At 73.7% G+C, this 55,176-nt stretch carries 56 protein-coding genes and 2 pseudogenes (1 of these 58 only partly in view); 34 read left to right on the forward strand and 24 right to left on the reverse strand.

What is annotated here, in order from left to right:
* Positions 1-15: 15 nt before the first annotated feature.
* Positions 16-405 (reverse strand): helix-turn-helix domain-containing protein, encoded by a 390-nt coding sequence (locus PV364_RS28000; RefSeq protein ID WP_319663138.1) that lies wholly within the window; start codon positions 403-405, stop codon positions 16-18.
* A 120-nt stretch (positions 406-525) separates the two neighbouring features.
* Between PV364_RS28000 and PV364_RS28005 the strand changes: the two genes are divergently transcribed.
* Both PV364_RS28005 and PV364_RS28010 read left to right on the forward strand, forming a co-directional pair.
* A complete protein-coding gene (locus tag PV364_RS28005; RefSeq protein ID WP_319663139.1) occupies positions 526-1,374 on the forward strand; it encodes an NAD(P)H-binding protein in 849 nt (282 codons plus the stop codon).
* 49 nt (positions 1,375-1,423) lie between these two features.
* Positions 1,424-1,792 (forward strand): signal peptidase I, encoded by a 369-nt coding sequence (locus tag PV364_RS28010; protein WP_319663140.1) that lies wholly within the window; start codon positions 1,424-1,426, stop codon positions 1,790-1,792.
* 15 nt (positions 1,793-1,807) lie between these two features.
* On the opposite strand, the gene PV364_RS28015 is transcribed toward PV364_RS28010, so the two are convergent.
* Positions 1,808-3,115, reverse strand: coding sequence for an RICIN domain-containing protein (locus PV364_RS28015; RefSeq protein ID WP_319663141.1), 1,308 nt, complete (start codon positions 3,113-3,115; stop codon positions 1,808-1,810).
* Positions 3,116-3,691: 576 nt separating this feature from the next.
* On the opposite strand from PV364_RS28015, the gene PV364_RS28020 reads away from it, so the two are divergent.
* The 6 genes from PV364_RS28020 to PV364_RS28045 all read left to right on the forward strand — a co-directional run bounded on the left by PV364_RS28020 (position 3,692) and on the right by PV364_RS28045 (position 11,455).
* Positions 3,692-5,917 carry an RICIN domain-containing protein gene (locus PV364_RS28020; protein ID WP_319663142.1) on the forward strand — a complete coding sequence of 742 codons (2,226 nt, stop codon included), beginning with the start codon at positions 3,692-3,694 and terminating at the stop codon, positions 5,915-5,917.
* 491 nt (positions 5,918-6,408) lie between these two features.
* Positions 6,409-7,833, forward strand: coding sequence for a ricin-type beta-trefoil lectin domain protein (locus tag PV364_RS28025; protein WP_319663144.1), 1,425 nt, complete (start codon positions 6,409-6,411; stop codon positions 7,831-7,833).
* A 70-nt stretch (positions 7,834-7,903) separates the two neighbouring features.
* Entirely contained in the window at positions 7,904-8,635 is a 732-nt protein-coding gene (locus PV364_RS28030) for a pyridoxal 5'-phosphate synthase (protein ID WP_319663145.1), read from the forward strand.
* A gap of 140 nt (positions 8,636-8,775) precedes the next feature.
* Positions 8,776-9,306 carry a Clp protease N-terminal domain-containing protein gene (locus PV364_RS28035; RefSeq protein ID WP_319663146.1) on the forward strand — a complete coding sequence of 177 codons (531 nt, stop codon included), beginning with the start codon at positions 8,776-8,778 and terminating at the stop codon, positions 9,304-9,306.
* A gap of 12 nt (positions 9,307-9,318) precedes the next feature.
* Positions 9,319-10,314, forward strand: coding sequence for an EamA family transporter (locus PV364_RS28040; RefSeq protein ID WP_319663147.1), 996 nt, complete (start codon positions 9,319-9,321; stop codon positions 10,312-10,314).
* Between the two features lie 166 nt (positions 10,315-10,480).
* Positions 10,481-11,455, forward strand: coding sequence for a DMT family transporter (locus PV364_RS28045; RefSeq protein ID WP_319663148.1), 975 nt, complete (start codon positions 10,481-10,483; stop codon positions 11,453-11,455).
* On the opposite strand, the gene PV364_RS28050 is transcribed toward PV364_RS28045, so the two are convergent.
* Positions 11,389-12,081 (reverse strand): alpha/beta fold hydrolase, encoded by a 693-nt coding sequence (locus PV364_RS28050; RefSeq protein WP_319663149.1) that lies wholly within the window; start codon positions 12,079-12,081, stop codon positions 11,389-11,391. The two genes, PV364_RS28045 and PV364_RS28050, sit on opposite strands and share 67 nt — an antisense overlap.
* A gap of 282 nt (positions 12,082-12,363) precedes the next feature.
* On the opposite strand from PV364_RS28050, the gene PV364_RS28055 reads away from it, so the two are divergent.
* Complete coding sequence (locus tag PV364_RS28055) at positions 12,364-13,965, forward strand: NAD(P)/FAD-dependent oxidoreductase (protein ID WP_319663150.1); 1,602 nt, start codon at positions 12,364-12,366, stop codon at positions 13,963-13,965.
* 48 nt (positions 13,966-14,013) lie between these two features.
* Here PV364_RS28055 and PV364_RS28060 read toward each other — a convergent pair whose 3' ends face one another.
* The 4 genes from PV364_RS28060 to PV364_RS28075 all read right to left on the reverse strand — a co-directional run bounded on the left by PV364_RS28060 (position 14,014) and on the right by PV364_RS28075 (position 19,044).
* Positions 14,014-14,889: a geranyl diphosphate 2-C-methyltransferase gene (locus PV364_RS28060; RefSeq protein ID WP_415924616.1), complete on the reverse strand. Its 876-nt coding sequence runs from the start codon at positions 14,887-14,889 to the stop codon at positions 14,014-14,016.
* Between the two features lie 82 nt (positions 14,890-14,971).
* Positions 14,972-16,030 (reverse strand): family 2 encapsulin nanocompartment cargo protein terpene cyclase, encoded by a 1,059-nt coding sequence (locus PV364_RS28065; RefSeq protein ID WP_319663152.1) that lies wholly within the window; start codon positions 16,028-16,030, stop codon positions 14,972-14,974.
* Between the two features lie 34 nt (positions 16,031-16,064).
* Positions 16,065-17,507, reverse strand: a complete 1,443-nt coding sequence (locus PV364_RS28070) for a family 2B encapsulin nanocompartment shell protein (RefSeq protein WP_415924617.1) — start codon at positions 17,505-17,507, stop codon at positions 16,065-16,067.
* 277 nt (positions 17,508-17,784) lie between these two features.
* Positions 17,785-19,044, reverse strand: a complete 1,260-nt coding sequence (locus tag PV364_RS28075) for an MFS transporter (RefSeq protein WP_319663153.1) — start codon at positions 19,042-19,044, stop codon at positions 17,785-17,787.
* A 237-nt stretch (positions 19,045-19,281) separates the two neighbouring features.
* Between PV364_RS28075 and PV364_RS28080 the strand changes: the two genes are divergently transcribed.
* The gene (locus PV364_RS28080; protein WP_319663154.1) at positions 19,282-19,629 is read left to right on the forward strand and encodes a DUF1330 domain-containing protein; all 348 of its coding nucleotides are present in this window, start codon (positions 19,282-19,284) and stop codon (positions 19,627-19,629) included.
* Here the strand turns inward: PV364_RS28080 and PV364_RS28085 are convergent.
* Entirely contained in the window at positions 19,626-20,267 is a 642-nt protein-coding gene (locus tag PV364_RS28085; RefSeq protein ID WP_319663155.1) for an FMN-binding negative transcriptional regulator, read from the reverse strand. The two genes, PV364_RS28080 and PV364_RS28085, sit on opposite strands and share 4 nt — an antisense overlap.
* A gap of 13 nt (positions 20,268-20,280) precedes the next feature.
* Positions 20,281-20,985 (reverse strand): pyridoxamine 5'-phosphate oxidase family protein, encoded by a 705-nt coding sequence (locus PV364_RS28090; protein ID WP_319663156.1) that lies wholly within the window; start codon positions 20,983-20,985, stop codon positions 20,281-20,283.
* Between the two features lie 26 nt (positions 20,986-21,011).
* On the opposite strand from PV364_RS28090, the gene PV364_RS28095 reads away from it, so the two are divergent.
* On the forward strand, positions 21,012-22,352 hold the full coding sequence (locus tag PV364_RS28095; protein WP_319663157.1) for an aminotransferase class I/II-fold pyridoxal phosphate-dependent enzyme: 1,341 nt from the start codon (positions 21,012-21,014) through the stop codon (positions 22,350-22,352).
* Positions 22,353-22,371: 19 nt separating this feature from the next.
* On the opposite strand, the gene PV364_RS28100 is transcribed toward PV364_RS28095, so the two are convergent.
* Entirely contained in the window at positions 22,372-23,331 is a 960-nt protein-coding gene (locus PV364_RS28100; protein ID WP_319663158.1) for a DMT family transporter, read from the reverse strand.
* A gap of 73 nt (positions 23,332-23,404) precedes the next feature.
* Here PV364_RS28100 and PV364_RS28105 point away from each other — a divergent pair, with 73 nt between their 5' ends.
* Both PV364_RS28105 and PV364_RS28110 read left to right on the forward strand, forming a co-directional pair.
* Positions 23,405-24,319 carry a LysR family transcriptional regulator gene (locus tag PV364_RS28105; RefSeq protein ID WP_319663160.1) on the forward strand — a complete coding sequence of 305 codons (915 nt, stop codon included), beginning with the start codon at positions 23,405-23,407 and terminating at the stop codon, positions 24,317-24,319.
* Between the two features lie 102 nt (positions 24,320-24,421).
* Positions 24,422-25,087 carry an SMI1/KNR4 family protein gene (locus PV364_RS28110; protein WP_319663269.1) on the forward strand — a complete coding sequence of 222 codons (666 nt, stop codon included), beginning with the start codon at positions 24,422-24,424 and terminating at the stop codon, positions 25,085-25,087.
* Here PV364_RS28110 and PV364_RS28115 read toward each other — a convergent pair.
* A complete protein-coding gene (locus PV364_RS28115) occupies positions 25,074-25,550 on the reverse strand; it encodes a Rieske (2Fe-2S) protein (protein ID WP_319663161.1) in 477 nt (158 codons plus the stop codon). The two genes, PV364_RS28110 and PV364_RS28115, sit on opposite strands and share 14 nt — an antisense overlap.
* 108 nt (positions 25,551-25,658) lie before the next feature.
* Between PV364_RS28115 and PV364_RS28120 the strand changes: the two genes are divergently transcribed.
* The 6 genes from PV364_RS28120 to PV364_RS28145 all read left to right on the forward strand — a co-directional run bounded on the left by PV364_RS28120 (position 25,659) and on the right by PV364_RS28145 (position 30,026).
* A complete protein-coding gene (locus PV364_RS28120; RefSeq protein ID WP_319663162.1) occupies positions 25,659-25,961 on the forward strand; it encodes a LysR family transcriptional regulator substrate-binding protein in 303 nt (100 codons plus the stop codon).
* A gap of 38 nt (positions 25,962-25,999) precedes the next feature.
* A complete protein-coding gene (locus tag PV364_RS28125; protein WP_319663163.1) occupies positions 26,000-26,818 on the forward strand; it encodes a HipA family kinase in 819 nt (272 codons plus the stop codon).
* Between the two features lie 47 nt (positions 26,819-26,865).
* A complete protein-coding gene (locus PV364_RS28130; protein ID WP_319663271.1) occupies positions 26,866-27,207 on the forward strand; it encodes a DUF3037 domain-containing protein in 342 nt (113 codons plus the stop codon).
* Positions 27,208-27,324: 117 nt separating this feature from the next.
* Positions 27,325-28,086 (forward strand): 3-oxoacyl-ACP reductase FabG, encoded by a 762-nt coding sequence (gene fabG, locus PV364_RS28135; protein WP_319663164.1) that lies wholly within the window; start codon positions 27,325-27,327, stop codon positions 28,084-28,086.
* A gap of 23 nt (positions 28,087-28,109) precedes the next feature.
* A complete protein-coding gene (locus tag PV364_RS28140; RefSeq protein ID WP_319663165.1) occupies positions 28,110-28,871 on the forward strand; it encodes an SDR family oxidoreductase in 762 nt (253 codons plus the stop codon).
* Between the two features lie 471 nt (positions 28,872-29,342).
* A complete protein-coding gene (locus PV364_RS28145; protein ID WP_319663166.1) occupies positions 29,343-30,026 on the forward strand; it encodes a uracil-DNA glycosylase in 684 nt (227 codons plus the stop codon).
* A gap of 22 nt (positions 30,027-30,048) precedes the next feature.
* On the opposite strand, the gene PV364_RS28150 is transcribed toward PV364_RS28145, so the two are convergent.
* Both PV364_RS28150 and PV364_RS28155 read right to left on the reverse strand, forming a co-directional pair.
* Positions 30,049-30,207, reverse strand: a complete 159-nt coding sequence (locus PV364_RS28150) for a hypothetical protein (protein ID WP_319663168.1) — start codon at positions 30,205-30,207, stop codon at positions 30,049-30,051.
* A gap of 322 nt (positions 30,208-30,529) precedes the next feature.
* Positions 30,530-31,048, reverse strand: a complete 519-nt coding sequence (locus PV364_RS28155; RefSeq protein ID WP_319663169.1) for a DinB family protein — start codon at positions 31,046-31,048, stop codon at positions 30,530-30,532.
* A 365-nt stretch (positions 31,049-31,413) separates the two neighbouring features.
* Here PV364_RS28155 and PV364_RS28160 point away from each other — a divergent pair, with 365 nt between their 5' ends.
* From PV364_RS28160 to PV364_RS28165, 3 genes and pseudogenes are all read left to right on the forward strand, one after another.
* Positions 31,414-31,683, forward strand: coding sequence for a hypothetical protein (locus PV364_RS28160; protein WP_319663171.1), 270 nt, complete (start codon positions 31,414-31,416; stop codon positions 31,681-31,683).
* A gap of 48 nt (positions 31,684-31,731) precedes the next feature.
* A pseudogene (locus PV364_RS41335) lies at positions 31,732-32,077 on the forward strand (hypothetical protein); the annotation flags it as partial.
* On the forward strand, positions 32,049-32,948 hold the full coding sequence (locus PV364_RS28165) for a Gfo/Idh/MocA family oxidoreductase (RefSeq protein WP_319663272.1): 900 nt from the start codon (positions 32,049-32,051) through the stop codon (positions 32,946-32,948). The pseudogene PV364_RS41335 and the gene PV364_RS28165, both read left to right, overlap by 29 nt.
* Here PV364_RS28165 and lnt read toward each other — a convergent pair.
* Positions 32,920-34,440: an apolipoprotein N-acyltransferase gene (gene lnt, locus PV364_RS28170; protein ID WP_319663172.1), complete on the reverse strand. Its 1,521-nt coding sequence runs from the start codon at positions 34,438-34,440 to the stop codon at positions 32,920-32,922. The two genes, PV364_RS28165 and lnt, sit on opposite strands and share 29 nt — an antisense overlap.
* A 191-nt stretch (positions 34,441-34,631) precedes the next feature.
* Here lnt and PV364_RS28175 point away from each other — a divergent pair, with 191 nt between their 5' ends.
* A complete protein-coding gene (locus tag PV364_RS28175) occupies positions 34,632-37,040 on the forward strand; it encodes a SpoIIE family protein phosphatase (protein ID WP_319663173.1) in 2,409 nt (802 codons plus the stop codon).
* A 73-nt stretch (positions 37,041-37,113) separates the two neighbouring features.
* On the opposite strand, the gene PV364_RS28180 is transcribed toward PV364_RS28175, so the two are convergent.
* A complete protein-coding gene (locus tag PV364_RS28180; protein ID WP_319663175.1) occupies positions 37,114-37,863 on the reverse strand; it encodes a hypothetical protein in 750 nt (249 codons plus the stop codon).
* 148 nt (positions 37,864-38,011) lie between these two features.
* Between PV364_RS28180 and PV364_RS28185 the strand changes: the two genes are divergently transcribed.
* From PV364_RS28185 to PV364_RS28205, 5 genes are all read left to right on the forward strand, one after another.
* Positions 38,012-38,887 carry an Fpg/Nei family DNA glycosylase gene (locus tag PV364_RS28185; RefSeq protein WP_319663176.1) on the forward strand — a complete coding sequence of 292 codons (876 nt, stop codon included), beginning with the start codon at positions 38,012-38,014 and terminating at the stop codon, positions 38,885-38,887.
* A 151-nt stretch (positions 38,888-39,038) separates the two neighbouring features.
* Positions 39,039-39,650, forward strand: coding sequence for an NAD(P)-dependent oxidoreductase (locus PV364_RS28190; RefSeq protein WP_319663177.1), 612 nt, complete (start codon positions 39,039-39,041; stop codon positions 39,648-39,650).
* A gap of 120 nt (positions 39,651-39,770) precedes the next feature.
* Positions 39,771-40,316, forward strand: coding sequence for a DoxX family membrane protein (locus PV364_RS28195; protein ID WP_319663178.1), 546 nt, complete (start codon positions 39,771-39,773; stop codon positions 40,314-40,316).
* A gap of 62 nt (positions 40,317-40,378) precedes the next feature.
* Positions 40,379-41,578 (forward strand): lactate 2-monooxygenase, encoded by a 1,200-nt coding sequence (locus PV364_RS28200; RefSeq protein WP_319663179.1) that lies wholly within the window; start codon positions 40,379-40,381, stop codon positions 41,576-41,578.
* Between the two features lie 52 nt (positions 41,579-41,630).
* A complete protein-coding gene (locus tag PV364_RS28205; protein WP_319663180.1) occupies positions 41,631-42,158 on the forward strand; it encodes a hypothetical protein in 528 nt (175 codons plus the stop codon).
* Between the two features lie 98 nt (positions 42,159-42,256).
* On the opposite strand, the gene PV364_RS28210 is transcribed toward PV364_RS28205, so the two are convergent.
* A complete protein-coding gene (locus tag PV364_RS28210; RefSeq protein WP_319663181.1) occupies positions 42,257-44,191 on the reverse strand; it encodes a PAS domain S-box protein in 1,935 nt (644 codons plus the stop codon).
* Between the two features lie 304 nt (positions 44,192-44,495).
* Between PV364_RS28210 and PV364_RS28215 the strand changes: the two genes are divergently transcribed.
* The 3 genes and pseudogenes from PV364_RS28215 to PV364_RS41340 form a co-directional block, all read left to right on the forward strand.
* A complete protein-coding gene (locus PV364_RS28215; RefSeq protein WP_319663182.1) occupies positions 44,496-44,645 on the forward strand; it encodes a hypothetical protein in 150 nt (49 codons plus the stop codon).
* A 121-nt stretch (positions 44,646-44,766) separates the two neighbouring features.
* On the forward strand, positions 44,767-45,279 hold the full coding sequence (locus PV364_RS28220; RefSeq protein ID WP_319663183.1) for a hypothetical protein: 513 nt from the start codon (positions 44,767-44,769) through the stop codon (positions 45,277-45,279).
* Between the two features lie 67 nt (positions 45,280-45,346).
* Positions 45,347-45,465, forward strand: a pseudogene (locus PV364_RS41340) (transcriptional regulator); the annotation flags it as partial.
* A 121-nt stretch (positions 45,466-45,586) separates the two neighbouring features.
* On the opposite strand, the gene PV364_RS28225 reads toward PV364_RS41340, so the two are convergent.
* The 7 genes from PV364_RS28225 to PV364_RS28255 are packed head-to-tail and all read right to left on the reverse strand — an operon-like array spanning position 45,587 to position 49,922.
* Positions 45,587-47,479, reverse strand: a complete 1,893-nt coding sequence (locus PV364_RS28225; protein ID WP_319663184.1) for a complex I subunit 5 family protein — start codon at positions 47,477-47,479, stop codon at positions 45,587-45,589.
* A gap of 9 nt (positions 47,480-47,488) precedes the next feature.
* Positions 47,489-47,833 carry a sodium:proton antiporter gene (locus PV364_RS28230; RefSeq protein WP_319663185.1) on the reverse strand — a complete coding sequence of 115 codons (345 nt, stop codon included), beginning with the start codon at positions 47,831-47,833 and terminating at the stop codon, positions 47,489-47,491.
* A complete protein-coding gene (locus PV364_RS28235) occupies positions 47,830-48,558 on the reverse strand; it encodes an MnhB domain-containing protein (RefSeq protein ID WP_401978658.1) in 729 nt (242 codons plus the stop codon). Before PV364_RS28235 ends, PV364_RS28230 begins: the two co-directional genes overlap by 4 nt.
* Entirely contained in the window at positions 48,555-48,848 is a 294-nt protein-coding gene (locus tag PV364_RS28240; RefSeq protein ID WP_319663186.1) for a DUF4040 domain-containing protein, read from the reverse strand. The genes PV364_RS28235 and PV364_RS28240 overlap by 4 nt, the downstream gene beginning before the upstream one ends.
* The gene (locus PV364_RS28245) at positions 48,845-49,186 is read right to left on the reverse strand and encodes a monovalent cation/H(+) antiporter subunit G (RefSeq protein WP_319663187.1); all 342 of its coding nucleotides are present in this window, start codon (positions 49,184-49,186) and stop codon (positions 48,845-48,847) included. The genes PV364_RS28240 and PV364_RS28245 overlap by 4 nt, the downstream gene beginning before the upstream one ends.
* Entirely contained in the window at positions 49,183-49,461 is a 279-nt protein-coding gene (locus PV364_RS28250) for a monovalent cation/H+ antiporter complex subunit F (protein ID WP_319663188.1), read from the reverse strand. The genes PV364_RS28245 and PV364_RS28250 overlap by 4 nt, the downstream gene beginning before the upstream one ends.
* Complete coding sequence (locus tag PV364_RS28255) at positions 49,458-49,922, reverse strand: Na+/H+ antiporter subunit E (RefSeq protein ID WP_319663189.1); 465 nt, start codon at positions 49,920-49,922, stop codon at positions 49,458-49,460. The genes PV364_RS28250 and PV364_RS28255 overlap by 4 nt, the downstream gene beginning before the upstream one ends.
* Positions 49,923-50,478: 556 nt before the next feature.
* Here PV364_RS28255 and PV364_RS28260 point away from each other — a divergent pair.
* Positions 50,479-51,831, forward strand: coding sequence for a 6-phospho-beta-glucosidase (locus PV364_RS28260; RefSeq protein ID WP_319663191.1), 1,353 nt, complete (start codon positions 50,479-50,481; stop codon positions 51,829-51,831).
* Between the two features lie 186 nt (positions 51,832-52,017).
* Complete coding sequence (locus tag PV364_RS28265) at positions 52,018-53,331, forward strand: glycoside hydrolase family 18 protein (protein WP_319663192.1); 1,314 nt, start codon at positions 52,018-52,020, stop codon at positions 53,329-53,331.
* Positions 53,332-53,402: 71 nt separating this feature from the next.
* Here the strand turns inward: PV364_RS28265 and PV364_RS28270 are convergent, their stop codons facing one another.
* Positions 53,403-54,062 (reverse strand): CAP domain-containing protein, encoded by a 660-nt coding sequence (locus tag PV364_RS28270; RefSeq protein WP_319663193.1) that lies wholly within the window; start codon positions 54,060-54,062, stop codon positions 53,403-53,405.
* A 448-nt stretch (positions 54,063-54,510) separates the two neighbouring features.
* Between PV364_RS28270 and cobF the strand changes: the two genes are divergently transcribed.
* Positions 54,511-55,176, forward strand: partial view of a precorrin-6A synthase (deacetylating) gene (gene cobF / locus PV364_RS28275; protein WP_319663194.1) — the 5' portion only. It continues 90 nt past the right edge of the window; only the first 666 of its 756 coding nucleotides appear in the window; the start codon lies at positions 54,511-54,513; its stop codon lies beyond the right edge, outside the window.

Raw genomic sequence — 55,176 nt, forward strand, 5'->3', positions numbered from 1 at the left:
CCGTGGTCCCCGGCGTCAGTCGGCCGTGTCGTACCGCGATCGCGCCCGGTCCACCTCGGGCATGTGGCCCTGCGACCAGTCGGCGAGCGAGGCGAACAGCGGCGCCAGGCTGCCGCCGAGTTCGCTGATCTCGTACTCGACGCGCGGCGGCACCTCGGGGAAGTAGGTACGGACCACCAGGCCGTCACGCTCCAGCTGGCGCAGGCGCTGCGTCAGGACCTTCGGGGTGACCGAGCCGATCCGGCGCTGGAGTTCCACGAAACGCTGCCGGCCGTGGGCGTGCAGCGTCCACAGGATCGGGGTGGTCCAGCGGCTGAAGACCAGGTCGACGACCGGGCTGATCGGGCAGGCCAGCACGGGATCGGCGGCCGGGGAGGGGGCGGTGCGGGCGGAGGGACTGCTCATCGGGGCACACCTCGGTCGGAGTTCGGGTGGTCCGGCATAGTCACTATCTTCTAGGTACCTACTATACCTGCGCTGTTAGCTTCGTCCTGTCGCAGTCAACAGGCCGAAACGGAGCCGAAGATGATCGCAGTGACAGGTGCCACCGGGAACGTCGGACAGACTCTCGTCCGGGTCCTCGCCGCGGCGGGGGAGCCGGTGACGGCGCTCTCCCGCCGGACCCCGGCGCAGGGCGAACTTCCCGCCGGCGTGGACCATCACCAGGTCGACCTCACCGCCCCGGAGGAGCTGCGCGCGGCGCTGGACGGCGCCGAGGCGCTGTTCCTGCTGCCTGCCCCGGACCTCCTCGGACCCGGCGGCCGGCCGTACGACCTCGTCGGCGCCGCCAAGGCGGCCGGGGTGCGGCGCGTCGTGCTGCTCTCCTCGCAGGCCGCGGGCACCCGCCCGGACGCTGCCTCCCACGAGCCGCTGCGGGTCTTCGAGGCCGCGGTGCGCGAGTCCGGCGTCGACTGGACGGTCCTGCGGGGCGCGGGGTTCGCCTCCAACGCCTTCGCCTGGGCGGAGTCGGTGCGCACGGCGCGTACGGTGGCCGCGCCCTTCGCCGACGTCGCGCTTCCGGTGGTCGACCCCGCCGACATCGCGGCCGCCGCGGCGGTCGTCCTGCGCGACGCCGGACACACCGGACGCACCTACGCGTTGACGGGTCCGGTGCCCGTCTCGCCGCGGGAGCAGGCCGCCGTGATCGGCGAGGTGCTCGGCGAGCCGCTGCGCTTCGTCGAACTGGGCCGGGAGGAGGCCCGGTCCGGCATGCTGCGCTTCATGCCCGAGGCCGTCGCGGACGGCACCCTGGACATCCTGGGGCAGCCGCTCCCCGCGGAGCGGCGTGTCAGCCCCGATGCCGAGGCACTGCTGGGCCGCCCCGCTCGGCCGTTCGCCGCCTGGGTGGCGCGCAATGCCGCCGCCTTCCGCTGAGGGACGGCGTGCGGCGGGCCGCCGACCAGCGGGTGTTAGCGTCGCGACCATGGACGACAGCGTGTACGTGGGCAACGCCGGCCGGGACGCGGCACTGGACCGGGGATGGCTCCTGGGCCACTTCAAGGACGCCGGCGACCCCCGGCACAGCACGGACGTGGAGATCAAGTGGGGGGTGCACCCCCAGGGGGACGAGCGGGCGGCGTGGGTGCGCGGAGAGGCGCGCACGGCACTGCTGGTGCTGATCAGCGGCCGCTTCCGGGTCGAGTTGCCAGGGCGCAGCGTGGTGCTCGCGGAACAGGGCGACTACGTCGTGTGGGGGCGCGGGGTGGACCACTCCTGGTACGCGGAGGAGGAGTCCGTCGTGCTGACGGTGCGCTGGCCGTCCGTACCCGGGTACGGGGTACGGACGGCCTGACGCACGCGCCCGGTGTCAGGACCGGGCGGTGAGCTGGAACGACTGGGCGGCGGTGCCGTTGCAGGTGTACTGCTGGATGCGCGCGGCGTCCGCGGTGGACGCCGAGGGCACGTCGAGGCACTTGCCGCTGTTGCGGTTGACGAAGTGGAAGGTGCCGCCGGTCTCGGCGACCGGCAGCCACTGCTGGTTGGCGCCGCCCGAGTACGACCAGAGCTGGATCTTGGCGGCGTCGGCGGTGGAGACGTCGGTGACGTCCCACGACTTGGTCGCGTCGTTGCGGTTGTCGACCCGGTAGTAGCCGCCGGAGGTGGGCTGGAACCGCCAGTCCTGCGCGGTGGTGCCGTTGCAGGCGTACTGCTGCACGGCCGTGCCGTTGGCGGTGGCCGCGGCGGCCGCGTCGACGCACTTCCCGCTGTGCTTGGCGGCGACCGTCGCCCAGCCGCTGGGCACCGAGTCGGTCGGCGGGTTGGGGTCGCCGGTCGAACCGGTGCCGAGCCACTTGAGGCCGTCGAGCAGGAAGGTGTTCTGGGTGGCGCTCGCGAAGGTCGACGACAGTCCGGTGTTGGTGTCGTAGTTCATCGCGTTGTGGCCGAAGTTGGCGTACAGCATCCGGTACTTGGTGTTGGTCCACAGGATCGGGTAGTAGCCGCTGTACCAGGACTGGTTGGGGTCGGTGCCCAGGGGGAAGCTCACCGGGTCGACGGACGCCAGGATGTCGATGTCCGGGTTGGTGCGCAGGTCGTTGCTCCAGCTGTACCACTCGCTCACCGCCGAGGTGAACGTCGCGGGCAGGTGGCTGGTGGAGGGGTGCGTGCGGTCCTCGACGCGCAGCACGGCGGTGGTGGGGCCCCAGGTGTTGGAGTTGAAGTTGCCGCTGCCCAGGAACTGGTTGTAGTACCACGGCCAGCTCTGCGCGCTGGTGGTGAACGCCGAGACGTGGAAGCCCAGCCAGGCGCCGCCGCCGCGCATGTAGGCCTCGAAGCCCGAGCGCTGGGCGGCGGTCTGCGGGGCGTCGTCGAGGAAGAGGACGACCTGGTACTGCTTCAGCGCGTTGCTGTCGGCCAGCAGGTTCCAGTTGTTCGTCGAGGTGTACGTGAAGCCGTTGGCGGCGGCCTGCTGCGGGAACCAGCGGTTGGCCTCGCCGACGAAGTTGATGTGGGCCGCGTCGTAGGTGCCGTTGTAGAAGGCGATCACCTTGAAGGGCGTGGCCGCCGCGGCGCCGGGGCCGGCGACGGCCGGGGCGGCGGTGATGCCCAGGAGGACGGCGAACAGGAGGAGGAGGCGGCCGGCGGCGCGCCGGGCGGCGGTGGTGAGAGCGGTCATGGGGGGAGTGGTCCTTCCCGTGTCGGCGGGGGTGGATGGGGCGCCGGTGAGGGTGAAGGGCGTTGAACGGGCGGTGAACCGTGGTGCGTTGGGGGGAGTCCGTGGGGGAGACCTTTGTCAACGATGTGATTTAAGGAGTGAAGGAAGGGTGCCGTCAAGGCTTTGGTACAGACCAGTCGAGGCGGTTCTGGTCGCGGGTCCGGAGCGGCGCGGGAGGCCGGTGCGAGGGGCCCGTGTTCACCTGTTGATCGGCGTGTCTCCGCGGCAGTCGTCGGGAGCCCACCCGGATGCCCGGTGTTCGGGCTGCTCAAACACCGTGCGGGCACGGTGAGTTGAGGGTTTACCACGGACCGGGGGGAGTTCGGAATCCGTAGCGGCACCTCTTGACGTGTCCCCTCCATGAGCCTAACTTCACGCCGTGAAGAAAGGTTGTCCAGACCTTTGAGCCGCCGTCGGCACCGGACGCCCACCGTCCGGTGAACCTCGTACCACCTCTTCACACTCCTGCATGCCGACGCTCGCTTCGGCATGCCCGCCCCCCCACGGCGCCGCGCCCCGCGCGGCACAGGAGCATCCATGAGATCCCTTGGAGCACCGTCTCCGGACGCCCCCGGCCGCGGCCGGATCCGGCGTCGCGTCATACCGCTCGCGCTGGGCGCGCTGTTCACCTCGGGCCTGTCCGCCGTCGCGCTCGCCCCCCAGGCGCAGGCCGCAGTGCCCACCGGCTGGGTCACGGTCGCGGCCAAGCACAGCGGGAAGTGCGTCGACGCGGCCGCCGCGGCCACCGCGAACGGGACGGCCGTGCAGCAGTACGCCTGCAACGGCACCACCGCGCAGCAGTGGCAGTTCCAGGCGACGAGCGACGGATACGTGCGGGTCAACAACCGCAACGACGCGACCAAGTCGTGGGACGTCACCGACGTCTCCACCGCCGACGGCGCACCGGTGCAGCTGTGGTCGTACTCGAGCGGCGCCAACCAGCAGTGGCTGCCGGTGGAGGAGGCCGGCGGCACCTACCACTTCGTCAACCGCAACAGCGGCAAGTGCCTCGACGTGCCCTCCGCCTCGACCGCAGACGGCGCCCGCGTCCAGCAGTACACCTGCAACGGCACCGCCGCCCAGTCCTTCAGCCTCGGCTCGACGGACGCGCCGCAGAACCCGCCCGGTACCCCCGACCTGGGCCCCAACGTCTCCGTCTTCGACCCGTCGATGTCGTCGGCATCCATCCAGGGCCGGCTCAACCAGGTCTTCGGGCAGCAGGAGTCCAACCAGTTCGGCGCCCAGCGCTACGCCCTGCTGTTCAAGCCGGGCAGCTACAACGTGGACGCCAACGTCGGCTTCTACACCCAGGTCGCGGGCCTCGGCCTGTCCCCGGACGACGTGACGATCAACGGCGCGGTCCACGCGGAGGCCGACTGGTTCCAGGGCAACGCCACCCAGAACTTCTGGCGCTCCGCCGAGAACCTGTCCGTCAACCCGACCGGCGGCACCGACCGCTGGGCGGTCTCCCAGGCGGCCCCCTACCGGCGCATGCACGTCCGCGGCAACCTTCAGCTGGACGACGGCGGCTGGTCAAGCGGCGGTCTCATCGCCGACTCCAAGATCGACGGCCAGGTGCGCTCCGGTTCCCAGCAGCAGTGGCTGTCGCGCAACAGCCAGTGGGGCAGCTGGAGCGGCTCCAACTGGAACATGGTCTTCGTCGGTGACGTCAACGCCCCCGCGAACACCTTCCCGAGCCCGCCGTACACCACGGTCGCGCAGTCCCCGGTGACCCGTGAGAAGCCGTTCCTGTACGTGGACTCGGCCGGCGCCTACAAGGTCTTCGTCCCGGCACTGCGCACCAACAGCCAGGGCACGACCTGGGCGGGGGGCACCCCGGCCGGCAGTTCGCTGTCGATCGACGAGTTCTTCGTCGTGAAGCCCGGTGCCACCGCGACCGACATCAACGGCGCGCTGGCCCAGGGCAAGAACCTGCTGTTCACGCCCGGTGTCTACCACCTCAACCAGACGCTCAACATCAACCGCGCCGACACCGTGGTGCTGGGCCTGGGCCTGGCGACCATCGTCCCGGACAACGGCATCACGGCGGTCAACGTGGCCGACGCGGACGGCGTGAAGATCGCGGGGCTGCTGATCGACGCCGGCACCACCAGCTCGCAGACGCTGATGCAGGTCGGCCCGGCCGGCTCGGCCGCGCGGCACACCGCCGACCCGACCTCGCTGCACGACGTGTTCTTCCGCATCGGCGGCGCGGGCGTCGGCAAGGCCGCGCAGAGCCTGGTGGTCAACAGCTCGGACGTCATCGGCGACCACATGTGGCTGTGGCGCGCCGACCACGGCAGCGGGGTGGGCTGGACCAGCAACACCGCCGCCAACGGCCTGATCGTCAACGGCACGAACGTGACGATGTACGGACTGTTCGTCGAGCACTACCAGCAGCACCAGGTGATCTGGAACGGCAACGGCGGCCGCACGTACTTCTTCCAGAACGAGATGCCCTACGACCCGCCCAACCAGGCCTCCTGGATGAACGGTTCGGTTCGCGGCTACGACGCGTACAAGGTCGGCCCGTCGGTCACCAGTCATGAGGCCTGGGGCCTGGGCAGCTACTGCTACTTCAACGTCAACCCGTCCGTGGTCGCCGACCGCGCCTTCGAGGCGCCGGCCGTGAGCGGGGTCCGCTTCCACGACATGGTGACCGTCTCGCTCGGCGGCACCGGCACCATCAGCCACGTGATCAACAACACCGGAGGTCCGTCCAACTCCTCCACCAACGTGGCCAACCTGGTCTCGGGTCCCTAGGCCCTGTCGTCTCATTCGCGCTTGCCCCGCGTCACCTGGCACGGCACTCCCCCAGCCTTCGGCCGGGGGTGCCCCCACGCTGCGTTGTCGAATCGTCCGAGCAGCCCACTGCGAGGACGACTCTCCGCCTTGCGATGCACCGCACCAGACGGCGCGGGGCCCGCCCTCCGGGCGGCCGGCGCCAATGTGACGACAGGTCCTAGCCAGGAGGGACCCGGCCGAGGCGGGGCCGCCGTTCGCACGGCGGCGGCGGCCCCGCTCCCCGGTGTGCCCGCGTCGACCCGGACGGTGCCCTGACGGTCCGTGGATTCCCTCGGCCGCAGGGGGTTGACGCGGAGCTGGTCTAGTCCATACCGTCATCGGCCATCAGCTGTTCATGTAGTGGGGTGTTGTTCATCTACATGAACGGCTGTCAAGGCCCCCACGCCGTCTCCACGGCGCACCACCCCCCACAGCGCGCACCTCACCGCGCCCACGACAGGAGTCGTCCTGTGCTGAAATCCGCCGTCAGAGCCCTTGCCGCCGTCCCCGCCGTCCTCGCGATGGCCGCCACCGCCGTCGTCGCCACCGGTGGCTCCGCGAGCGCCGCCGCCAACCCCGGCCCCGGCTTCCCCGCCCAGTACGCCGCGCCGTACGTCGAGACCTGGAACTCGCCCTCGGCCATGGCCAACGCCCGCAACGCCACGGGCCTGAAGTACTTCACGCTCGCCTTCGTGATCGACGGGGGCGGCTGCAACGCCATGTTCAACGGCGACACGCCCGTCACCGACTCCGGCTGGACCTCCGCGATCAACTCCCTGCGGTCCGCGGGCGGCGACGTCATCGCCTCCTTCGGCGGCGCCTCCGGCACCGAGATCGGCGTCTCCTGTACGAGCGTCGCCTCGCTGAAGGCCCAGTACAAGAAGGTCGTCGACGCCCTCAACCTCACCCGCATCGACCTCGACATCGAGGGTGGCCAGCTCGACAACACCGCCGCCAACGACCGCCGCAACAAGGCGCTGGCCCAGCTCCAGCAGGAGTACGCCGCCGCCGGCCGCAAGCTCGATGTGCAGTACACCCTCCCGGTCAACCCGACCGGCCTGGAGTCCAACTCGATCAGCCTGCTGAACAACGCCAAGAGCAACGGGCTGAACGTCAACCTCGTCAACATCATGACGATGGACTACGGACCGGCCATGGACATGGGCAAGGCCGCCACCGACGCCGCCACCGCGCTGCGCAGCCAGCTCGGCGCGATCTGGACCACCAAGACCGACGCGCAGCTGTGGGCGATGGAGGGCAACACCCCGATGATCGGGGTCAACGACACCACCGCCGAGACCTTCACCACCGGCAACGCCACCACGCTCGCCAACTTCGCCAAGTCCAAGGGCATCCAGGAGCTCGCCTTCTGGGCGGTCGGCCGCGACAAGGCCTGCGCCTCCAACGGCCAGCTCTCCGACTCCTGCAGCGGCACCTCGCAGAGCGCCTGGCAGTTCTCCAGCATTTTCAACACCGTGACCGGCGGCACCACCACCCCGCCGCCCACCGGCTCCACCGGCCAGATCACCGGCCTCGGCGGCAAGTGCGTCGACGTCGCCGCCGCGAGCAGCGCCAACGGCACCGCCGTCCAGATGTACGACTGCAACGGCACGACCGCCCAGCAGTGGACGGTGGGCACCGACGGCACCATCCGAGCCCTCGGCAAGTGCATGGACCTCACCGCCGCAGGCACCGCCAACGGCACCAAGGTGCAGCTGTACGACTGCAACGGCACCGGCGCCCAGGTGTGGCAGCCCGGCTCCGGCGACACTCTGGTGAACCCCGCGTCCGGCAAGTGCCTGGACGTCACCGACAAGTCGACGGCCAACGCGGCACGGCTGCAGATCTGGACCTGCGCCGGCGGCACCAACCAGCAGTTCCACCTCCCGGCCTGACAGGGGGACAGGCCCGCCGCCGCCCGGCGCACCGCGTGTGCGCCGGGCGGCGGCGTGTGAGGATCGGAAGGTGACCGACGACAAGCCCGGACCGGCCGGCGAGCCCGGCGCGGCAGACCAGGACCCCGTGACCGCCCACTCCCTCCGCGAGCGGATGCGTGCCGCCCCCGTACTGGCCGGCCCGCTCCCCGGCTTCGACCCGGCGGCCGCCGGGCCGGCGCCCGGACCGGTCTTCGCCCGCTGGCTGGCCCGTGCCCTCGACGACGGGGTGCCCGAGCCGCACGTCATGACCCTGGCCACGTCCGGCGCCGACGGCCGCCCGTCGGCCCGGGTGCTGATGCTGCGTGGCGTGGACATCGAGCGCTGCGCCTTCGACTTCGCCTCCGAGGCGGCCAGTCGCAAGGGGCGCGACCTGTCCGAGCGTCCGTACGCCTGCCTCACCTGGTACTGGCCGCGGCACGGCCGGCAGATCAGGATGGCCGGGGCGGTGGAGACCCTGGACCGCGCGACCGCCCGCCGTGACTTCCTCGGCCGTCGCGAGGCCTCCCGGGCGGCGGGCTTCACCGGCGTCATGAGCGCGCCGCTCGACGGCCCGGCCGCCTACCAGCAGGCCCGGCGGCGCGCGGCGGAGCACATCGCCGCCGAGCCCGAGGACGTACCGGAGGGCCACACCGTCTACCGACTCGTCGCCGACGAGGCCGAGTTCTGGCAGGCGGGCCCCGCGGGCGGCCACATCAGGCTCCGCTACCTGCGCGACCCGGCGGCACCGCAGGGGTGGACGCACGGTCTGCTCTGGCCCTGAGGCGCGCAGCCCTGAGAAGCCACGTGTCCGGCGTCATCCCTCAGGAGGACCGGCCCCGCGCACGTGCCCACCCGGAGGAGTAGCGACGAATGGCTCCGCGCGCCGATGCCGCGCGACGACGTAACTGATGGGGTGGGACCGTGCACAGGGACGACTTGCGGCTCACCGTGGAGCTGCGCTCGGTGACCGCCGGGGCGCGGCGCCGCGCGGTGCGGGACGGCGACGACCGCGTCGACACCGCGCACCTGCTCCACTCGCTGCTGGAGAACGACCCGCGGGCCCGCGAGGCCGTGGACGGCGGCGCGGGCGGCGGCCAGGTGGCCCGCGTCCTGGGCTACCTGGTGCAGCGCAGCATCGGCTACGGCATGCGGTGGCGCGGCGCCGTCGAGGACTCCGGGGACCTGACCGTGCTCACCTCCCTCGGCGCCCCCGGCTGGAGCCCGGCCGCCGCGACCGCGATCGGCGCCGCGGTCGCCCGCGCGCAGGAGCGGGGTGCGGCGCAGGCCGACGGCGCCGATCTGCTGGCGGCGCTCCTGGCCGACCCGGGGTGCCGGGCCGTGGAGGTGCTGCGGGCCGCCGGCGTGGCACCGGGACGGCCGCCGGTGGGACCGCCGGCCCAGCGCGGGACGGATGACAGCCGCTACTGGGATGACGGTCCTGTCGTGAGCTGACATCATGGCCCGATGCATGTGTCTCAGGGGAGGAACACCGGGCTCGGACTGGCGCTGGTCTCGGCGTTCGCGTTCGGTGGTTCGGGGGTCGCGGCCAAGCCGCTGATCGAGGCCGGGCTGGACCCGCTGCACGTGGTCTGGCTGCGGGTCGCCGGCGCCGCGCTCATGATGCTGCCCGTCGTCCTGCGGCACCGTGCCCTGCTGCTGCGCCGCCCCGCGGTGCTGGCCGGCTTCGGGCTGCTCGGCGTCGCCGGTGTGCAGGCGTTCTACTTCGCGGCCATATCCCGCATCCCCGTAGGCGTCGCGATCCTCGTGGAGTTCCTCGGCCCCGCGCTGCTGCTCGGCTGGGTGCGCTTCGTCCAGCGCAAGGCGGTCAGCAGGGCCGCGGCCGTCGGCGTGGTGCTCGCCGTCGGCGGCATGGCGGCCGTGGTCGAGGTGTGGTCGGGGCTCGCCTTCGACCCGCTGGGCCTCGCGCTGGCCTTCGGAGCCGCCTGCTGCCAGGTCAGCTACTTCGTCCTGGCCGACCACGGCAGCGACGGCGAGGACGCGCCCGATCCCGTCGCCGTCATCGCGTACGGACTGCTCATCGGCGCCCTCGTACTGACCGTCACCTCCCGCCCCTGGGAGATGGACTGGACCGTGCTCACCCACCGCGCCGACATGGGCGAGGTGTCGGTGCCCGCGCTGCTGCTCGTCGGCTGGATCGTGCTGGTGGCCACCGTCGTCGCCTACCTCACCGGAGTGCTCGCGGTACGGCGGCTGTCGCCGCAGGTCGCCGGAGTCGTCGCCTGCCTGGAAGCGGTCGTCGGCACGATCCTCGCCTGGATCCTGCTCGACGAGCACCTGGGACTGCCGCAGATCCTCGGCGGCGTCCTCGTCCTCGCGGGCGCCTTTGTCGCGCAGACCGCGAAGAAGCGGGCGGCGACCACCGTGGTGGCCGGCGCGCTGCCGGTCGACGCGGAGGCCGCCGATGCGGGGGCCGCCCAGGACAAGGCGCGGCTTCTATAGGGTCGGCGTCATGCGACACACCGTTCTCCCCCCGCCGCCCGCCGCCTGAGGCGGACGGCGCACCCACGGAAGACCCGGCCCGGGCACGTCCCCGGGCAGGTGGCCGCTGCCCGCACACGGGAGCACGCGACCACCACATTCCTTCCGCGGGAGCACCCTCGTGTCCATGTCACCTGCCCTGCCGGTCCGGCGGGGCCTGCTCTACGTCACCCTCGCCGCCACCGCATGGGGCACCGCGGGCGCCGTCGCCTCGGTGCTGTACGACAGCACCGGACTCGGCCCCTTCGCCCTCACCTTCTGGCGCTCGGCCGGCGGCTGCGTGCTGCTGCTCGCGGTCCGCGCGGCCCTGGGCGCGACTCCGCCGCCCCGCCCCGGCACGCGCACCCTGCTCATCGGTCTCGGGCTGACCGCCTTTCAGACCGCGTACTTCATGGCCGTCGCCGCCACCGGCCTCGCCGTCGCCACGGTCGTCACCCTCGGATCCGGGCCCGTGCTCATCGCCCTCGGCGGGTGGCTGTGGACCGGCGAACGCCTCGGCCGCGGCGGCGCGTGGGGCGTCGGCGCGGCCCTGGCCGGGCTGGCCGTCATCGTTCTGGGCGGAGGCGGCGACGCGACGGTGCGCCCGGCGGGCGTCGCCCTCGCGCTGGCCTCCGGGGCTGGCTACGCCGCCGTCACCCTGCTGACCCGGCAGGCCGCCCGCCGCGGTGAGGCCGAGGACCCGGCGACGGTGTCGCTGTGGTCCTTCGCGGTGTGCGCCGCGGCGGTGCTGCCGTTCGCCGTGGCCGAGGGACCGCTGCCGCGCCAGGACGCGCTGAACGTCGCGCTGCCGCTGCTGCTGTACGTCGCCGCGGTGCCCACCGCGCTCGCGTACGGGCTGTACTTCGCGGGCGCGGCGGTCCTGCGGCCGGCCACGGTCTCGGTGATCGCCCTCATCGAGCCCGTCTCGGCCGCCGTGGTCGCGATCGCGGCCCTCGGCGAGCGGCCGGCGCCCGCGACCGTGCTGGGCACCTCGATCCTGCTCGCCGCGGTCGCCGGTATCGGGACGGCCGAGACCCGCGGACCGTCGGGCACCGGTCAGCGGTCGGCGTCGGCCGTGATCAGTGCGGCCAGCTCGGCGGGCGCCGAGAGGAAGGGGGAGTGACTCCACGCCCGGCGGTACGACCGCTCGGCGCGCAGGGCCATCGTCTCCTGGAAGGCCGGAGCCAGGGCCTTGTCGTCCTCGCAGACGATGTAGCTGCAGGGCACCGTCTTCCACCCGGCGGCCGTGAGCGGCTCGCTGAAGGACTTCAGGCTCTGCGGCACCAGGCGGGCCACGGCGCGGTCGGCGTCCTCCGGGGCGACGCCACCGTAGAGGATGTCCCCCGGCTCGCCGGGCAGGGGCACGCTGCCGCTGTCGCCGGAGGGGATCTGCCCGTCGCTCAGCCCGGCGAGCGAGACGCCCTCGTCGAGCAGGAAGGCGGCCAGGTACACCAGGCGGGAGACATGGGGCGCCTGCGCGACGGCCTCGGTGACGGGCAGGCCGCCGTAGGAGTGCGCCAGCACCGTCACCGGGCCGTCGAGCGCCGCGAGGCGTTCCCGGACGGCGCGCGCGTCGTCGTACATCCCGGCGTTGTCCGCGGGGTCGGCGGAGGCGCTCGGCAGGTCCACGGTGGCCACGCGCCATCCGAGCGCGGTGAGCTCGGGAACGAGCGCCTCCCAGCACCAGGCACCGTGCCAGGCGCCGTGGACCAGGAGGATCGTGGGCGTGCTGTTGTCTGTAGTGGTCATCGATCGGCTTTCGGGAAACGGGATCTCAGGGGGCCGGCGCCGGGCGCCTGACGCGGAGGAGCGGGGCTTGGCGCGCCCCGCTCCTCCGCAGACGCTACGGGCGGCACCGGCCGGTGGACCATGCGCGCCTGTCCGCGCTTCTTGCGCGGACGTCCCGGACGCGGGTCCGCGGCGGGACACGCGGGCCCGGTCTCCGGGTGCGGCCCCGCAGCGCGGCGTGCACGCTGGAGGACGGGCAGTGAGCGGCTGCCCCTGTTCGAGCGACGAACCCGAGGAGCACTGATGCCCCGCACGGTCGATGCCGTCGTCGTCGGTTCCGGTGTGAACGGCCTGGTCGCCGCTGCCGAACTGGCCAAGGACGGCTGGTCGGTGGCCCTTGTCGAACGGGGGGAGCGGCTGGGCGGGTTCCTCGCCACCGAGGAGCGGACCCTGCCCGGCTTCCTGCACGACACCTATGCGTCGTGGCAGCCGCTCTTCGTGTCGGGGGCGGCCTACGCCGCCCTCGGCGAGGACCTGCACCGGCACGGCCTGGAGTACCGCAACACCGACGGCCTCGTCACGGGCACCGTCGCCGACGACGGCCGCGTCGTCCTGGCCCACCGGGACGCCGGCGCCACGGCGGAGGTGTTCGCGCACGCCGAGGACAAGGCCGCCTACCTCGCCATGCTGCGGCGGTTCCTCGACAACGCCGAGGCCATCGGCGGCATGCTGGGTGGTGATCCCCGCTCGCCGGCGATGCTGAAGAACATCGTGAAGCTGCTGCGCCGGGAGCGGTTCACCGGCACCGAGGCCTGGCTGCGCGCCACGCTCACCAGCGGCCGCTCGTACTGCCGCAGCACGTTCCGCGGCGACGAGGCGGACCTCCTGTGGGTGCCGTGGCTGCTGCACGCCGGCCTGTCCCCGGACCATGCCGGCGGCGGCCTGCTCGTGCCCGTGCTGGCCGCGTCGCTGCACGGCTTCGGTGTGCCCGTCGTAGCGGGCGGTGCCGGCAATCTCGTCCGGGCCTTCGAGGCGCTGCTCGGCGACCTGGGCGTGGACGTCCGCACCCGGCAACCGGTGGAACGGCTGCTCGTCACCGGCGGCCGGGTCACCGGTGTGATCAGCGGCGGGGAGACCATCCACGCCCGCCGCGCCGTCCTCGCTTCGGTGACCCCGACGGCGCTGTACGGGGAACTGCTCCCGCAGGACGTCCCGCTGCCGCCCGCGGTCCGCGGCCAGGCGCGGCGTTTCCGGTACGGGCGCGCCGCGATGCAGGTCCACGTCGCGCTCTCCGCCCCGCCCGGCTGGCACGACGACCGCCTGGCGGGGGTGCCGCTGCTGCACCTGAGCGACGGATCGGCGAGCACCGGGATCGCGTGCGCGGAGGCCGAGGCCGGCCTGCTGCCGCGCAGGCCCACGGTGGTCGTCGGCCAGCAGTACGTCCTGGACCCGTCACGGGTGCCGCGGGGAGCCGCGGCCCTGTGGATCCAGCTCCAGGAAGTGCCCTGGGCCCCGGCCGGCGACGCGGCCGGTGAACTGGACGTCACCGGCGGCTGGACGAAGGCGCTGACCGAGGGGTACGTGGACCGGGTGCTGGCCCGCGTGGCCCGGCACGCGCCCGATCTGCCAGGCAAAGTGCTCGCCTGGGACGCCGTCACCCCCGCCGACCTGGCCGCGTACAACCCCAACGCGGTGGCCGGCGACCCCTACGGGGGCTCGGCCGAGCTCGACCAGAGTCTGCTGTGGCGCCCGCTGCCCAGCGCGCCCCGGCACGCCACGCCGGTACCGGGGCTGTGGCACATCGGCTCCTCCACCCACCCCGGCCCCGGACTCGGCGGCGGCTCGGGGCACCTCGCGGCCCAGCAGCTCATCCGCGGCGGCGCGCGCCGCCGCGGCCGTCGTTGACCCGCCGCGCCGCGGCGGGTCAACGACGGCCATCGTCCGGCCCTCGGGTCAGACGCGGTCGGCGACGATCATCAGGTACTGGAAGCTGCCGTTCTTGTAGGCCGTCACGAACGCCTCCTCGATCCCCGTGACCAAGTGGTCGGCCTCACTGCGCAGTTCCCAGTACGGGAGGGCGGCGGAAGTCAGGTCCTCGACGTGGACCGGGACCAGGCGGTGGCGTGCCATGGCCCGGAAGTACTCCGAGCGGGGGTGGATGTCGCAGATGTAGTGGGCGTTGATGAGGGACACCTCGCGGGACGCGCGCCCGTAGGTGTCGTTGTAGCAGCCGGTGATCACCACGTAGCGCCCTCCGCGGCGCAGCAGCCGGGCGTGCTCCGCGAACAGCAGGTCCAGTTCGACGTACATGGTGGACTCGTTGTTCCACGAGGCCGCGTAGCCGCCGGTGGTGAGGCCGGTGTCGAGCATGTTGCGGTGGTGGTACCGGACCTTGGCGTCGATGCCGCGCCGCCGGGCCTGGTCGTTGGCGAAGTCCGCCTGCTTGGCCGAGATGGTCACGCCGTCGGTGTGGCACCCGTACCGCTGGTGCGTGACGACGCTGCCGCCGCCCCGCCCGCACCCGGCGTCGAAGGCCCGGTCGTCCGGTGAGAGCGGTCCGAGGTGGGAGGCGAGGAGTTCCGCCTGGGCCTGTTCCAGCCGGTGCAGCTCGCGGGTGATGAGCGCGCGGCGCAGGTCCGGGTCCGTCTCGTCCAGTACCGACCTGTCCGCGTCGCCCACGCCGTAGTGGTGGTGGTACAGATCGTCGAGCTTGCCGAGCTCGAGATTGACCGGGTTCTCCTCGGCGTTCCAGTAGTCCGCTACGCGGTTCTGGTAGGTGGACTGCGTCGGAACCGGAACGGACGTGGGGCCGGCGTGCACAGTGGTCAACGGTGACTCCTTGCTCTGGGACATCCGATGGTCGGTCGGCTGCCGGTCGTCTGGCGGTCAGAGGCCGTGCAGCGGACCGGACTTACCAGTACTGCGGCAGGTGGTAGCGGTGGGTGTTGGTGGCGTGCCACTCGTGGTTGCCGGACACCCAGTCGGCCAGACCCCGGGCGTAGCGCTCGATCAGCGGCGAGGCGGCGGACACCACCGCGGACTCCGTCTCGAACGCCTCCATGATCTGGTTGTGGATCTCGACGCTCCTGAGGTACGCGGCCTTCAGGCCGCACTGCTCGTTGGCGGCGACCACTTGGGGCAGGTTGAGATGGTCGGGATCGCTGGCCAGCTCCTTGGTGAAGGAGTACAGGTCGTTGACGATCGTCGTGGCGTTGCAGGCCAGTGCCGTGATCCGCTGGATCTCGGGACGGGCGTAGAGCGCCTCGGGCAGTTCGTAGCCGTCGACGGCGTCGACGATCGACAGACAGGGGCGGAAGTTGTTGAACTGCCGCATCACCAGGTACTCCCAGACCTGCGGCATGTGCCGCGTGTGCGCCCAGGAGGCTTCGGCGAGGTAGCCCAGGTGCAGCCGGGCGACGTCGTGCACGAACCTGGTGGTCTGACTGGGGCTGGCCAGGGCGGCGTAGTCCTGGAGCGCGTGGTGGTAGGCGCGCAGCGGGTCCTCGGCCTCGACCGCCCTCCGCCACTGCGCCTCGTGCTCCGGCGTGCTGTGGAGGGGGTCGAGGGCGGACTGCGCCACGACCAGCCTGCCGCCCAGGTGGCGCCGGGAGGCGCCCCTGCCCTCGTCCTCCTCGCAGTAGCAGCTGTCGACGATGTTCTCGGCGAGCAGCAGCTTGCCGGCGACCGTGAGGCGTTCCAGGTCGGCCGCCGCGGGGTGCTGCAGGGTCACCGCACGGCCGCACTGGAACTGTGCGAAGTCCCCGGTCCATTCCGGAGGGAAGAGGTCCAGCGCGCGGGCCCAGGTCTCCACCCTCCGGTCGATCTCCGCGGCCTTCTCCGGGTCGGCGGGAACGGCCGGACGGTGTCTCAGCCCGGGAACGGCACCGTGGCGCCGGGCGCGCGTGGCCGGGGCGGGGTGGGGCGGGCCCGGCATGGTGAAACCGGCGGTGGTGTTCGCGGACGTGCTCATGGATGTGTGCTCCACCGGGGTCGGGTCGGTCGGGTCAGTCCGCGGTCCGGCCGAGCTGGACGTTCTCCAGGATCCCGGCGGCGTCGGGGACGAGGATGGCCATCGAGTAGTAGGCGGTGAGCAGGTACTTGGAGACCGCGGCCTCGTCGATGCCCATGAACCGCACGTTCAGGCCCGGCTGGTACTCCTCGGGGATGCCGGTCTGGTACAGCCCGACCACCCCCTGGTCGGCCTCCCCGGTGCGCAGCGCGATGATGCTGCTGGTCTGGTCGTCGGCGACGGGGATCTTGCCGCAGGGAAAGATCGGGACGCCGCGCCAGGCCGGGACGTCGTGGCCGTTCACACTCGCGGTGCCCGGCGTGAGGCCGCGTCTGTTGCACTGCCGGAAGAACGCGGTGATCGCCTTCGGATGGGCGAGGAACAGCCGCGTCTTGCGGCGCATCGACAGCAGTTCGTCCATGTCGTCGGGGGTCGGCGGCCCGGTGAAGGTGCTGATGCGCTGGCCGTGGTCGACGTTGCCGAGCAGTCCGAACTCCCGGTTGTTGACCAGCTCCCATTCCTGGCGCTCGCGGATCTCCTCCACCGTGAGCCGGATCTGCTGCCGGGTCTGGTCCATGGGGTCGTTGTAGAGGTCGGCGACCCGGGTGTGCACCCGCAGCACGCTCTGGGTGAGCGACAGTTCGTACTCGCGCGGCCTCAGTTCGTAGTCGACGAAGCCGCCGGGCAGCGCCGGCTCACCGGTGTGGCCGGCCCGCACCGGCACGTCCGCCTCGCCCCTGCGGTTCACCGGCAGCCGTTGGCGCTCCGCGAACGCCGTCAGATGGGCGGCGAGCGACGGTACGCGATCGGCGAACTCCCGGACCGCGGGCGCGGGCAGGACCAGCACCACCCCCGAGGTCTCGGCCCGCACCGAGTTCGGCCACAGCGGATCGGGCCGGGTGATCGCCTCGTCACCCAGCGGGGAGCCGTCCGTGACGACGCCGAGCGCCTCCTCCTGCCCGTACCGGCCGGCCGCGAAGCGGGTGAAGCGGCCGCGGACGACCAGGTACACCTCGGAGACGGGCTGCCCCGCCTCGACCAGGACCTGACCCGCCCCGACCTCCCGGGGCCGGAAGCGGCCCGCGAGCTCCCGGAGGACCTCGGTGTCCGCGTAGCCGCGCAGCGCGGGCACTTCGGTCAGCGTCCGGGGAATCACCCTGATGTCGTCCGCGCCGTTGTGCTCGAAGGCGACACGACCGCGCCCCGTGCGCAGTTGCAGTCGCCGGTTGACCCGGTACGCGCCGCCCTTGACGTCCACCCACGGGAGCATCCGCAGCAGCCACCGCGAGGAGATGGCCTGCATCTGGGGCTCGGACTTGGTGGTGTCCGCCAGTTGACGTGCGGCCCGGGTGCCGAGGCTGGTGGGCACGCGGTCCGCGGGCGGGTCGAGAACGGATCCGTCGGTGCCGGGACCGATGGCGCTGTCGGGTGCGGGCACGAGGCCTCCAGAAGGTCAGCGGAGCGCGAGGGGCAGGCGGAACACCGGTGTCACCACTGACGCCGGGCGGCACCTGCGGCCACACCAGCCAACAGCACCCCATGGCCTACGAGAAGTGCGTGAAGGGGTCGCTTTCATGCGTAAAGGGTGCAAACCTCTTGATCGAGGATCATGGAGGAAGCGCGCACGCGAACGCGCGGGTCGAGTGATCCGATCCGCCGGTTTGACCTGGGAGAAGCCGCGCCGGGCGCCCCGCGGTCCCCACGCCCCGCGGTGCCTACGCCCCGGTCGGACCGGTCAGCACGGCCGGGGCGCGCGCCGGCAGCCGCCGTACGGCCGGGACGCACAACAGCGCGAGGGAGGCGGGCACCGCGACGACGGTCATCGCGAACAAGGTGGGCCGGACGCCGAGGGACGCCGACACCGGCCCCGCCAGGGCGAGGCCGAGCGGCATGAGTCCCGACGACAGCAGGAAGTCGTACGAACTCACGCGGGACAGCATCGCCTCGGGCACGTGCGTCTGCAGCGCGGTCTCCCACAGGGTGAAGAAGACGGAGACGGCCACGCCGGTCACCGCCTCGAGCACCGCGATCACGGTGAGCGATCCGCCGGATCCGATGACGACGGCCTGGCAGGACGCCACGGCGAGTGCCGCCGCGCCTACGGCCATGGGGCGCGCGACCCTGAGCCGGTAGGCGCACACGTCCCCGACCACGGCACCGGCACCGAAGGCCGTGACCACGACCGACCAGCTCGCCACGCCGCCCCACTCGCGTGCGGCCAGGACAGGCCCCAGCACGAACACCGAGGGCAGCACGACGACGTGGTAGACCCCGATGGCCGCCATCCCGGACCACACCCACGCGTTGCCGCGCACGTGCGACCAGCCGGCCCGCAGTTCCCCGAGGAAGGTCCCGCCGGCCGTGGTACGCGCCGCCGCGGGGGCCCCCGCGCGAGGTCGCAGCCTGGCCAGGAAGGCGGCGCTGACCGCGAAGGTCAGGGCGTCCACGGCCAGGGCGCCACCTGGCCCGGCCAGGGCGATCAGGCCACCGGCCAGGGCCGGCCCGAGCACGAGCCCCGACGACTGGACGAAGCCGCGCAGGGCGTTCGCCTCCCGCAACCGGTCGGCCCCGACCACCAGGGGCAGCAGCCCGGTCGAGGTCGGCATGAAGAACGCGTCCGCCGTGCCGAACACGATCATCAGCAGCACGAGATGGGACACCTCGGCGATCCCGGCGAGCAGGAGCGCGGCGATGAGCCCCTGTACGGCGCACCGCACGACGTCGGAGACCAGCATGATGCGGTGCCGCCGGAAGCGGTCCGCCCACACCCCTCCCACCAGCGTGAACAGCAGCATGGGCAGCAGACCCGCGGCGGTCACCAGCCCGATGTCGGAGGCGGAACCGCCCACTGAGAGCACCGCGAAGGGCACGGCCACGAACGACACACGGTCGCCCAGCACCGACAGGGACTGCCCCACGAACAGGCGGGCGAACTGCCGCTCGTCACGCAGCACGGCAGGGACCAGGGATTTCACGCGGAGACCGATCAGGAACGGGAGGGACACGAGGGGGAAACCCCGATGATAAGGAGGCGGGCCGTCCGGGTCGCCTGATTTTGCCGGGCCCTCCCGCTCTCCCGCTCTCCCGTCCTCCCGCCCTGGCTCCGGCCTTACCTCCGCGGTAATCGACGCCCGGGCGGCCGGCGCCGAGGATCGAGGGGCGGCAGCGCGCCGCGCCGATGACGGAGCACCGCACCGACCCTGGGAGTCGCCATGACCGCCTACGCCGTGGGCCACCTTCGTCCGGGACAGGCCGATGAGGAGGTCCTCACCTACATCGAGCGCATTCAGGCCACCCTCGATCCGTTCGGCGGGCGCTTCATCGTGCACGGCGCCGTCGTGGAGGTGCTGGAGGGCCCGTGGCCGGGGACGGTCGTGCTGATCGAGTTCCCGGGCATGGCCGAGGCCCGCGCGTGGTACGACTCCCCGGCGTACCAGGACATCCTGCTGCTGCGGACCCGCCACATCCCCGGGGAGGTGATCCTGGTCGAGGGGGTGGGCCCGGGGTACGACGCGGCGCGGACCGCCGCACGGATGCGGTCGGATGCGGCGTCCCGCTAGTCCTCGGTCGCCGCCAGGCGGCGCAGCTGCTGGGCACGGGCGGCGGCGTCGCCCGGTCCGCCGCGGGCGGCCAGGCGATTGCTCACGTCCTGTCGCACGGCGCGCGGTTTGTTGCCGCCGAACTTGAACTTCGCCCGCACGTCGACGACTTCGAGCCGCAGACCGCGGATGCCCGGCAGCATCCGGCCGTAGGGCGCCGCACCGGGGGCGACGTGGGCGTGGTCGCCGAGCGGCTGGAAGTGGGAGAGCTGCAGGTGCAGGAGGTCCGCCTTCTCCTGGGGGTCGTCGACGATGTGGGCCCGGCAGATCAGCTGGACGGCGGCGTAGTAGCTGGTGGGGGTGCCGTGCTCGGGCGGGGCGTCGTCGGGGGCGTGCCAGGGGGCCGGGATGTAGGTGTAGTCGTCGACGACGCTGAGGGTCGCCTCCGGGCGCGCCTCCAGGGCGGGCCACAGCGGGTTGGGGCGGGCGAGGTGGGTGACGGCCTCGCGCCGCCCCGCGTCGTACGCGAAGTGCAGCGGCTGCACGAAGGGCGGTCCGCCGGGGAGGCCGTTGACGGCGAGCTGCCCGAAGTCGTGGTCGGCGAGCCAGTCCTGCCACTCGGTGTCGTCGCGGGCGGCGTCCCAGGGGTGTATCAGCATGTCGGACCTCCGTTCACTGAGGGGCGAGGTAGCCGGGCAGGGCGATCGACGGGTCGAGGTCGTCGGCGGGGAGGGGCGTGCCGTAGCCGCGGGTGACGGGCAGGACACCGGTCCAGTGGGGGAGGGACAGGTCCTCGGGGTCGTCGGAGGGGCCGCCCGTGCGGATCTTCGCGGAGACCTCGTCCAGGTCGAGCGCGATCACGGCCGTGGCGGCCAGCTCCCTGGCGTTCGCCGGGCGGCAGTCGGCGGCCCGGCCCGGCAGGACGTGGTCCACCACGGCGTCCAGGGCGGCCGCGCGCTCTGCGGGGTCGGTGACCTGGCGGGCGGTGCCGTGCACCACCACGGAGCGGTAGTTGACCGAGTGGTGGAAGGCGGACCGGGCCAGGACGAGCCCGTCCACGTGCGTCACGGTCAGGCACACCGCGAGCCCGGGGTCCTCGCCGGCGCCGCGCAGCGGCGGCGAACCGGTGGAGCCGTGCACGTACAGCCGCTCGCCCGCGCGCGCGTACAGCGTGGGCAGGACGACCGGCGCGCCGTCCCGGACGAAACCCAGGTGGCAGAGGTAGCCGGCGTCGAGGATCGCGTGCACGACGGCGCGGTCGTACGAGGCCCGCTCACGGCTGCGGGTCGGGACGGTCCGGTGGGTGGCGACGTACGGGGCGGCACCCGGAGAGGCGGCCTCGGGCGAGGGGGCGGAGGACGGCGGCGGGGCGGGCATGGCGCAATCCTTTGCACTAGTACATAATGTTTTTTGTGCTAGGAGAGTACATGTTCACCGGACAGGGCGCAGCCGAGATCGCGGCCGACGTCGAACGGGCCGTCGGGCGGGGAGCGCTGGCCCCCGGGGCGGCCCTGCCGCCGCTGCGGGAGCTCGCCGCCCGGCTCGGGGTCAACCCCAACACCGTCGCCGCCGCCTACCGCCTGCTGCGCGATCGCGGCGTCATCGAGACCGCCGGCCGGCGCGGCAGCCGGGTCCGGCCCCGTCCGGCGACCACGGCGCGCGACGAGATCCGCCCGGCCGTGCCGGCCGGCGCGCGGGACCTGTCCACCGGCAACCCCGACCTCGCCCTGCTGCCCCCGCTCGGTGCGGCGCTCGCCGCTGCCGCCGCCCGCCACGCCGAACGGCCGACGCTGTACGGTGTTCCGCCCGTGGACGAGGAACTGGAGGCGCTGGCCCGCGCCGCCTTCGACGCCGACGGGGTGCCCGACGGCCCGGTCGCGGTGACCTCCGGGTCGCTCGACGCGATCGAGCGCGCGCTCACGGGGCACCTGCGGTCCGGCGACACGGTCGCGGTGGAGGACCCGGGCTGGGGCAGCGTCTTCGACCTCGTCCCGGCCCTCGGGATGCGCGCGGTGCCGGTCGCCGTCGACGACGACGGCCCGCGGCCGGAGGACGTGGACCGCGCGCTGCGCCAGGGCGCGCGGGCCCTGATCGTCACCGACCGCGGACAGAACCCCACCGGCGCGACGATCTCCGCCCGACGGGCGCGAGAGCTGCGGACCGTCCTGGCGGCGCACCCCGAGGTGCTGGTGGTCGACGACGACCACGTCCACGGCCTGACCGGGCTCCCGCTGCACCCGCTGGCCGGCAGCACCCGGCACTGGATGCTGGTCCGTTCCACCGCCAAGGCCTACGGGCCCGACCTGCGGCTCGCCGTGCTCACCGGGGACCCGGTCACCGTGGACCGGGTCCGCGGCCGGCTGCGGCTGGGACCCGGCTGGGTCAGCCATCTGCTCCAGCACACCGTCGCCCACCTCTGGCGCACCGGCGCGGTCGACGTCCCCGCCGTCTCGGCCGCCTACGCGGCGCGGCGCGACGCACTGGTCGGCCTGCTCGCCGACCGCGGGGTGGCCGCGCACGGCCGCAGCGGGATGAACGTCTGGGTGCCGGTGCCCGACGAGACCGGCGCGGTCACCCGCCTGCTCGACGCGGGCTGGGCGGTCGCACCCGGCGCCCGCTTCCGCCTCGCCTCCCCGCCCGGGATCCGGATCACGGTGTCACCGGTCGCGGTCGCGGAGGTGCCCGCGCTGGCCGACGCCGTGGCCGGCGCGGTGCGCCCGCACCGGCTCGGCCGCTACGGCTGACCGCGCCCCGGCCCGGCGGTCAGTCCTTCGGGCGGCGCTGGGTGAGCGCCGCCCCGGCGAGCACGACGGCCGCGCCGACCGGCTCGTTCCAGCTCAGCCGCTCGTCGAGCAGGGCGACGCCGGCCGCGGTGGCGATGACCGGGATCAGGTACGTGACCATCGTCGCGATCGTCGGGCCCTTCTCCGCGACGATCCGGTACTGCAGCAGGAACGCGATGCCCGTGCCCAGCGCACCGAGCGCGACGACCGACAGCGTCGGCCACAGCGGCCAGCCGTCCGGTGTGGAGGTGAACAGCGGTGTCAGCACGGCCAGTTGGACGGTGCCGAGCAGCAGCTGCGAGAAGGACATGGACAGCGCCGAGTTGCCGCTGCCGCTGAGGGTCCGGCGAACGTAGATCCAGCCGACCGCGTAGCTCGCCGACGCGCCGAGCGCCATCGCGGTGCCCGACGGGTCCGTCCCCGAGAAGCCCTGCCACGCGCCGAGCACGGTCAGTACGCCGACGAAGCCGATGCCGACGCCCGCGACGCGCTGCCGGGTGGGCTTGTCGTCGGACAGGGCCACCACCGACAGCAGCATGCTCCACAGCGGGGTGGTGGCGTTGCAGATGCCGGCCAGAGTGGAGGGGATGGTCAGCTCCGCATACGCGAACAGCGAGAACGGCAGTGTGTTGAGGAGCAGCGCGGCGACGGCCATGTGGCCCCAGGCGCGCGCCCCGCGCGGCAGTCGCTGCCGCCGGACCGCGAAGGCGACGGCCAGCACGACCGTGCCGAAGACCATCCGGCCCAGCGCGACCTGCAACGGAGCGTAGGCCTCCGTGCCGACCTTGATGAACAGGAAGCTGAAGCCCCAGATGAGGGCCAGGACCGCCCAGCTGACCCGCCAGTCGAGCGCGGGGCGGCGAGCCGGGGCGGCCGGGGTGGGGGAGGGGGTGCCGGCGGCGGTGAGGCCGGCGTCGGCCGGGCGGGCGGTTGCGCTCATGGCCACACCATGACGGAAGCAACCTCTTAGCACAAGGGAGATTCGCTCCGAGGAATCCCGTAGCATCGCTTACATGTTGAACCTGGAGCGGCTGCGCATCCTGCACGCGATCTCCGCCTACGGCTCGGTGAGCGCGGCGGCCGACGTCCTGCACGTCACGACCTCGGCGGTCTCGCAGCAGATGACCAAACTGGAGCGGGAGACCGGGCAGGCCCTCCTGGTCAAGAACGGCCGCGGGGTGCGGCTCACCGACGCCGGCCGGCTGCTGTCCGGGCACGCCGACCGCATCCTGTCCCTGGTGGAACGCGCCCACTCCGACCTCGAGGCGCACCGCGGGGCGCCGGTCGGCGAGCTGCGCATGGGCGCCTTCCCGACGGCCGTCCGCGGCCTCTTCCCGCAGGCGCTGATGTCGCTGCGGACCGACTTTCCGGCGCTGCGGACCATGGTCCAGGAGATGGAGCCGGAGCCCGCGCTGGGCCGCCTGGTGCGCGGCGACATCGACCTCGCGGTCGTCCTCGACTGGTACAACAAGCCGCTGTCGCTGCCCGGGGGGCTGGCGAAGGAACCGCTGCTCGACGACATCGCCGACGTCGTCGTCCCGGTCGGGCACCCGCTCGCCGGGCACACGGAGGTGGACCTCGCCGAGTTCGCGGACGACGACTGGATCGCCTGGCCCGACGGCGGCTTCTGCCACGAGTGGCTGCTGTTCACCCTGCGCGGCAAGGGCGTCGAGCCGCGCATCGCCCACCACGCCGAGGAGCACCCCACCGTGCTCGCCCTCGTCGCGGCCGGCCTCGGCGTCGCCGTCGTCCCCCGCCTCGGCCGCGGCCTCCTGCCGGCCGGCGTACGGGCCGTGCCGGTCCGGCACACCATGCGCCGCCACATCTACGCCGTCTGGCGCGCCGACGCCGACCGCCGCCCGGCGATCCGCGCCGCCGTCGAGGCCCTGCGTCACGCGGGCGCGGGGGTGGCGGCGGCCGACGCCTGAGGCCGCCGGACGCGCCGTGGCCTGCGCGGCCCCCGGTCGAAGCCCGCCCGTCTGTCGGTGGCCGGTGCGATCATTTCCCGAGCCGAGGAGGGGGTGGGTGCGATGCGGCCGGTGGACGCGGCGTGGAGCCGTGTGGAGCAGTGGCTGGAGACGAGGGCGCCCTTGGTCCGGGACGCGTTGCGCCCCGCCGCGACGCAGGCGGAGATCGACGGGGCGAGCGCGCGCTTGGGGGCGGAACTCCCCGATGACCTGGCATCTCTGCTGCGACTGCACGACGGGGCGGAGGACACCGACGCCGGGCGGTTCCTGAGCGGGATGCGACTGCTGCCGCTTCGGGAGATCGAGTCGGCGCATCGCGGTATGTGCTCCATGCTCACCGGCGACGACCTCGTGGGCATCTGGTGGCACGCGCAGTGGATCCCCTTCGCCGCCAACCACGACGGGTGGAGCAGGCTCTACCTCGATGTCCGGCCGGGGCCGGGCTCCGGTGCCGTGGGTTCCTTCTTCATGGAATCCGGAGGCGAGCGCAGGTGGCCGTCCCTGACCGTCTACCTGGAGCAGGTCGCGGCCTCGCTGGAGGACGGTGCGCCGCTGAACCATCGCACGCCCCGGGTGGCCGGGGTACGGGCTCGTCGTCTGGGACTGGCAAGCGCCGCCCCCGCGACCGCAGTTGACCAGGCGGCGCCGGCCCGGCGGGTGAACGGGCGACGCGGGTGTGCCGGATGTCGTCCGGCACACCCGCACGCGGTGCGGATCAGGCCAGGGTGATCGAGTCGCCCTGGACGGTGACGTCGGCGGCGGGGAGGGGCTGGGTCGCCGGGCCGGCGGCCACGCTGCCGTCGGCGACGTTGAACTTGCTGCCGTGGCAGGGGCAGTTGATCGTGCCGTTGGCCACGTCCTTGACGGCGCAGCCCTGGTGGGTGCAGATCGCCGAGAAGGCCTTGAACTGGCCTGCCGTCGGCTGGCACACGACCACCTTCTTGTCCGCGAAGACCGTGCCGCCGCCGACGGGGATGTCGGACGTCTTCGCGAGCGCCTGAGCCGCCCCGTTCCCGTCCTCCTGCCCGCCGGTGGCGGCGCCGCTCTGCGGGGGCGCGGCAGGGCTGTACGCGCCGGCGGAGTCGTTCGAGTCGCCGCAGGCGGCCAGCGCGGCCGCCAGGCCCGCCGCACCCACTCCGGCGACCACGGCGCGGCGGGTGGGAGTTCCTGCGATGCCAGTCGTCTCGGCCATGCCTCACACTTCCTGTTGCCTCGTCCGTTCCGGGCCGGCGTCGTGGCCGCCCGGCGGCGTGAGATCACGCTCTGCACAGGCATACGGACGGGTTCCGAAGGTTGTTCAATGCACGACGAAATTATTCTTCCGCGGCTTTGCCGCCCCCGCGGCGGCACCGAGGTGGGGGAATGGCCCATGCTGCTCGATCTGGTGGCGGCGGGGGTCGGGGTGGCGCTCGTGCCCGAAGGGCTGGACTTCTCCCTGCACGCGCGCCCCGCCGGCGCCCTGCGGCTGGTCCCTCTCGCGGGTGTCGGCCTGGGACGCCGCGTCGACCTGCTGCTGCCCAAGGGGCACGCGGCGAGCCCCGCCGCCCGCCGCTTCGCCGAACTCGTCCGGCAGGACCGCGCCACCGCCGCGGAGGGGGAGTGACGTCCGGCCGGGTCCGCGCGGCCTCTTAGGATGCGCACATGGAGGAAGTGACCGGAATCCGGTACGTGACGCCCTTGCGCGAGGGCGGATCGGTGCCAGGAGTCGTCGAGGCCGACGACCTCGGCACCTACGTCGTGAAGTTCGTCGGCGCCGCGCAGGGCCGCAAGGCGCTGGTCGCCGAGGTGATCGCCGGGGAGCTGGCCCGGCGCCTCGGGCTGCGGGTGCCGGTGCTGGTGCGGTTCCAGTTCGACCCGGTGATCGGGCTCGGCGAGCCGGACCAGGAGATCCAGGACCTGCTGAAGGCGAGCGGCGGCCTCAACCTCGGCATGGACTTCCTGCCCGGCGCGCTCGGCTTCGACCCGCTGGTCTTCGACGTGGAGTCGGCGGAGGCGGGCCGCGTGGTCTGGTTCGACGCGCTCATCGGCAACGTCGACCGCTCGTGGCGCAACCCGAACATGCTGGTCTGGCACAAGGACCTCTGGCTGATCGACCACGGGGCCTCGCTGATCTTCCACCACAACTGGAAGGGCGCGGACCAGGCCGCCGACAAGCCCTACGACGCCGCCGACCACGCCCTCGCCCGGTTCGCCCCCGACATCGAGGCCGCCGCGCGCGATCTCGCCCCGCGGGTGGACGAGACGCTGCTGCGCGAGGTCACCGCGCAGATCCCCGACGAGTGGCTGGCGGACGAGCCCGGTTTCGACGGCCCCGACGACGTGCGGCGCGGGTACGAGCGGGTGCTGCTGGCCCGCGCCGGGACGGTGGCGGAGCGGATCACCCTCGCGCCGAAGGAGAAGGAGAAGCAGCCGCCACCGGAGTGGCTGCGCACCTGGGTCGAGGGGAAGGCCGCGAAGTGAGCACGCAGAACGGGCGCGACGTCTTCGAGTACGCGCTGGTGCGCGTGATGCCGCGGATCGAGCGCGGGGAACTGATCAACGCCGGTGTGCTGGTGTACTGCCGGGCCAAGTCCTTCGTCGGCGCCCGGGTCCATCTCGACGAGACCCGGCTGCGCTGCCTGGACCCGGACGTCGACGTGGCGGGCGTGCGGGCCGCGCTGCGCGGCTACGAGGGCATCTGCGCGGGCGGCGAACGCGCCGGGCAGGCGGCCGGGGACGATCCGGGCCGCCGCTTCCGCTGGTTGACGGCGCCGCGCAGCACCATCGTGCAGCCCGGCCCGATCCACACCGGGCTGACCGCCGACCCGCGGGCCGAGGTGGACCGCCTGCTCGATCTTCTGGTGCGCTGAGCCACATCGGCGCGGTGGGCGTTGACACAGGGTCACTGCGCTCCTACGGTTTCGGCAGCGGGACGTACTAAGCGGTCGCTCACCTGCGCGACCGGACCCCAGGGCTGAGGAGAACAGATGTCGACCACCGAGCAGCGCGTAGCGATCGTCACCGGGGCGGCACGCGGCATCGGCGCCGCCACCGCCGTGCGCCTGGCCGCCGAGGGCCGTGCCGTGGCCGTGCTGGACCTCGACGAGGTCGCGTGCAAGGACACCGTCGAGCAGATCACCAAGGCGGGCGGCCGGGCGATCGCCGTCGGCGCCGACGTCTCCGACGAGGCGCAGGTCGAGGCCGCGGTCGCGCGCGTCGCCGAGGAGCTGGGGGCGCCGACGATCCTGGTCAACAACGCCGGCGTGCTCCGCGACAACCTGCTCTTCAAGATGAGCGCGTCCGACTGGGACACGGTCATGAACGTGCACCTGCGCGGCGCCTTCCTGATGACCCGCGCCGTCCAGAAGCACATGGTGGACGCGAAGTTCGGCCGCGTGGTCAACCTGTCCTCGTCCTCCGCGCTGGGCAACCGCGGCCAGGCCAACTACTCGGCCGCCAAGGCCGGTCTGCAGGGCCTCACCAAGACCCTCGCGCACGAGCTCGGCAAGTTCGGCGTCACCGCCAACGCCGTCGCCCCCGGCTTCATCGCCACCGACATGACCGCGGCCACGGCCGCCCGCATCGGCATGGGCTTCGAGGAGTTCCAGGCCGCCGCCGCCAGCCAGATCCCGGTCCAGCGCGTCGGCAACCCGGACGACGTCGCCAACGCCATCGCCTTCTTCACCGGCGACGCCGCGGGCTTTGTGTCCGGCCAGGTCCTGTACGTGGCCGGCGGCCCGCTCAACTGACCCGCGACAGGAGACCCGCACCCATGAGCACCCAGCCCGACAGCGGCCGTGTCGCGATCGTCACCGGCGCCAGCCGCGGTATCGGCTACGGCATCGCCGAGGCCCTGGTCGCGCGCGGCGACCGCGTCGTCATCACCGGCCGCAACGAGGAGGCGCTGAAGGAGGCCGTCGAGCGGCTCGGCGCCGACCGCGCCCTCGGCGTCGCCGGCAAGGCCCACGACGAGGCGCACCAGGCCGAGGTCGTCGAGCGCGCGATGGAGGCCTTCGGCCGCGTCGACTACCTCGCGAACAACGCCGGCACCAACCCGGTCTTCGGCCCGCTGTCCGAGCTCGACCTCGGCGTCGCCCGCAAGGTCTTCGAGACCAACGTGATCTCGGCGCTCGGCTTCGCCCAGCAGACCTACAGGGCGTGGATGAAGGACAACGGCGGTGCGATCGTCAACATCGCCTCCGTCGCGGGCATCAGCGCCTCCCCCTTCATCGGCGCCTACGGCATGAGCAAGGCCGCCATGGTCAACCTCACGCTGCAGCTCGCCTCCGAGATGGCCCCCGGCATCCGCGCCAACGCCATCGCGCCGGCGGTCGTCAAGACCCGGTTCGCCGCCGCGCTGTACGAGGGCCGCGAGGAGGAGGCGGCGTCCGCGTACCCGCTGGGGCGGCTCGGCGTGCCCGAGGACATCGGTGGCGCCGCGGCCTTCCTGCTCTCCGACGCGGCGGCCTGGATCACCGGCCAGACCCTCGTCGTGGACGGCGGCATCTTCCTCAACGCCAGCGTCGGCCACTGAGCGCCTGCGCTCGTCCGCGCTCGTCGTGAGCGAGCCCCGGTGCCGGCCCCGAAACGGCGGCCGGCACCGGGGCCGAGGGTCGTCAGCGCCCTCTGCCCGGGCGCGACCGGTTCCGCCGCACATGGTCACGGGGCCCGCCGGTGGCGGCGGCGACCGGATGCAGCCGCCGAAGTCGTGGTGACGCCGCAGCGGCTCCAGCAGCGGAACGATGTCCGGACAGGCGTGTCCGGGCGAGCGAACGGCCTGACACCCTGCGGCGCCGCCGGACCGTGACCGTGTGCTGCGGCCATGCCGGGCAGAACCGCTTCCGGGGGCAGTCGGGATGGCTCTCCGGCGCGGCTGCCCGGGTTCACCGTCACGATGCGCCGCCGGGAACGGCTGGACGTCGGCCGGTCCCCCGCACGCGGCGACTGTCGGAGGGGGACGGTACGTTCGGTCCCAGTAACGGATCGCGTACCGGAGGTTCCCGACGTGCCCATCACGCTGCCCGAGTCCTGGCAGGCCGTCCTCGGCGAGGAGTTGGCGAAGCCCTACTTCGGCCAACTCACCGAGTTCGTCGAGGAGGAGCGCGGGAGCCACCGGATCTACCCGCCGCGGGAGCAGGTCTTCGCCGCGCTGGAGGCCACGCCCTACGACAAGGTCAAGGTGCTGGTGCTCGGCCAGGATCCGTACCACGGCGAGGGCCAGGGGCACGGACTGTGCTTCTCGGTGCGCCCGGGGGTGAGGACCCCGCCCTCCCTGCGGAACATCTTCAAGGAGCTGAAGGACGAGTACGGCCACCCCGTCCCGGACAACGGCTACCTGATGCCGTGGGCCGAGCAGGGCGTCCTGCTGCTCAACGCGGTGCTGACCGTGCGCGAGGGCGAGGCCAACTCGCACAAGGGCAAAGGCTGGGAGAAGTTCACCGATGCCGTCATCAAGGCGGTGGCGTCCCGCCCCGACCCGGCGGTCTTCGTGCTGTGGGGCAACTACGCCAAGAAGAAGCTGCCCTTGATCGACACGGAGCGGCACGCCGTCGTGCAGGGCGCCCACCCCTCGCCCCTGTCGGCCAAGCTCTTCCTCGGCAGCCGGCCCTTCACCCAGATCGACGAGGCGCTCAAGGCGCAGGGCCACGACCCCGTCGACTGGCGCATCCCGGACCTCGGCGCCCGCTGATCCGTACGGCCCGGCGGCCGGCTCAACGGCCGTAGGTGTCCCGGCAGATATGAGCGGCGTCGCCGCCCGTCGCCCAGCCGCCGTACTGCTCGCCCCAGGCGCACACGTTCGCGCCCCCGGCCCGTGGGGCGGCCGGGGACGCGGTGCGGTGCGGGTGCGGCGCGGCGGGGACGGCAGGCATGGCCGGAGCCGCAAGGCGGCGGGCCCTCGGGGCCGGTGCGGGGGCCGCCGCCGGGAGCCGGGAAGCGGACGGGGAGGGCTCCGGGGGCACGGTGGTCAGGGCCTCCAGCACGGGCCCCTGGACCACGGGCACGACACCGGCGGCCGCCGACGGCCGTGGCGGGGCGGGGGCCGGCGGCGGCGTCCCCGGATGCCGCTCCGACACCGTCACGCATCCCGGGACAGCGGCCATCGCCGCCACGACCACCATTGCCACCGCATGTCGACGCACCCGCACAACTCTCGTGCAGTGGTGCGCTCTTGCCCATTCCCCGCAGGGGTGATCAGTCGCCGGTCACGCCGTCGACGCACTCGCGGATGAGGTCCGCGTGCCCGTTGTGGCGGGCGTACTCCTCGATCATGTGGATGTAGATCCACCGCAGGGAGACGGGGTTCTTGCGCCGGCCCAGGCCGATGTCGTCCAGGGAGCGACCGAGGGCCAGCTCGCGGGCGTGCGCGATCTCGGCACGCCAGGTGGCGAACGCCTCGGCGGTGTCGGCCTTGTCGAGGTCGTGGAACTCCCCGTCCGGGTCCTCCTCGGTGTAGTACAGCGGCGCCGCCTCCTCGCCCGCGAGGGCGTTGCGGAACCAGCCGCGCTCCACCTCGGCCATGTGACGGACCAGACCGAGAAGGGTGAGCCCGGACGGCGGCACGCTGGCGGTGCGCAGCTGTTCGTCGTCCAGGTCGGCGCACTTGAACGCCAGGGTGTCGCGGTGGAAGTCGAGCCAGGTGTCCAGCATCGTGCGCTCGTCGGCGATGAGGGGCGGATCGGTGCGTTCGGGTGTCGTCGTCATGGCGGCCATGATGGCGGGGGCCTCCGCCGGCGTCGAAGCATTAACCGCCGGACCGGGCCCCCTGCGCCCCTCGCAGCACGTCGGGGGCATCGGCCGTCAGCTCCGCCCCGGACGGCGGTGACGCGGATACCGCTCCCGCGACGGCCAGGCGACGGGCGTCCGCGCGTGACGCTCCGGTTCGGCGGAGCCGACGGCACGCGGCAGCATCTGGACTGCCCGCCGGTTCGGCGCCCGGCACCACCCGGTCCCCGGCGTGGCCGCCGCCGACGCGCCCGGCACCGTCCTGTGCGACGACGTCCCCCACTTGGCCGTGCCGCTGCCCCCTACGCCGCGACCGGACCGCCCTGCCCGGCGACGGCGACGCGGCCCACGCCATGACTCCCCACCTCGGCCAGGGCAGCGGACAGGCGATCGAGGACGCGGTCGTCCTCGCCCACCTCGCCGAGCCCGGCGGCGACACGGCCGCGGCGGTCGCCGCGTACAGCGTGCGGCGCCAGCTCCGCACCACCGACGTGATGCGCCGCTCCCGCCCGGTCGGACGGCCGGAGTCGTCCCGGCCCGCCGGTGGCCCGACAGGTGGGACGAGCGGGCCTCGTCGGGGCGTCCGAGGCGCAGCGGGGGGAGCAGGGCGTGGGCCTGGCTGAACCAGGGCTCCTCCTGGCAGCTCCGGCCGCCCTCGCGCACCGGCTGCCGCGGACAGCCTGGGCTCGCTCAAGGCCGAGGCGCCGCGGGCCCGGCTCGTGCTCAACCACCTGAACCCGCTGGTGCGCCGGGCCCGCCACCGTCACCGAGCGCGGGCCGGCCGGCACCACCGCCGAAGCGCTGTACGGGCAGGCGCTGCTGCTCACGTCGCCCGCGGGACCCGCTCTTCGCCGCTGCCGACCGCTTCGGCCCGCGCTTGGCCCCGCGCGGCGCGGACGGCATCGGCGGACCGGCGGCTCCCCGCACGCCCCGTATGCTGCCAGCGGAAACGACCGGGCACCGCAGGCGGGAGAGGCACATGGAAGCCCTGAAGATCGGGGTGATCGGACTCGGTGACATAGCGCGCAAGGCGTATCTGCCGGTGCTCGCCGCGCAGCCGGGGCTGGAACTGCACCTCCACACCCGCACCCCCGCCACGCTCGACGAGGTCGGCGACCGCTACCGCCTGCCGCACCGCCACACCACCCTCGACGCGCTGCTCGACCAGGGCTTGGACGCCGCCTTCGTGCACGCCCCCACCGTCAGCCACGTCGCCATCACCGAGCGGCTGATCGAGGCCGGGGTGCCCGCGTACGTCGACAAGCCGTTCGCGCCCGACCTGGCCGGCGCCGAGCACCTCGTCCGGCTGGCCGAGGAGCGCGGCGTCGGCCTCATGGCCGGCTTCAACCGCCGCTACGCGCCCGGTTACGCGCAGTGCCTCGAGCACCCGCGCGACCTGATCGTGCTGCAGAAGAACCGCATCGGCCTGGCGGAGGACCCGCGCGGCGTGGTCTTCGACGACTTCATCCACGTCGTGGACACTCTGCGCTTCCTCGTCCCCGGCACGATCGAGCACACCGACGTGCGCGCCCGGGTCCGCGACGGCCTCCTGCACCACGTGCTGCTGCAGTTGTCCGGCGACGGCTTCACGGCGATCGGCGTCATGAACCGCATGAACGGTTCCACCGAGGAGACGCTGGAGGTCATGGGCCAGGACGCCAAGCGCCAGGTGGTCAACCTCGCCGAGATCGTCGACCACAAGGGCCAGCCCACGCTGCGCCGGCGCGGCGACTGGGTGCCGGTCGCCCGCCAGCGCGGCATCGAGCAGATCACCCTGGCCTTCCTCGACGCCGTGCGGCACGGCAAGCCGCTGGACGCCCGTGACGCGCTGCGCACCCACGAACTGTGCGAGCGCATCGTCACCGCGGTGACCGAGCAGACCTCCTGAACGCGTGCACGGCCGCCCCGGCCAGCAGCAGCACCGCGAGCCGGGGCACCCAGTCGCCCAGCCGGTCGTACAGGGTGCGCCCGGCGGCCAGCGGCACCTCGTAGACCCGCGTGGCGCTGCGCGACGTGCCCAGCCACGGTCCGGTCGGCCGTCCCGCGGCGTCGTAGCCCGCGCTGATCCCGGTCAGCGTGGCGTGCACCACCGGCCGTCCGGTCTCGGCCGCGCGCAGCGCCGCGAGTGAGGCGTGCTGCGCCGGGGCCCAGCTGTTCTGGAACGACGAGGTCGAGGACTGCGCGACCAGCAACTGCGCCCCGTCGTCGGCGAGATGGCGGCTCATGTCGGGGAACGCAGACTCGAAGCACACCAAGGGACCCAGCCGCACGGCGCCCGCGTCCATGACCACCTGGTGGTCGCCCCGTACGCGGTCCTCGCCCGCCGCCCTGCCCACCGAGGTGGCCCAGCCCAGCAGCCCGCGGGCCGGCACGTACTCGCCGAAGGGCACCAGCCGCATCTTGTCGTACCCCTCGCCGAGCGGGCCGTCCGGGCCGATCAGCAGCGAGGTCTTGGAGATGCCGCGGCCGTCCGCACGGCGCGCGTCCACATTGACCAGTACGTCCGCGCCGACGAGCGAGGAGAGCGCGGCCAGCCGGGCGGCGAGGTCCGGCCGGGCCGACAGGTCGAAGCCGACGCTGCTCTCCCCCCACACCACCAGGTCCACCTCCCGGCCCGCGAGCCCGCGGGTCAGCCGCTCGCCCTGGTCGAAACGCTGCTGCGCGCCCACGACCACCCCCGGCTGCACCACCGCCACCCGCACCGCCGTCCCGGTGCGCGACGGCACCGGCGCCCACAGCCACACCGCCGCCGTCGCCACGGCGCACACGACGAGCGCCGCCCCCGCCCGTCCCCGCCACCGGGGCACGGCGACGAGCGCGGTCAGTGCCGTGTTCACCGCCACCAGCACGAAGCTCACCAGCCACACGCCGCCGACCGAGGCCAGCCGCAGCGCCGGCGCGACCTGCCACTGGCTCGCCCCGAGCAGCCCCCAGGGGCCGCCCAGGGACTCCCAGGAGCGCACCAACTCGGCCAGCAGCCACGCACACGGCACCAGCACCGTCGCCGCCACCACGGAGCGCCCGCCGGGGTTCCCGCCGAGCAGGCGCCGCACCAGCCACCCCCAGGGCGCCCACAGCGCCCCGAGCAGCAGCGCCAGCAGCACGATGAACACATGCAGGCTCGGCACGAGCCAGTGGTGGACGGCCACCATGAACCCGGCCCCGCCGAGCCAGCCGTCCAGCGCCGCCCGCCGTCCCGTCGGGGCCGACCGGGCGAGCAGCATCCACGGCACCAGCGCGCCGTACGCCAGCCACCACAGCGACGGTGCCGGGAAGGCCAGCGCGGGCAGTGCCCCCGCCGCCGCGGCCGCCGCGCCCCTGCCCCAGGGCGAGGCACGCCGGGAGGTCCGGACCGGCGGGCTGTCGACCTTCACCGTCACGTGCGCTCCTCATGGTCGTCTGACCCCAGTCTCAGCCGTGCGCTGCGCCTTGGACAGGGGGCGCCACGGCGTTCACCTGCCGTGTCGTGGTCTCCGCGGGTCGCCGCGATCCGCCGGCACGCCGTTTGAGAGCGCCAGGGGGAGGGATCATCCAGGGGAGAGGCGGGCGAGTCGAGGACGAGGACGTGCCCATGGGCGAAGAAGCCGGCCGGCGGGGCCCCGGGGCAGGTCAGGAGCGCCGCGGGCCGGCGGCGGTGCCGGTGGCCACCGCCCTCGCCGGCGGCGACGGGGGGCTGCTGACCGCCTGGGGCGAGGAGGCACGGACGCTGCTCGGCTACGAGGCCGCGGAGGTCCTCGGCCGTCCCGCCGCCGCACTGCTCGCCGCACCGCTGCCGGGCCTCGCGCTGCGCCGGGTCTCCGCCCGGACCGCCTGGAGCGGACCCGCCGCCCTGCGCCACCGCGACGGGCACACCCTGGTGGTCAGGCTGGCCCTGCAGCCGCTCACCGCGGCGGACGGCACGCTCCAGTGGACGCTGACGGCCGAGCCGCCCGACCCGGCGGACCTGGAGGTGTGGTCGCTGGCCCAACTGCCCATCGCGGTCGCCGTCTACGACGAGGACGTCCGGCTCAGCGGCGCCAACGCGGCCATGGAGCACATGGTCGGCAAACCACTGCCGGCACTCCGCGGGCAGCGGCTCGGCGAGTTCGTGGACGGGGGCGCCTTCGAGGAGTTGGACCACCTCCAGGAGCAGGTCATGCGCACGGGGCAGCCCGCGTGCATGGAGCGCCTCGGCATTCCGTACGGCGAGACCGGCGAGCACGCCTACTCGATCTCCGTGCATCCGGTACGGGACGAGACCGGCGCGGTGCGCGGAGTCTCGACCGTGGTCTGCGACACCACCGACCAGTACCTGTCGCGGCGCCGCCTGGACATCGTCAACGAGGCCAGCACGCGGATCGGCACCACCCTCGACGTGACACGCACCGCGCAGGAGCTCGCGGACATCGCGGTGCGCCGCTTCGCCGACATGGTCAGTGTCGACCTGCTCGACTCCGTCATGCGCGGTGAGGAGCCCGGGCAGGTCCCGCGCCGCGGTGACGTCGTCTTCCGCCGGGTCGCGCAGCAGTCCGTGCTGCCCGGCTGCCCCGAGTCCGCCGTCGCGGTCGGGGACCCCGACATCGTCCCGGACCACTCGCCCGCCGTCCGCGCGATGCTCACCGGCAAGGGCACGCTGCACAGCATGGAGGACGACGACCTGCGGCGCTGGAGGGCGTACGACCCGGTCCGCGCCAGGGCGGCGGTGGAGTACGGCATCCACTCGATCATGATCGTGCCGCTCTCGGCCCGCGGCACCACCCTGGGCCTGGCCCTCTTCCTGCGCCACCGCACCGCCGACCCCTTCGACGCGGACGACCTGCTGCTGGCCGAGGAGATCGCCGCCCGCGCCGCCGTCTGCGTCGACAACGCCCGCCGCTACTCGCGCGAACGGGCCACCGCCCTGACGCTGCAGCGCACCATGCTGCCGCTGCGCTCGCTGCGCACCTCGGCGCTCGAGGTCGCCACACGGTATCTGCCGGCGAATTCGCGCGCGGGCGTGTGCGGGGACTGGTTCGACGTCATCCCGCTGTCCGGGGCACGGGTGGCGCTCGTCGTCGGCGACGTCGTCGGGCACGGCGTCGGTGCCTCGGCCGCCATGGGACGGCTGCGCACCGCGGTGCGCACGCTGGCCGACGTGGACCTGGCGCCCGACGAACTCCTCACCCAGCTCGACGACCTCGTGGTGCGCTGCGACCCCGAGTTCGGCACGGGAGTCGTGGGCGGCTCCGCCGCCGAGGTCGGTGCCACCTGCCTGTACGCGGTGTACGACCCGGTCGCCCACCGCTGCACCGTCGCCCGTGCCGGGCATCCGCCGCTCGCCGTCGTCCTGCCCGGCGGTCGGGCGGAGTTCCCCGAGCAGCCAGTGGGGCTGCCGCTGGGGCTCGGCGGCCTGCCGTTCGAGACCGTCGAACTGGACCTGCCGGAAGGCAGCGTGCTCGCCCTGTACACCGACGGCCTCATCGGCTCCGTGAGGGGGGACATCGACACCGGGCTCGTCCTGCTGCGCCGGGCGCTGACCCGTCCGGCCCGTACGCTCGAGGAGACCTGCGACAACGTGCTGTACGGGCTGCTGCCCGAACGCCCCCGGGACGACGTCGCGTTGCTGACGGCACGGACCCGGGCGCTGAACGCCTCGCAGGTCGCCACCTGGTACCTGTCGGCGGACCCGAGCGGTGTCGCGGCCGCCCGCAGGACGGTCGCCGACCAGATGGGACGGTGGGGCCTGGACGAGGCCGCCTTCACCACCGAACTGGTCGTCAGCGAACTGGTCACCAACGCGATCCGCTACGCGGCGGGCCCGATCCAGCTCCGGCTGATCCGTGACGCGGCGCTGATCTGCGAGGTGTCCGACACCAGCAGCACGGCGCCGCACCTGCGCCGGGCCCGCACCTTCGACGAGGGCGGTCGCGGGCTGCTGCTGGTGGCCCGGCTGACCGACCGCTGGGGTACTCGGCAGACCCCCGCGGGCAAGACGATCTGGGCCGAACAGGCCCTCGCATGACGGCGGCCGGACAGCCGTCGGCAAGCCCGGACGGCTGCCGGTGCACCGGGCGGTCGCGGTGCTCCCGGCGATCTCAGCGCTTGCCGGCGTCCTGACCCCCCGGGCGCTCACCGGCCCCGAAGCCCCTGCCGGTCCCGTGGTCCTGCCCCGGTCCCGTGCCGAAGCCCGGGGAGTGCGGGTCGCCGTGCTGCTGATGGCCGCCGGTACGGTGCCGGCCCCGGTGCTCGCCGTTCCCGAAGTGGTGGTGCGCGGAGGCGGCGCGGATGACCGCCTCTTCCCAGTCCTGGCTGTCCCAGCTTCCGTTGGGGCGCGCGTGGCGGGGGGTGTCCTTGGTGTCGTCCGAGTCGCCGGCGGTGTGCCGCACGGCGTCCTGCACGGTGGCGGTACCGCTCGTGCCGGTGCTCGTGACCGCGGCCGTCGTCACCGTGGAGCCGGTGTTCGCGTCCGTGTCCGGGTCCGTCGCGCGGGCGGAGGCGGCCGCCCCCGCGGCCGGGGGCACAGCGGCGTCCTTGACCTCGGTGTCGGGCAGCGCGACCGCCGGCTCCTGGACCTCGCCGGCGACGGTGGTGGCCGAACCGTGCGGCATCAACAGCGACAGGCCGGCGACGGCGCCGGTCGCCGACAGCACGGCGGTGCCCAGCGAGCCCCGGCCGGGCCTGCGGGCCCCGCGGTGGCGGCCACCGACGACCTCCCCGCTGATGATCCTGACCGCTTCGGCCTCACCCGCCTCCACCGGCTGCGGGCGCGGGATCACCTCGGTGGGGTCCAGCGCCGTGGTGTCCGGGAGCGGCACCTCGGGGGGCAGGGGGAGAGATTCGGCCATGGGTCCCGATCATTCATACAAGACCCCCCGCTGTCCAGTTGTTCCGATCATCCAACTGTGTGTTCACGCCATGGTATTGAGCGGTAAACCGGACAGAACCGGGCGCATGCCGGTCGCACGTCGTAACCGGGCGCGGCACACTGGTCGCATGCCGGAACTGCCTGAAGTGGAGGCCCTGGCCGGATTCCTCACCGGCCGGATGACCGGGCACACCGTCGGCCGGGTCATGCCGGTCGCGGTCAGCGTCCTCAAGACCTACGACCCGCCGCTGGACGCCCTCGTGGGACGCACCGTCACCGCGGTCGGGCGGCGCGGCAAGTTCCTCGTGTTCACCACCGACGACGGCGACGGGCCGCACCTCGCCGTCCACCTCGCCCGCGGCGGCTGGCTGCGCTGGAAGGACGACCTGCCCACGCTCCCGCCGCGCCCCGGCAAGGGCCCGCTCGCCCTGCGGCTGCTCCTCGCCGAGCCCGAGGGCGCCGGCTTCGACCTCACCGAGGCCGGGACCCAGAAGCGTCTCGCCGTGTACTGCGTCCGCGACCCGCAGGACGTCCCCGGCATCGCCCGGCTCGGCCCCGACCCCCTCGATCCCGCCTTCACCCGCGAGGCCTTCGCCGCCCTGCTCACCGGCGAGCGCCGCCGCATCAAGGGCGTCCTGCGCGACCAGGGCGTCATCGCCGGGGTGGGCAACGCGTACTCCGACGAGGTGCTGCACGCGGCGAAGATGTCGCCCTACGCACTCGCCGCCAACCTCTCCGATGAGGACGTGAGCCGTTTGTACCAAGCCCTGCGGACCACTCTGGAGGACGCCGTCGAACGGTCCCGCGGACTGGCCGCCGGCGAGCTGAAGGGCGAGAAGAAGACCGGCCTGCGCGTGCACGGCCGGGCCGGCGAGCCCTGCCCCGTCTGCGGCGACACCATCCGCGAGGTCTCCTTCAGCGACTCCTCCCTCCAGTACTGCCCCACCTGCCAGACCGGCGGCAAGCCGCTCGCCGACCGCCGTATGTCGCGCCTGCTGAAGTAGCCGCGCCCCGCGCGGTGCCGGAGGATGACCGGTGACCGGCCACCGAAAGGGGCGACCATGTCCGACGCCGCCGGCGACCGGGCCCACGACGGGCCGACCGCCTTCCCCGCCGCCCGCACGCTCGCGTGCGTGACCGGGGAGCGTCGCTGACATGCGCCTCGCCGTCTTCGGAGGCACCGGCCACGTCGGACGCCGGCTCGTCCCCCTGGCTCTCGCCGCCGGCCACGAGGTGACCGTCCTGGTACGGAACCCCGCAGGCCTGTCCGGCCGCGAGCGACTGCGGATCCTCCCCGGTGACGTGCGCGACGCCCGGGCCGTCGACCGGGTCGTCGAGGGTGCCGACGCGGTGCTCAGCGCCCTCGGGACGCGGTCGCCGCGCGGCGACACCATCTGTGCCGAGGCCATGCGGCGGATCCTTCCCGCGATGCGCGGGCACGGTGTCCGGCGGCTGGTCGTGGTCGGCGCGTACGGCACGGGACAGGGGCACCGCGGCGCCTACCGCGCGGTGATGTCCTTGGCGATCCCCGCCATCATGCGGGACAAGGACGAGCAGGACGCCCTGGTCCGCGCCGAGGCCGACCTCTGGACGATCGTGCAGCCCGCGGTGCTCACCGGCGGCCGCTACTCCGGCGTCTACCGGACCGGCACCGACCTGCGGCTCGGACTCGCCTCCCGGGTCAGCCGCGCCGACGTCGCCGACTTCATGCTCCGCGCGGCGGGCTCCGAGGACTGCGTGCGCAGGGCTGTCGCCATCACCTCCTGACACCCTGCGACGCCCGGACGGCCCAGCGCGGACGGCGGGCCGCCCGGCGCCCGCCGAGACTGGGGAAGAGCCATGCTCCGGCCCGCCGGGGCGCGTCACCGCGGCGAACAGGAGCCGGTCATGCCGTTGCACCACCGCAAGGACCTCGCACTGCTCGCGCTGCGCCTGGGGCTCGGCGGGGTGCTCGTGGCCCACGGTGCGCAGAAGCTCTTCGGCTGGTTCGGCGGACAGGGTCTGGAGGCCACCGCGGGGTCCATGGAGTCCATGGGCTTCGAGCCCGGCGCGCCCAGCGCCCTGGCCTCCGGGCTCGGCGAGGCGGGCGGCGGGGCCCTGCTGGCCCTGGGCCTCGCCACCCCGGCGGCCGGGGCCGCGGCGGCGGGCGCGATGGCGGGGGCCGTGTCCGTCCACGTGCCCGCCGGATTCTTCACCGCCTCCGGGGGATTCGAGTACCCGTGCTTCCTCGGTTTCACCGCCGCGTGCATCGGCGTCGCCGGCCCCGGGCGCTACTCCCTCGACCACGCCACCGGTCATGTCCTTGACCGCCCCTGGACGCTGGCCGTCGCGTTCCTCGGCAGCGCCGTCGCCGCCGCGACGGTGATCACCCGCCGCAACTGCGTCGTGCGCGCCCGGATGGCACGCGAGTTGCCCGACGCCGACCCGGCCTGACGGTGGACGCGGCGGCCCGGCCCTGACACAGTCCCTCACGCGGACGAGAGACGGGACCACGCATGGCCGACCGGGTGGACTACCAGTACGAGATCTACCTCAACGGGATGGCGGGCCTGCGGCCGTCGCTGCCCACGGACCTGACGCGGCTGGAGGAACTGGCCGCGGAGCGGCTCGGTCCCGAGGCCTTCGGATACGTCGCCGGCAGCGCCGGCAGCGGACGTACGGCGCGGGCCAACCGTGAGGCGCTGGACCGGGCGCGGATCGTCCCGCGCATGCTGCGCGACGTCACCGGGCGCGATCTGACGACCGAGGTGCTGGGACGCCGGATCCCGGCGCCGCTCGCGCTCGCCCCCGTCGGCGTGCTCTCGATCGTCCACCCGGATGCCGAACCGGCCGCCGCGCGGGCCGCGGCGGCGCAGGGCGTGCCCTTCGTGGCCTCCTCGGCGTCGAGCACGCCCATGGAGGAGGTCGCCGCGGCCATGGGCGACGCGGAACGCTGGTTCCAGCTCTACTGGGCCAAGGACCGCGAGGTGACGGCGAGTTTCCTGCGGCGGGCCCGGGCCGCCGGCTACACGGCGCTGTTCGTCACCCTCGACACGCCGCTGCTCGCCTGGCGGCCGCGCGACCTCGACCAGGCGTACCTGCCGTTCCTCCAGGGCATCGGCACCGCCAACTACTTCACCGACCCCGCGTTCCGGGCGGGGCTCGCCAAGCCGGTGGAGGAGGACCTGAACGCCGCGGTGCTGCACTTCGTCGGCATGTTCGCGGACCCCGGCAAGAGCTGGCCGGACCTGGCGTTCCTGCGCGAGCAGTGGGCGGGCCCCATCGTGCTCAAGGGCATCCAGCACCCCGACGACGCACGCATGGCCGCCGACGCCGGCATGGACGGCGTCGTCGTCTCCAACCACGGCGGCCGCCAGGTCAACGGCGCGATCGGCGCGGCCGAGGCACTGCCCGCGGTCGTCCGGGCGGTCGGCGACCGCCTCGACGTCCTCTTCGACAGCGGCGTCCGCACCGGGGACGACGTCTTCAAGGCCCTCGCCCTCGGCGCCCGCGCCGTCCTGCTCGGCCGCCCCTACGCGTACGGCCTCGGCCTCGGCGGCCAGAGCGGCGTCGAGCACGTCATCCGCTGCCTCCTGGCCGAGTTCGACCTCACCCTCGCGCTGTCCGGGCACCGCCGCCCGGCCGACCTCGGTCCTGACGCACTGTCAGCGGCCGCTGTGGCGACAGTTGCGGACCCGGCGGGGCCGAAGGGCTGAAGATCGCGGGCGGCGGCGCCGGGAGGGCCCGCGGAGCGGGTAGACCGGTGGGGTGCCGGAGGACCTGGATGACGTGGACGGCCCGCAGGACGTGGAGGACGTCGAGGCCGCGACGGAGCGGCTCAAGGAGCGGATCTACGCCACCATCACGATGATCTCCGTCGTCGTCGGCCTCTCCGCGAGCGACGAGGTCGACGAGGTGGGCGCGGCGGCCACGATCGCCACCGCCGCGCTCGGCGTGTGGCTGGCCGCGTTGGTCGCCGACCAGCAGGCGCACCACACCGTCGCCGGCCGCCTCGCCACGGGGCGCGAACTGCGCCGGCTCCTGCACGTCAGCAGCCCGCTGCTGCTCGCCGCGGTGGGGCCGCTCATCCTCGTCGGCGTCGCCGCGATCGGGGCCATGCCACTGACGACCGCGCTGCTGACCTCGGCCGTCGTCGACATCGCGGCGCTCTTCGGCTGGGGCTGCCTCGGTGGCCTGCGCATGGGCGGCGGGCTGCCGACCGCGCTGATCGCGGGCGTCGTGGACGCGGCCATCGGCACGGCCGTCGCGACGGTGAAGGCCCTGGCGGGGCACTGACGTTTCCGCTTGTGCGGGTGCGGGTGCGGGTGCGGCGCCCGGTGGCGTGCCGGTGCGGGTCGGTACTGGCTGGTCGCGCGGTTCCTTGCGCCCCCTGGTCAATGCGGGGTGTCGGGGGCGGGGCGGAGGCGGAGGGTGAACCAGACGGTCTTGCCGTCGCTGGAGGGGCGGGTGCCCCAGCCGGCGGCGAGGGCTTCGACCAGGAGCAGGCCGCGGCCGGACTCGTCGCCGAGGTCGGCCGGCCGGCGCTGCGGGATGTGCGTGCTGTGGTCGGAGACCTCGACCGTGACGTCCAGCGCGGTCCGGTGCAGACGCAGGCCCAGCGGTCCCTGGGCGTGACGTACGGCGTTGGTGAGGACCTCAGAGGCCAGCAGGCACGCCGCGTCCGACACGTGGCCGCACTCCCAGGCGTGCAGGGTGTCGTGGACGAACCGCCGTCCCTCGGCGACGGCGGACGGGACCGCGTCGATCTCCGTCGCGGTGGCGGCGAGCGGCGCCTCGGGCAGCCGGGCCAGCAGCAGCGTGACGTCGTCGGCGTGTCCGTCGGCGTCCGGGCGCAGGGAGGCCAGCACCAGGTCGGCGGCCTCCTCCAGCCCGGCGGAGCGCGCGAAGGCGTTGCTCAGTTCGGCGCTGAGGCAGGCCAGTTGTTCATCGATGTCGGAGCGCGGGGTCTCCACCAGCCCGTCGGTGTACAGCACCAGCGTGGAACCGGCCGCCACCGGTACGCAGACCTGCTGGTGCGGCACGTCGCCCACGCCGAGCGGCACGCTGATGGGCGCGGGCAGCGGCCGCACCGGCGCCTCCGGCCCGGGGCCGACCAGCAGCACCGGCAGATGCCCAGCGGAGCACACCGTCACCTCGCCCGCGTCCGGGTCGACGACCAGGTAGCAGCAGGTGACGAGCTGGTCGGGCAGGTCGTGGACGAAGGCGTCCAGCCCCTGGATCAGCTGGCGCGGCGGGATGCCGGTCTTGGCCAGGGCCCGTGCCGCCGAGCGCAACTGCCCCATCACGGCTGCGGCTTCCAGCCCGCGTCCCATCACGTCGCCGATGAGGACACCCACTTGGCCGCCGCCCAGCGGGATCAGGTCGAACCAGTCGCCGCCCACGCCCGCGCCCTGCGTCGCCGGGAAGTAGCGGCTGGCGGTGCGCATGCCGGGCGGTTCCGCGGGGGAGCCCATGAGGCTGCGCTGCAGGGTGAGCGCGATGTGCCGCTGCTGCCGGTACAGCTCCGTCAGCTCCTCCTCGGCGCGCCGCAGGTCGGCGATGTCGCGGACGATGGAGCAGGCGCCGACGATCGCGCCGTCCCGTCCCCGGATCGGCCAGAGGGTGACGTCGACGTCCAGCAGCCGCCCGGAGCTGGTGACCCGCAGCGTCTCGAAGTGCTCGACGCGCTCGCCCCGCGCCAGGCGGCCGAGCAGGGCGGCGATCTCCTCCTTGAGTTCCGCCGGGGCGAGCATCGACACGTGCTGCCCGATCGCCTCGTCGGCGGCGTAGCCGTACAGCCGCTGCGCCGCCGCGTTCCAGTACGTGATCCGGCCGTCGAGGGTCTTGGCCAGGATCGCGTCCTGGGAGGACTCGACCAGCACGGCCAGTTCGTTGATGCGCTCCTCGGCCGCCTTGCGCTCGCTGACGTCCCGCACGGCCGCCGAGATCAGCAGGCCGTCCGCGGTCTCCAGCGGGCTCAGGCTGATCTCGACGGGGAACTCGCGGCCGTCCTTGCGCAGCCCGTACAGATCGAGCCCGGCGCCCATCGGCCGCACCTGCTGGTTGCCCGCGTAGCCGTGCCGGTACGACGGGTGGTGGCCGCGGAAGCGCCGGGGGACCAGCACCTCCACCGGGCGGCCCAGCAGTTCCTCGCGGGTGTGTCCGAACAGCGACTCCGTCTGGGCGTTGACCAGCCGTATGGTGCCGGTGTCGTCCACGATGACCATGGCGTCGGGAGCCGACTCCAGCAGGGCCCGGAACATCTCCTCGGCAGCGCTGTCGCCCTCGGCGGGGCGCACGGCCGCCCGCTGGTCCCCGGTCGTGTGCATCGTGCTCTCCCCTGTCCCTCGGGCGGTCCGTACAGGGCCGTTGCGGGGACGTTAGGGCCTGCCGGAGGGCGGCTGCCGGGGATGCGCCGAAAGCGGTCCTGTTCGCACGGAACTGCTCAATCGGCGGTCATCGATGTCGTTCCGGCAGCGGGTCGCCACCGGATCACCTGCCGCGCCCGAACGCGCGGGCCGGCTCCGGACGACTCGCCGCCGGGGCTGTGTCGTACCGGCGCGGGACCGGCGGGCGCCGAGGGCGGGGGAGGGCATCGCCACGCGCGGCGAGGAGCCGCGGGCCCCTGCGTCGGTGGCCGAGCACGTGCCCGCGCAGCCGCGACCACGTGAACGCGGTCGTCGCCGGAGCGCGGTGTTGGCCGCGCCCGTACGGCAGTTCATGGAGGACGAGCACGGCACCGACCTCCCCGAGGTCACCGGCTGGTCCTGGCCGGGCCGCTGATCCCTCTGCAACCGCCGTGGGGAGGCAGGACGGCCCGGCTCCCGCTTCGGGCCGGACGCGGCTGTGCCGAGGTCGAGGACATCGGGCTGCGTTCGAGCGGGCCGACGTCCAGCATGGCGGCATGCCGGATCTGCTGTGGGACGACGTCAGGAACCTCTTCGATCCCGACCTGATGGGTGCTCTGCCGGATCTGTCGGTGGCGGGCACTTCGGTCGAGGACTGGCAGGCGGTTTTCGACCTGGTCCGGTCGAGCGGATGGACGTGGGAGTACGCGGAGGGCGACGCCGTCGGGGCACTGCCCCCGGCCGGGGAGGTACTGTCGCGTCCCGCCGACGCGGAGACGGCCGATCTGCGGGTCCGGCCGGTGCCGGATGTGCTGGTGATCTTCCGTCCGATGTCAGCCGAGGAGATCGATTTCGACGTCGACCTCCGCGAGCTGCAGGGTCAGACCGGAGTGGACACCCTGTGCGGCTTCCTGCGCGCGATCGGCCGTCGGCTGGACAAGCCGGTGGTCATGACCGCCGAGGGGGACCACGGGAACCCGGTGCTCGGGTTCGACCCCGGGGGCGACCGGGTGGTGCTGCCGGCGGATCCACAGCTCATCGCGCCGACCGGCGGTGACTGCAGAACGTGACGACGCCGGACTGGTGGCCGCGACAGCGGCGAAGGCAGGGACCCGGGCGCGGTGAACTGGACAGTCCTGCACGGTCGTGCAGGTGACCAGCGTCTCCAACGCGGGGACCGACGACCGCGGGTCGGTCGAGACGGTGCCTGCACCGCGGCGGCCGTCTCCGGGGGCGGGGCCCACCGCATCGACGCGCTCACCGACGCCGGGCGCGAGCACTGCGCATCCTTGGGCGTGGCCGCAGGCAAGCCGGCAACGCCGAAGCCCAACGGTCGCGCGAGACCGGTGACCCGTTCGGCGGCGGAGCCGCCGCGGGTCAGCCGATGCCGGACTGCGCGCCGAACGCCACGAGCAGGGCGGCGACGCCGACCGTGAGCCAGGCGACGTAGTCGCCGGGCAGCCCTGAGTGGAGGCGGCGCAGGGGGAGGACGGCCCGCTGGGTGGCCGCGGTCGCCAACGATCGGGCCCGTCCGGGCAGGGCGCCGGTGAGGCCCGGGCCCCACACGGCGGCCGCGGCGACCGCGACGGCGAGTGCCGTGGAGAGCAGCCCGAGCAGCACCCCGGCCGTGTTCCAGTGCGCGGGCGGCACCGGCACGGCGGGAACGGCGGGCGACGCGGGGCCGAACGCGGCGGCGAGATAACCCGCGTGGTCGGTGAAGGCGGCGCCGGCGGAGGCCAGGGCCGCGCCTGCGGAGGGGACCACGCCGACGGCGAGGCTGCAGAGCAGCAGCACCGCGGGTACCGCGACCATGGGGGCCGGGAGCCGCCGCCGCGGGTCGTGGATCTCGGGCTCCTCGCCCTCGCCGCTCGTCTCCGGCTCCCACGGCCGGTCCTGCGGCCGCGGGCCCGCGCCGCGGAAGACGCGCAGCGCGGCCCGCAGGACGGCCCCGCCGGTCAGTGCGGAGGCCAGTACGAAGACGGCCGGCAGCCAGCCCTGCCAGTGGCCGGCGGCCTCCTCGGCCAGCGCCTTGCCGAGCCCGGTCCCGAACGGCGGCAGCCCCGCCACCACCAGCCCGCCGACGGCGTACAGCGCCCCGGGCAGGACGAGCCCTCGGGCCCGGCCGTACAGCCCGTGCTCGTCGACGGAGCCGTAGCGGTCGAGGAGCACACCGGTCAGGCCGAACAACGCGGCCTTGGCGCCCGCGTGTCCGGCGACGTACACGGCGGTCCCGGCCGTGCCGAGCGGCGTCAGCGTCGCCAGACCCACGAGGAAGAGGCCGACGTGCGAGATCGTGGAGAACGCCAGCAGCCGCTTGAGGTGCCGCTGCTGCCAGCACATCACCGCGCCCACCAGCGCGGTCAGCACTCCCGCCGCCGTGAGCGTGTCCCGCAGCGCGTGGTGCGGGATGCCGCCGGGGCCCGAGAACACCGCCCAGTAGACGCGGGCCACCCCGTACACGCCCAGTTCCACCATCACCCCGGACAGCAGCATGCACACCGGGGTCGGGGCGACCGCGTGCGCGTCCGGCAGCCACAGGTGGAAGGGGACCACGGCGGCCTTCACCAGCAGCCCGGTCATCACCAGGACGAAGCCGCACACCACGAGCGCGTCCGGGCCGCCCTCCCTGGCCAGTTGGCGCGCGATGGCCGCGAAGCCCAGTTCGCCGGTGCGTGCGTAGAGCAGCGCGATGCCCATCAACGAGGCGTACGCGCCGAGCGAGTTGACCAGTCCGAAGGCCAGCGCGCCCTGCAGCGGGCGGCCGTCCTCGATCCGGTAGCCGGTGAGGGAGTACGCGACGACGCCCATCAGCTCGAAGAAGACGAAGGCGTTGAAGAGGTCGCCGGTCAGCGCGAAGCCGCACATGCCCGCCTCGAAGAGCAGCAGTAGCGCGGGGAAGGTGCCCGCGTTGTCGCCGCCCGGCTCCTCGAAGTACCGCCAGGAGTAGGCCAGGACGGCCAGCACCAGCACGGCGACCAGCAGCGCCATGCCGCCGCCCACGCGGTCCGCCTCCAGCACGATGCCCACCCCGTGCCCGCCGGGCCCCTCCGGCCGCCACCCGCCCAGCCACGTCACCGCGCGGCCGTCGCCGGTGCGCGCCCACAGCGTCGCGACGCACGCGACCTCGGCCGCGGCGCAGAGCGTGGCCAGTACGTCGCAGCCCAGCCTCGGCAGCCGGCGTCCGGCGACGGCGAGCAGCACCGCGCCCAGCAGCGGGACGGCGACGGCCAGCGGCAGCAGGACATTCGCCCCCGCCACGTCCGTTCCCACGCCCGCGCCTCAGCCCTTGAGCCCGGTCAGCGACTCGGGGTCGAGGGTCCCGTGCCGCTTGCGGAGCTGGATGACGAGGCTGAGCAGCAGGGCCGTCACCACGGCGCCCACCACGATGTCGGTCAGCGTCAGAGCCTGGACGACGGGGTCCACGACGGGCGTGCGCGCGGGGACGTCGGAGAACACCGGCGCGGTCCCGCCGCGCCGGTAGCCGACGGCGAGCAGCAGCACATAGGTGCCCGACTGCGCGACGCTGAGGCAGCCGACGGCCTGGATGAGGTCGCGGCTGGTCACCATGCCGTACACGCCGGCCAGGAAGATCCACCCGGCCACGAGGTAGGGCAGCACGCTCATTTCTCGGTCACCTCCACGGCCTGGTCGAGGAATGAGGCGAGCAGCACGACGACGCCCGAGCCGACCTCGATCCCCACGGCGGCGTTGATCAGCGGTACCAGGCCCCCGGAGGCCAGGTCACGGAAGGTGCCCAGGGGCAGCACGTTCTCCAGGTACGCGCCTGCCACGGCCAGGCCCACCAGGCCGAGGGCGGTGAAGGCGGCGGCCGCCAGCGCGTCCGTGACGTCGAGGACGGCCAGCGGGCGGACCCGGCCCAGCACCCGGTAGTCGGCGGCCACGTAGGCGAGATGGAGTCCCGCCGCGAGGATCACCCCGCCCTGGAAGCCGCCGCCCGGACTGAGCTGGCCGTGGGCGACGACGTACCAGCCGGTGAGCACCGTCAGCGGCAGCAGCAGCGCCCCGAACAGCCGCGTCGGCGGCAGGACCCGCTGCGCCGCGGGGGGCACCTTGCGCTCGTCCCGGGCCAGCCGGAGCAGCACGGTCGCGCCCAGCACCGCCGCGAACAGCACCGACTCCTCGCCGAGCGTGTCGAAGGCGCGCTGGTCGAAGTTGACCGACGAGATGACGTTGGCGGTGCGCTGTTCGAGTGCCGCGGCGACGGCGCGCGTCCCGTACGGGTGCGAGGCGCCGCCGAACGCGGGCAGTCGCGTGCAGGCGAGAGCGAAGCCGGCGAGGACGACGGCCGCGGCCACCAGGAACAGGCGGACGCGGATGGTGCGCCTCACCGGCGCCGCTCCTCGCCCGCGTCCTGCTCCTTCCCGGCCGGTCCCCGGCGCACCCGGCGCACCGTCAGCAGGATCAGCAGCGGTGTCAGCGCGGAGCCCACGCCGAGCTGGGACAGGGCCACGTCCGGTGCCTGCAGGAGCGTGAACAGCAGCGCGAACTCCAGGCCGAGCATGGCCAGGACGACGGACTGCCGCACCGGGTCGCGGGTCAGCACCGCGGCCGTCGCCGTGACCGCCACCAGCAGCAGCGCGACGGCGATGAGGATGTCCTCGGCGGTCGTGCCCGTCATGCGCGCGGGTCCCTTCCCTCGTCCGCCGGCCGGACCGGCCCGTCCAGGCCTTCCGGCCCTTCGAGCCGGGTGGTCAGCCGGCCGATCGCCATCGTGGTCACCGGCCCCGCGGCCGCCAGCAGGGCGCCGATCAGCAGCAGTTTCAGCGCCGTCCGGCCCGGCCCCGCCTCCACGGCGACCGCGAGAGCGGTCAGCGGGGCGCCCAGCGAGGCCGCGGGCGACAGCGCGTGCAGGCGGGCGTGGGGACCGGGCAGCACGATCAGCGCCACCGCGGACAGCAGCAGCACCGCGCTGCCGGCGACCAGCAGTGCCAGAGCGACGCCATGACGGACCGTCATGTGGCCGGACCGCCGCCCTCGTGCGGTTCCCCCGCGAGGAAGCGGGTGAAGACCAGCGTCCCGACCGGGCCGAGCACGGCGAGCACCAGCGCGAGATCGACGTATGAGCTGCGTCCGAAGCCCTGCGCCAGCAGCAGGAACTCGACCGCGACCAGCGTGGTCGCCAGGCTCACCCCGGCCAGCCGGGTGTGCGCGGGACCGCGCAGCGCCAGCCAGGCACACGGCCCCAGACCCGCAGCCAGCAGCACCCCGGCCGCGACGATCCACGCGTTCACGCCCTCGCCTCCTCGACGCCCAGTGCCCGCTCCAGGCCCGACGGGCGGTCACCGAGGCGGTGCACCGTCAGGACCCGATCGTCCTCGTCGCCGAAGGCCACCACATACGCCCCCGGCGTCGCCGACAGCACCGCCGACGCCCACGCCGTCCCGACGCCCTCGGGCAGCCGCACCTGCCCGAATCCGCCCCGGGCGCGCCGTGCGCCGAGGACCGCCCGCGCCAACTGCCATGTCTCCGTGAGCAGCGCGCCGGGCCAGGCCAGCACCGCGCGCACCGCGTACCGGGCGCCTCCCGGCGCCGCCCCGGAGGCCACGCGCACGGCGTCGGCCGCGATCGCCGCCAGCAGCGCCCCGGCCGCGCCGACCACGACCTCCAGCACGGTCACCGGGCCGATCAGCACCACGTCGCAGGACAGGAGCACGAGCAGCCACACCGTCACCCCGGCCGCCCTGCGCCCCATCGCTGCCTCCCCGCCCGTCCGACCGCCCGCCGGCGCCGCCAGCCAGGTCTACCGGCCCGGCCGTTCACCGCAGCGCCCGCGCGCCGCCCGCGCGGGCGCTGCCACCCGTTCGCCACACCGGGTCGGCTCGCGTCTACCCGGCACCGGCCCGTTGATGCGGTGCGCCCGCGCGGGAGTCGGGTGCGGAGGCGCGATACGCCGGGTCGGCCGGCCCGACCGCTCTGGGGCGCCGTCCCGGACGCCGGGACGGTGGATGGCCCCCGACGTCCGGTCGTGGCGCACGGAGGGGGCGGAACCACCGGCTGCCGACGTGCTTCGGCCCGGCGAGCTGGCCGCCGTCGCGGCCGAGGAGGCCCCGCAGCCCATGTCTCCCTCTCGACGGCCTGCCACCCCGTGCGGCGCGACGCCGTCCGGCTTCGGCGTTCCGCACGGCGGCGCGGGTAGGGTCGGGGTCCGTGTGCGGGCTCCCCGGACCGGGACGGCCGGAGATGGGTGCCACGGACCGCGCGACGACCGGGACCCCGCCGCGCGGGGCCGGGGTGGAGGATGTCGAGGTATGAAGCTCACGATTCTCGGCGGCGGCGGGTTCCGCGTCCCGCTGGTCCACCGCGCCCTGCTGCGGGACCGCGCCGAGGGCAGGGTCACCCACGTCACCCTCCACGACCTCGACGCCGACCGCCTCGACGCCGTCGTGCGGGTGCTGCGCCAGATGTCCGAGGAGGCCGACCGCCCCGAGGACGCGCCGCTCCTCACCGTCACCACCGACCTGGACGAGGCCGTCACCGGGGCCGACTTCGTCTTCTCCGCCATTCGCGTCGGCGGACTCGCCGGCCGGGTCGTCGACGAACGGGTCGCGCTGGACGAGGGGGTGCTCGGCCAGGAGACCGTGGGCGCCGGCGGGATCGCCTACGGCCTGCGCACGATCCCCGTCGCGGTCGACATCGCCCGCCGGGTCGCCCGCCTCGCGCCCGACGCGTGGGTCATCAACTTCACCAACCCCGCGGGCATGGTGACCGAGGCCATGTCCCACCACCTGGGCGATCGCGTCATCGGCATCTGCGACTCACCGGTGGGCCTCGGCCGCCGTGTCGTCCACGCGCTCGGCGCCGATCCCGCGCGGGCCCGGCTGGAGTACGCGGGCCTGAACCACCTGGGGTGGCTGCGGGCCGTCCGCGTCGACGGCGTCGACCTGCTGCCCCGCCTGCTCGCCGACGACGACGCGCTCGCCTCATTCGAGGAGGGCCGGCTCTTTGGCGCCGCATGGCTGCGCACCCTCGGCGCCGTCCCCAACGAGTACCTGCATTACTACTACTTCGGCCGCGAGGCCGTCGCCGCCGCCCGGGCCGCGGAGCAGACCCGCGGCGCCTTCCTCCTCGACCAGCAGCGGAGCTTCTACGACCGTATGCGGGTGCCCGGCACGCCGCCCTTCGCGACCTGGGACGCGACCCGCCTGGAGCGCGAGGCCAGCTACGGGGCGGACGTCCGCGAGGTGGCGGGCGCGGGCGAACGGGACGCCGCCGACCTGGAGTCGGGCGGCTACGAACGGGTGGCGCTCGCGCTGATGCGGGCCATCGCGCGGGACGAGCGCACGACGCTGATCCTCAACGTCCGCAACCGCCGCGTCCTGGAGCCCCTGGACGCCGACGCGGTCGTCGAGGTGCCCTGCTACGTGGACGCGGGGGGCGCGCGCCCGATCGTCGGCGACCCGCTGCCCGCCCACGCGGTCGGCCTGGTGACCACGGTCAAGTCCGTGGAACGGGACGTCATCCTGGCCGCCACCACCGGCGATCGTGCCGCGGCGCTGCGGGCCTTCGCCCTGCACCCGCTCGTCGACTCCGTCACCGTCGCGCGGCGTCTTCTGCGGGGTTACCTCGACCGGGCGCCCGGACTCGGGTACCTGCGGGACTGACGTCACATCGGATGACGCCGCGTCGGGCGAAGCCCCCTCGGCCGGTGCTCTCGGCACGGCCTGACGCGTCGTCACGGAGGACCGGATTCCGTAATGGTGCAGACCATTGACCCCATTGGTCTAGTCCTCCTAGGGTGGCCCCGCACTCTCGCGCGCCTCCACCCGTTTCCGACCCGAGGTAACCGCATGCCCAGACAGCAGGGATCACGCGTCCGCAGAACCCTCGTCGGCCTCGTCGCCGCAGGCACCGCGCTGCTCACGGCGGGCCTGGTCACCGGCCCCGCCGCGGCCCAGCCCGCGACCGCTGCCGTGGACTCCCACGGATCCGCGCACGCGCAGGGACACGGCCAGGGCCAGGGGCACGGCCGGCACGACTCCCACGACCGGTCCAAGGTCGTCGGGTACTTCATCGACTGGGGCGTCTACGCCCGCAATTACCACGTCAAGGACGTCGCCACCTCCGGCTCCGCGGCCCGGCTGACGCACATCAACTACGCCTTCGGCAACGTGACGGACGGCAAGTGCGCCGTCGGCGACTCCTGGGCCGACTACGAGCAGCCGTACGACGCCGCGAGCAGCGTGGACGGCGTCGCCGACAGCACCGAGGACGGCACGCTGCACGGAAACTTCGGCCAGCTGCGCAAGCTGAAGAAGCAGTACCCGCATCTCAAGATCCTCTGGTCCTTCGGCGGTTTCAGCTGGTCCGGCGGATTCGGCCAGGCCGCCGCCGACCCCGAGGCCTTCGCCGACTCCTGCTACAAGCTCGTCGAGGACCCGCGCTGGGCCGACGTCTTCGACGGCATCGACATCGACTGGGAGTACCCGGGCGCCTGCGGCCTGACCTGCGACACCAGCGCCCGCACGGTGTACCCGGACCTGATGCGCGCACTCCGCGACCGCTTCGGGCGCAAGAACCTGATCACCGCCGCCGTCACCGCGGACGCCTCGCCGGGCGGCAAGCTGGAGGCGGCCGACTACGGGCGCGCCGCGACGTACGTCGACTGGTACAACCCGATGACCTACGACTACTTCGGCACGTGGTCGGCCACCGGGCCGACCGCCCCGCACTCCCCGCTCACCGCGTACCGCGGCATCCCGGAGCGGACCTTCAACGCCACGGCGACCGTGCAGAAGCTGCGCAGGCTCGGCGTCCCCGCCCACAAGCTGTTGCTCGGGGTCGGCTTCTACGGCCGCGGCTGGACCGGGGTGACGCAGTCGGCGCCCGGTGGCAGCGCGACCGGCCCGGCCCCCGGCACCTGGGAGGCGGGCAGCGAGGACTACAAGGTGCTCAAGACCCGCTGCCCGGCCACCGGGATCGTCGCGGGCACCGCGTACGCACGCTGCGGCGACGAGTGGTGGAGCTACGACACCCCGCGCACCCTGCGGGACAAGGCGGCCTGGGCCAAGGACCAGGGGCTCGGCGGCGCCTTCTTCTGGGAGCTGAGCGGGGACACCCCCGACGGTGAGCTGATCACCGCGCTGGGCCGCGGGCTGCGCTGACCGGCACCCGGTACGCCGTGCGGACGCCGAGGGGCCCGATCGCGATGCGACCGGGCCCCTCGGGCGTCACCTCAGCGCGTGGCGCCGAAGTCCTGGGTCCAGTAGCTGCCCGGCTGTGCCAGGCCGACTCCTATTTCCTTGAAGGAGCAGTCCAGTATGTTCCGCTTGTGACCGGGGCTGTTCATCCAGCCCTGCATCACGGCCGAGGGGGAGGAGTAGCCGAACGCCACGTTCTCGCCGAAGGACCGCCAGTTGTAGCCGGCGGCGCTGATCCGGTCCGAGGGGGAGGAGCCGTCCGAGCCGGTGTGCGACATGGTGCCCGTCTCGGCCATGTCGGCGCTGTGCTCCTGGGCGGCGTCGGTCAGCTTGCCGTTGAGCTTGAGCGGGGAGCAGCCGGCCTTGGAGCGCTCCTGGTTCACCAGCTTCACGAGCGTGGTGACGTTCCCGGTCACGGGGGCCCCGGACGGCGCCGTGCCGGGTGCCTGCGCGGGGGCGGAGGCCGGGGGCGCGGGTGCCTCGGGGACGGAGGAGGGCGCGCCGGCCCAGGTGCCGTGCGACCACTGACCGTGCCAGGGCGTGTTGTTCCAGTGCCCATGGGACCATGCGCCGTGCCGGGCGTCCCGCGGACTGTCGATGGATGCCATGGCGACCGAGGGCACCCCCACGGCGGCGACGGCGAGAGCGGCGACGACGATCTTGCGATGGCGTGTCTTCCGGCGGTGGTTCGTCATTGCGTGACCTCACTCGGTGGTTCGGCGTCCGTGTTCACATCCCGCCTGAGCTGCTGTGACGCCGTGCGGGCTCGGCCATTGTGCGGACCGTCCCGAGAGCGGGGCAATGGAAGATCGTTACTACGCCGACTCGTAGCGAAGACGATCCTTGCGCCGCGAAGCGGGGCATGCGTGTGCCCGTTCGGCGCCTTGTTGTGAAAATCTGACGTTCCTTCAGGATGCCGTCCGGGCCCGGCGGACGGCCGGAAGCGACACGCGGATCGCGTGCGGTCCGCCCCGATGTATGCGAAATGTCCGTTCCGGCGGGGATGGATCGCATATGCCGTCCGGCCGCCGTCTACTATGCGCTGCCGTAACCGCCCGGCCCGGGGTGACGGACTTCACAGAGCGGCAGGGAACAGGCCGCTCGGCCGCGCGTACCAGCGCCAACACGCGGCACAATCGCCGCATGCGACACATACGCGTGATCGGCATCGGCGCCGGCGACCCCGACCACCTCACCCTCCAGGCAGTCAAGGCGATCGCCCGGACCGACGTCTTCCTCGTCCTGGGCAAGACCGGCGAACGCCAGGAACTCGTCCGGCTGCGCCACCGCATGCTGGAGGAGCACGGGCGCCCCGGTCATCGCGTCGTGGAGGTCCCCGACGCCGAACGGGACCGCACCGCACCCGGCTACCCGGCGGCCGTCGAGGACTGGCGCCGCCGCCGCGCCGACGTGATCGAGCGTCTCCTCGCGGAGCAGGTCGGCCCGGAGGAGACCGCGGCCTTCCTCGTATGGGGCGACCCCAGCCTCTACGACAGCGTCATCGCCGTGCTCGACGACGTCCGCGCCCGCGCCGACGCCACCGCCTTCACCTACGACGTGATCCCCGGCATCAGCAGCGTCTCCGCGCTGGCCGCCCGGCACCGCACGACCCTCACGCGCGTCGGCCGGCCGGTGCAGATCACCACCGGCCGCCGGCTCGCCGAGGGCGGCCTGCCCGAGGGCGTCGACGACGTCGTCGTCATGCTCGACGGCGACGCGGCCTTCGCGGGGATCGACCCCGAGGGTGTCGAGATCCACTACGGCGCCTACCTCGGCACGGACGACGAGATCCTTGTCTCCGGTCCCCTC

It is taken from the genome of Streptomyces sp. MI02-7b, from assembly GCF_033793585.1.
Classification (GTDB): Bacteria; Actinomycetota; Actinomycetes; order Streptomycetales; family Streptomycetaceae; genus Actinacidiphila.

Coding starts and splice junctions, on each gene's coding strand:
- PV364_RS28000 (WP_319663138.1), bottom strand. CDS start 405: ATGAGCAGTCCCTCCGCCCGCACCGCCCCCTCCCCGGCCGCCGATCCC.
- PV364_RS28005 (WP_319663139.1), top strand. CDS start 526: ATGATCGCAGTGACAGGTGCCACCGGGAACGTCGGACAGACTCTCGTC.
- PV364_RS28010 (WP_319663140.1), top strand. CDS start 1,424: ATGGACGACAGCGTGTACGTGGGCAACGCCGGCCGGGACGCGGCACTG.
- PV364_RS28015 (WP_319663141.1), bottom strand. CDS start 3,115: ATGACCGCTCTCACCACCGCCGCCCGGCGCGCCGCCGGCCGCCTCCTC.
- PV364_RS28020 (WP_319663142.1), top strand. CDS start 3,692: ATGAGATCCCTTGGAGCACCGTCTCCGGACGCCCCCGGCCGCGGCCGG.
- PV364_RS28040 (WP_319663147.1), top strand. CDS start 9,319: ATGCATGTGTCTCAGGGGAGGAACACCGGGCTCGGACTGGCGCTGGTC.
- PV364_RS28045 (WP_319663148.1), top strand. CDS start 10,481: ATGTCACCTGCCCTGCCGGTCCGGCGGGGCCTGCTCTACGTCACCCTC.
- PV364_RS28050 (WP_319663149.1), bottom strand. CDS start 12,081: ATGACCACTACAGACAACAGCACGCCCACGATCCTCCTGGTCCACGGC.
- PV364_RS28055 (WP_319663150.1), top strand. CDS start 12,364: ATGCCCCGCACGGTCGATGCCGTCGTCGTCGGTTCCGGTGTGAACGGC.
- PV364_RS28065 (WP_319663152.1), bottom strand. CDS start 16,030: ATGAGCACGTCCGCGAACACCACCGCCGGTTTCACCATGCCGGGCCCG.
- PV364_RS28080 (WP_319663154.1), top strand. CDS start 19,282: ATGACCGCCTACGCCGTGGGCCACCTTCGTCCGGGACAGGCCGATGAG.
- PV364_RS28085 (WP_319663155.1), bottom strand. CDS start 20,267: ATGCTGATACACCCCTGGGACGCCGCCCGCGACGACACCGAGTGGCAG.
- PV364_RS28090 (WP_319663156.1), bottom strand. CDS start 20,985: ATGCCCGCCCCGCCGCCGTCCTCCGCCCCCTCGCCCGAGGCCGCCTCT.
- PV364_RS28095 (WP_319663157.1), top strand. CDS start 21,012: ATGTTTTTTGTGCTAGGAGAGTACATGTTCACCGGACAGGGCGCAGCC.
- PV364_RS28100 (WP_319663158.1), bottom strand. CDS start 23,331: ATGAGCGCAACCGCCCGCCCGGCCGACGCCGGCCTCACCGCCGCCGGC.
- PV364_RS28105 (WP_319663160.1), top strand. CDS start 23,405: ATGTTGAACCTGGAGCGGCTGCGCATCCTGCACGCGATCTCCGCCTAC.
- PV364_RS28110 (WP_319663269.1), top strand. CDS start 24,422: ATGCGGCCGGTGGACGCGGCGTGGAGCCGTGTGGAGCAGTGGCTGGAG.
- PV364_RS28115 (WP_319663161.1), bottom strand. CDS start 25,550: ATGGCCGAGACGACTGGCATCGCAGGAACTCCCACCCGCCGCGCCGTG.
- PV364_RS28120 (WP_319663162.1), top strand. CDS start 25,659: ATGCACGACGAAATTATTCTTCCGCGGCTTTGCCGCCCCCGCGGCGGC.
- PV364_RS28125 (WP_319663163.1), top strand. CDS start 26,000: ATGGAGGAAGTGACCGGAATCCGGTACGTGACGCCCTTGCGCGAGGGC.
- PV364_RS28130 (WP_319663271.1), top strand. CDS start 26,866: ATGCCGCGGATCGAGCGCGGGGAACTGATCAACGCCGGTGTGCTGGTG.
- fabG (WP_319663164.1), top strand. CDS start 27,325: ATGTCGACCACCGAGCAGCGCGTAGCGATCGTCACCGGGGCGGCACGC.
- PV364_RS28140 (WP_319663165.1), top strand. CDS start 28,110: ATGAGCACCCAGCCCGACAGCGGCCGTGTCGCGATCGTCACCGGCGCC.
- PV364_RS28150 (WP_319663168.1), bottom strand. CDS start 30,207: ATGCCTGCCGTCCCCGCCGCGCCGCACCCGCACCGCACCGCGTCCCCG.
- PV364_RS28155 (WP_319663169.1), bottom strand. CDS start 31,048: ATGGCCGCCATGACGACGACACCCGAACGCACCGATCCGCCCCTCATC.
- PV364_RS28160 (WP_319663171.1), top strand. CDS start 31,414: ATGACTCCCCACCTCGGCCAGGGCAGCGGACAGGCGATCGAGGACGCG.
- PV364_RS28175 (WP_319663173.1), top strand. CDS start 34,632: ATGGGCGAAGAAGCCGGCCGGCGGGGCCCCGGGGCAGGTCAGGAGCGC.
- PV364_RS28180 (WP_319663175.1), bottom strand. CDS start 37,863: ATGGCCGAATCTCTCCCCCTGCCCCCCGAGGTGCCGCTCCCGGACACC.
- PV364_RS28185 (WP_319663176.1), top strand. CDS start 38,012: ATGCCGGAACTGCCTGAAGTGGAGGCCCTGGCCGGATTCCTCACCGGC.
- PV364_RS28190 (WP_319663177.1), top strand. CDS start 39,039: ATGCGCCTCGCCGTCTTCGGAGGCACCGGCCACGTCGGACGCCGGCTC.
- PV364_RS28195 (WP_319663178.1), top strand. CDS start 39,771: ATGCCGTTGCACCACCGCAAGGACCTCGCACTGCTCGCGCTGCGCCTG.
- PV364_RS28200 (WP_319663179.1), top strand. CDS start 40,379: ATGGCCGACCGGGTGGACTACCAGTACGAGATCTACCTCAACGGGATG.
- PV364_RS28210 (WP_319663181.1), bottom strand. CDS start 44,191: ATGCACACGACCGGGGACCAGCGGGCGGCCGTGCGCCCCGCCGAGGGC.
- PV364_RS28220 (WP_319663183.1), top strand. CDS start 44,767: ATGCCGGATCTGCTGTGGGACGACGTCAGGAACCTCTTCGATCCCGAC.
- PV364_RS28230 (WP_319663185.1), bottom strand. CDS start 47,833: ATGAGCGTGCTGCCCTACCTCGTGGCCGGGTGGATCTTCCTGGCCGGC.
- PV364_RS28240 (WP_319663186.1), bottom strand. CDS start 48,848: ATGACGGGCACGACCGCCGAGGACATCCTCATCGCCGTCGCGCTGCTG.
- PV364_RS28245 (WP_319663187.1), bottom strand. CDS start 49,186: ATGACGGTCCGTCATGGCGTCGCTCTGGCACTGCTGGTCGCCGGCAGC.
- PV364_RS28255 (WP_319663189.1), bottom strand. CDS start 49,922: ATGGGGCGCAGGGCGGCCGGGGTGACGGTGTGGCTGCTCGTGCTCCTG.
- PV364_RS28260 (WP_319663191.1), top strand. CDS start 50,479: ATGAAGCTCACGATTCTCGGCGGCGGCGGGTTCCGCGTCCCGCTGGTC.
- PV364_RS28265 (WP_319663192.1), top strand. CDS start 52,018: ATGCCCAGACAGCAGGGATCACGCGTCCGCAGAACCCTCGTCGGCCTC.
- PV364_RS28270 (WP_319663193.1), bottom strand. CDS start 54,062: ATGACGAACCACCGCCGGAAGACACGCCATCGCAAGATCGTCGTCGCC.